This is a genomic window from Kitasatospora sp. NPDC004289 (genome assembly GCF_053602875.1).
On the sequence record NZ_JBSGEL010000010.1, the window covers coordinates 1 to 53,198 of the forward strand.

The following is a 53,198-nucleotide window of genomic DNA, read 5'->3' on the forward strand; positions in this document are numbered from 1 at the left end:
CGAAGGTGAAGTCCATCGGCCAGAAGAAGACGATCTTCCACTTGCCCTCGTAGGACTTGTGGTTGATCTCGGCGAAGGCGTTCGCGGGCCCCGGGTGCGGGAAAAAATCTCTGATCTTCTCGGCTCCACCCGTGCTACAGTCGAAGCAGTTGCAGTTTTGGTTCCCATGAACGTATGTGTGCGCCTGCTGGTACCAACCAACAGGCGCATTTGTTTTGTCCGGTGTTTTGTCTCCGGATGGGGATCGCGGCTACTTGGAGCCTACGAGGTGTGGGTTCCTTGCCCCAGTTTTTAGAGGAGACGGTTATGGCTACCGGCACCGTGAAGTGGTTCAACAGCGAAAAGGGCTTCGGCTTCATCGAGCAGCAGGGTGGCGGCCCGGACGTGTTCGCCCACTACTCGAACATCCAGGCCAACGGCTTCCGTGAGCTCGTCGAGGGCCAGCAGGTCGAGTTCGACGTGACCCAGGGCCAGAAGGGCCCGCAGGCCGAGAACATCCGCGTCATCGGCTGAAGCTGATCCACGCGAGAGCGAGGGCCCGTACCGCTCGGTGCGGGCCCTCCCTCATGCCGCCGAACGGCCGGGGCGGCAACACCTTCCTGACGGCCGATCACCAGGACGATCGCCACGCGCGCACCCATGTGCCCGCCGGTGGCCATCGGACGTCCAGGACGGAGTACCACCCCGCATGAGCACCCCCGCACGTCCGCCGCGCGCCCGCCGCGGCCCGCAGCAGTCCGCCGACCGCGCCCAGGCCTCGAGCCGCGAGCGGTCCGGCGAGCGCACCCAGCAGTCCCGCACCGGCGGCCGCGGCCAGCAGGGCGCCCGTGGCCAGCAGGGCGGCGGCGCCCGCCGCGCCCCGCGTGCCCGCACCGCTCCGCAGGCCCCCGCCGACTTCACCGTGGTCGAGGGCACCCCGGCCCGTCCGCCGGCCGCCACCTTCGCCGAGCTGGAGATGCCCAAGGGCCTGCTCTCGGCGCTCGGGCAGCAGGGCGTGACCGAGCCCTTCCCGATCCAGTCCGCCACCCTGCCGGACTCGCTGGCCGGGCGCGACGTGCTCGGCCGCGGCCGCACCGGCTCCGGCAAGACGCTGGCCTTCGGCCTGTCGCTGCTGGCCCGCACCGCCGGCAAGCGCGCCTCCGCGCGCAGCCCGCTGGCCCTGGTGCTGGTGCCCACCCGCGAGCTGGCCCAGCAGGTCACCGACGCGCTCACCCCGTACGCCACCGCCGTGAACCTGCGGATCGCCACCGTGGTCGGCGGCATGTCGATCAACCGCCAGGCCAACGCGGTGCGCCGCGGGGCCGAGGTGCTGGTCGCCACCCCGGGCCGCCTCGACGACCTGATCAACCGTCAGGACGTGCAGCTCGGCGACGTGCAGATCACCGTGCTCGACGAGGCCGACCAGATGGCCGACATGGGCTTCCTGCCGCAGGTCACCAAGCTGCTGGAGCAGGTCGCCCCGGGCGGGCAGCGGATGCTGTTCTCCGCCACCCTGGACCGCAACGTCGACCGCCTGGTGCAGCGCTTCCTGACCGACCCGGTCACCCACTCCGTGGACCCCTCGGCCGGTGCCGTGACCACCATGGACCACCACGTGCTGCAGCTGGAGGCGACCGACAAGGTCTCCGCCGCCGCGCACATCGCCTCCCGCGAGGGGCGCCTGATCATGTTCGTGCACACCAAGCACGGCGCCGACCGCCTCGCCAAGCAGCTGCTGGCCAGCGGCGTCCGGGCGGCCGCGCTGCACGGCGGCAAGTCCCAGCCCCAGCGCAACCGGGTGCTGGACCAGTTCCGCGACGGCCACGTCACCGCGCTGATCGCCACCAACGTGGCGGCCCGCGGCATCCACATCGACGGCCTCGACCTGGTCGTCAACGTGGACCCGCCGATCGACCACAAGGACTACCTGCACCGCGGCGGCCGCACCGCCCGGGCCGGCGAGTCCGGCACCGTGGTGACCCTGGTGCTGCCCGAGCAGCGCCGCGAGGTCAGCCGCCTGATGACCACGGCCGGCATCCGGCCGACCATCACCAAGGTGCGCCCCGGCGACGCCGAGCTGGCCAAGATCACCGGTGCCCGCACCCCGAGCGGCGTCGCCGTCACCCTGGCCCCGCCGGTGGTGGCCGCCCCGGCCGCCGACCCGAACGCCGCCCCGGCCCAGCCGCGCCGCCGCGCCCCCAAGCGCTCCGGCCTGCCCGCCGACGTGGACATGAACGGCAACGCCCGCCGCCCCCGCCCCAAGCAGCGGATCGGCGCCGGCGGTTCCGGCTCCGGTGGTTCCGGCGGCGGCCGCACCGCGGCCGGCTTCATCGGCAAGTCCTCCGGCCGCAACCCGGGTTCCGGCTCCAAGAGCGGCTCCAACTACGGCACCGGCCGCCAGCGCCGCAAGTCCGACTGAGCATCGGCACGGGCTCCCCACAGGGGCGGTGGACCTCCGCGGTCCGCCGCCCCTGTGGCGTTCGCGTGCACGTTCCGTCACGGACGCGCACCGGAACGGCCGTCGGGGGTGTGCTACGTTCTGCGCCGCCGCAGGATGGCGGCTGACGACGGGGCACGGGGGAAGGAAGCCTGACATGTCGGGTGGGTACCAGGTCGATCCGGAGGCGATACGGCGTTTCGGCCGCACCTCCGAGGAACGGGCGGCCAGGCTGCGGGAGATCCGGGCTCGCCTGGGGGCGCACCAGTTGCCCGCCGGCGCGTTCGGCAAGCTGCCGGAGTCGGACGAGATCACCCGGGACTACCAGGAGCGCAGCGAAGCGGCGATCGAGAACACCGGTGCCGCTGCCGAGTCCATGGAGCGGCTGGACGAGTACGCGCAGGGCCTGGCCCGCTCCTACGACGGCATCGAACAGGGGCTCTCCGAGGAGCTGACCACGATGGCCGGGGGGACGGGCGCATGAGCGGCGGACCGGCCTCGCAGGCGGCCAACGCCTACGCCAAGGTCAGTGACTGGATGAGCCCGCTCGGCAGCGTGATCGACGAGATCATGAGGCCGATCGTCGAACCGCTCGCGGAGATGCTGGAGTTCGTCACCGGCGACCCGGAGGGGCTGCTGGAGGCGTCCAAGCTCTGGAAGGAGCAGGCGGACGCGCTCCGCGAGGTGATCGCCGACCAGCGCCGGGACCGGGCCGCGCTGCGGCACGAGTGGACCGGCGAGGCCGCCGACCGTTTCCAGCAGGAGCTCGACACCTTCGAGCGGGGGCTGGAGGAGGAGGCGGACGACATGGAGAACACCGCCTTCCAGCTGGAGGAGGCGGCCGAGCAGTGCCGGTTCGCCCAGGAGATGGTCGAGACCGTCATCCGCGAGCTGATCGAGTGGGCCGTCATCAGCCTGGCCGCGGCGGCCGCGTTCAGCGTGGTCACGGCCGGCGTCTCGCTGGCTGCCGAGGCGGCGGCCGCCGCTGCCGAGGGGGCCATCGCCAGCGCCCGGATCGCCATGCTGGTAAGGAAGTTGGCGACCGCCCTGGAGAAGGTCGCGAAGGCCATGCAGAAGCTCAAGGAGATCTCCGCCGGCCCGCGCGCCAGCGTGCTGCGGCCCTCCACCTGGCGGAACCCCGCGATGCTCCAGGCGTACGCGGCGAAGAAGGTGGTCAAGACCGTCGGCAAGACCGCGCTCGGCGCGGTCGGCCTCACCGGCGATCCGGTGGGCGAGGCGGGGCAGACCGCGATCGAGCAGGGCCTGATCTACGGCGCGGACGAGGCGGACAAGCGGATCAACCCGCAGAACCTGCCCCCGACCGTAGAGTTGAGCCCCGAGGAGCGCAAGCGGCGCTTCGACCAGGCCTTCGGCTGACGGCCGGTCGGGTCGACGGGGAGGGCGGGCCGATGCTGGAGAGCGTGCGGGTGGTGGTGCAGCCGCTGCTGGAGCCGGGCGAGAGGCTGATCGAGGCGGCTCGGGTGACCTTGGTGCCCGGCATCCCGCGCCCACCCGAGCAGTACCTGACCCCGGCCCGGCCGAGTGCGGTGGAGGAGCGGCTGGCCAAGCCGTTCGGCCTGCTCCGTCGCGCCTACACGGCCGTCAATCCGCTCTCCAGCGCGGTCGGTGCGGTGGAGGACCGGATGGTGGGTGCGGTGCCCGACTCGGTCTTCCACGGCACCGGGATGGGCGGAGGCTGGGAGAGCGCGGCCGGCCGGTTCGTGATCCGCCTGCACACCGAGGGCGGCCACACCAGCGGCCTGTTCGCGGTCACCGACCGGCGGGTGGCGGTCGCGGTGGACCGCTCGGCGCTCTGGCAGCTGTTCAGCGAGGAGTACGCGCTGCACTGGGCCGTCCCGCGCCACGAGGTGCGGGAGCTGCGGCGCAACGCCACCGGCGTCCTCCAGCGCGGGCGGATCGACCTGCTGTTCGCGGACGGCTCCTGGGCCGGGGTGACGGCCGATCTGCCGCGCAACGCCGACCCTTTGGTGGCGGCCTTCCACGGCTGAGCGGGCGTCAGGAGGCGGGGAGGCCGGGAGGTCGGGTTCTCGGGAGGTCAGGGGGTCCGGGCCAGGCCGCGCAGGCGCTCGGTGGTCTCCTGGTCGCGCGGGGAGAAGACCACCAGCTGGAAGCCGTCCGGGGCCTGCAGGACCAGCTGGTCGATCCGGAGCAGGCCGAGCGTCTCGTGGGCCAAGTCCTTGGCGGTGCCGGAGCGTTCGCTGATCTGGTGCTCGTCCAGCCAGCGGCCCGCCTCCGGGAAGTGCGCGCGCAGGCGCTCCAGGGTGGCGGCCAGGGCCGGGCGGTCGCCGGCGGCGGCGCGCAGCTGGGCGATCAGGCGGCGGGCGTGCTGCTCCCAGTCGACGGTGCGGTCGCGGTTGGGGCGGTGCGCGAAGGCCAGCCAGGCCAGGTTGCGGTCGGCGAGGGCGTGCCGGGAGAAGGAGAACAGGGCGTCCGCCTCCGGGTTCCAGGCCCGCACCTGCCAGTCGGCGTCCATCAGGAAGGCCGGGGCCGGGGACTGCGCGGTGGTCAACCGGGCCAGCGGGCCCGGCAGTTCGGCGGGTGCCGGGTCCTGGGCGGCGGACGGGTCGGAGGCCAGCCGGAACAGGTAGTCGGTCTCCGCGCGGTCCAGCCGCAAGGTCCGGGCCAGGCTGCCCAGCACCTCGGCGGACGGGTTGATCCTGCGGCCCTGCTCCAACCACGTGTACCAGGTCACCCCGACCCCGGCGAGCAGCGCCAGCTCCTCCCGGCGCAGGCCCGGCGTGCGCCTCCGCACCCCCGGGGCGAGGCCGACCTGCTCGGGGGTCAGCCGGGCCCGGCGGGTGCGCAGGAAGTCGGACAGCTCGCTGCGCCGCAGCTCGGTGACGGTCATCTGGTTCCCCCTGGTCCTGGTAGCGCCACTACCAGTATCACCACGCACTGCTGCGCTCCGGCGCCGGGCGGGAGGGTGGAGGCATCGCAAGGACGCAGCACCGCCGGTGAAGCAGTACCGCTGGTGTAGCAGCACCGCTCTTGAAGGAGTACCGAGATGACGAACCGTCCGATCCGTGCCGCCGTCGTGGCCGTGGTGGCCGCCGCCCTGCTGGGCACCGCCGTCGCCCCGGCCGTCGCCGCCCGGCCCCGTCCGCAGGCCGTGGCCTCCACCCCCGTGCTGGCCGGGCACGCCGACAGCCTGCACCCCGAGGACGCCGTCTGGGACGCCGGGCACGGCCGCTTCCTGGTCGGCTCGATCCGGCACGGCACGGTCTCGGTGGTCCGCCCCGACGGCTCGGTGCGGACCCTGGTGGACGACCCCGCCAAGCTGGTCTCGGTGATCGGCATCCAGATCGACCGGGCCCGCAACCGGGTGCTGGTCGCCAACGCCGACCCCGGCTTCGGGCTGCGCCACGACGCGGCGAAGGTGGTCGCGGGCATCGGGGCCTACGACCTGGAGACCGGGCGGCGGATCTTCTACACCGACCTGGCGGCGGTGGCCGCCGACGGCGGGCGGCACTTCGCCAACGACATGGTGCTGGGCCCCGACGGCGAGGCGTACGTGACCGACTCCTTCGCCCCGGTGCTGTACCGGGTACGGCCGGACGGCCGGGCCTCGGTGATCCTGCGGGACCAGCGACTGGCCGCTCCGGTGGGCGGCTTCGGGCTGAACGGGATCGTGCGGCACGGCCGGACGCTGCTGATCGCCAAGTACGACGACGGCACGCTGTGGCGGGTGCCGGTCGACCGGCCGGAGGACTTCCGCCAGGTCCGGCTGACCGGCCCGAAGGCGATCGGCCTGGACGGTCTGTACAGCGCCTCCGAGGGCCGCCTGCTGGGCGTCACCAACACCCTGGGCGGGGCCGGGGCCGACACCCTGGTGGACATCCGCTCCACCGACGGCTGGCGCACCGCCGTCCTGACGGCCCGTCCGTCCGCCGACCCGGCGCCGACGGCGGTGGTGGCCGGGCCGCACGGCTCCGTCTTCACGCTGTCCGGCCGGATGGACCTGCTGTTCGGCGGCACCACGGACGACCGGTTCACCCTGCGTAGGCTGTGACCCATGGAACTCGACGCGCAGCGCCTCGACGAGCAGAGCCTCGGTGAGCAGGAACGGTGCCTGGACGAGCTGCTCACCGCACTCGGCCTGGCCTGGGACGAGCCCGCCGACCCGCGCGTCGAGGCGCTGGCCGCGCGCCAGCCGCTCTACCCGCAGTACCACCGGGTCGGCCACAAGCGGCAGTTGGTGTTCCGCACCCTGGAGGCCGGGCCCCGGCAGCGGGTCCTGGAGCACTACCCGGCGCTGCTGCGGGCGGTGGCCGCCGACCCCGACCCGAGCTCGCCGCGCTTCCTGGTGGCCGTCCTCGCCGACGCGGTGGGTCCGCGCCGGGCCCGGGCCGACCTGGACGCGGCCGGCGCCTCGGCGGCGGCGCTGCGCTGGGCCCTGCCGGACTAACGCACCACCTCGGGCACGGGCCGGACGTACGGCCGGTCGGTGAGGGCGAGCACCTCCGCCGGGCCGGCCGCGCGGAGCACCACGTCCAGGACGGCGTCCGGGTCGCAGGCGTAACCGCCGCTGGCCCAGGCCGGGTTGGCCTCGACCACGGCCCAGCTGCCATCGGCGAGCTGCCCGACGTCCACCACGGCCGCGCTCGGCAGGCCGCCGGTGGCGAGCACCTCGGCGGCGAAGTCCAGGGCCGCGGTGGGCACCTCGGGGGAGACCGCCAGGTCACCGCCGACCGCGTAGCGGCTCGCGGTGCGGACGGTGCCGTCGAGGACGAACAGCCGGTACTCGGTGGCGAACGTGACCACGTCGCTGACCAGGACCGGGGTGTCGTCGTCCAGGGCGTCCTGGCCGGGCAGGCCGCTGCCGTCCGGGTAGACCCGGGCCGCGAAGAGCTTGTCGCACGGTGGCTTGAGGAAGGCGGGGCGGCGCAGCTCCCGTGCCTCGGAGAGGGTGACGGCCGCCACCTGACGCCCCAGCAGCTCCTGCGGCAGGGCGGTCAGCCAGTCGTCCGGCGGCTCCAGCGGCGCGACGCCGAGCACCCCGGCCGCCACGTCGGCGAACAGCGGCCCGCCGTACAGGTGCGCGGGCCGCACCCCGGCCAGCTCGGACGGCACCTCCCAGCGCACGGCGGTGTGGGCCGTGAGCCCGCGGCGCCGGGCCCGGGTCAGCAGCTGCAGACCGGTCTCGTTGATCCGGGGGGCGAGCAGGAGAAGCGTCATGCGGCCCATGCTGGCCGACCGGGGCGGTCCTGACGAGTGGATTCTCCCTGGCCTGACGGGGTGTCAGGATGATCGAATGGAAGTATGACTACGATGCGTACCTCCCTGGGCCCGCTGAAGTTCACCGACGGCCGCTGGGTGCTGGGTGATCCGGAGCGCCGGGGTGGTGCCGCCTGGGTGGAGTTCCGCCCGGAGGGGATGCTCGCGCACGCGCGGGACGGCGGGGAGGAGCTGCTGCCCTGGGCCCGGATCATGAACGGCATGGGGGTCAGGATCGGTGCCAGGTACACGCAGCACGGTGCGACCGTCAGTCCGCTCGGCCTGGTCGCCGCGATGCCCGGACCGTTCCGTGGGCGCGGTGGTGGCTACCTGCACATGACGGTGCGTCACCCCTACGACGACCACACGGTCTTCTTCGACCGCCACCCGCACTGGTACGCGCTGATGGAGGTGTCGATCCTGGAGGCACTGCTCGGACACCTCACCGAGGCCCAGGAGTTGCACCGCCTCGCCGACGAGGCCTGGCTGTCCCGGGTGGTCGAGCGGGTCTCCCGGCGGAGGTGGCAGACCCGCTGGCAGATGCACCGGGCGATCGCCGAGGCGCTGGCGGCCGGCGGGGTGGCGGCTCCGTGACGGACCAGGCGCCGGCCGACCCGGCGGTGGCGGACGAGGCACTGGCCTCCCAGCCGGTCGGCTACTGGGCCGGGTTGGCCCACGAGGTGGTGACCGCGCACCTGCGGGACGCGATGGCCAGGATCGACGTGACCCAGCCGCAGTACTGGGTGCTCAACCGGGTGCACGGCGGGCCGGCCGCCCCGGGCCGCGCGGAGGCGCTGGCCCAGCCGACCCCGATGGCGGCCGGGCCGGACGAGATCGGGCGGACGGTTGACCAGTTGCTGTACCGGGGCTGGCTGCGCTCCGACGCCGAGGACCGGCTGTACCTCACGGACGACGGCGAGGCGGCGCGGCTGAGGCTGCGGGCGCTGGTGACCGAGCTGAGGGCGGTGGTGCACGAGGGCGTTGACGACCAGGAGTACGCCGCCGCCCTGAGGGTGCTGCGCCGGATGGTGGCGAACGTCCGCGGGGCCAGGGCGGCCGAGGCGCCCTGGACGGCCGAGCCGCGCTAGGCGGCGCGCAGGGCGGTGTGGCGGGCCCGGTCGTAGCGGTGCAGGAGCAGTTCGGCGATCTCCGGGGCGGCGCCGAGGACCGGGGCGACCAGGTCGACGCCGGCGGTGCGGGCGGCCTCGGCGATCCGGTCGGGGAGCAGGCCGGGGGCCAGCAGGTAGGGGGCGACGGCGAGTTGGCGCACGCCCGGGGTGGCGCGCAGGGCGGCGACGGCGTCGGCCGGGTGCGGCGGGACGGCGGAGGCGTGGGCGACCTCGACGGCGGCGAAGCCGCGGGTGCGGCGGTACTCCTCGGCGACGGCGCGGGTGGCGGCGTTGGCGGTCTGGTCGGAGGAGCCGGCGGCGGCCAGCACCAGACCGGTGTGCGGGGCGTCGGCGAAGTCCAGCCCGGCCTCGGTGAGGCGGCGGTCGAGGGCGGCGAGCAGTAGCGGGGAGGGGCCGAGCACGTCGGCGAGCGGAAGGTCGTGGGCCCCGGCCTCGCGGAGGGCGGCGGGGATGTCGCTGCGGGCGTGGAAGGCCCGGTTGAGCAGCAGGGGGACGGCGACGGCGCCGCGCAGCCGGGGCGCGACCTGGCCGAGGCGGGGCGCGCAGTGGTCCAGGTAGGCGGTGGTGACGTCCAGGTCCGGGCGGAGCGCGCGGACCCGTCCGGAGAGGGCCTCCACCGTGGCGGCGTGCCGCGGGTCCCGGCTGCCGTGGGCGATGAGCAGCAGGGCGGGGCCGCCCGCGCCGCCGCCGGGGTGGCGGGGCGCGGGCGGACGGCCGTGGTGCAGCAGCATCGGAGCAGCCTTACCGGGTGCCGTGCAGCAGACCGCGGTTGCGCAGCACGCGGCGCTCCAGCGGGCTGAAGACGAGCAGGTCGATGGCGACGCCGACGATCAGGATGAGGATGATCCCGAGCAGGACGCCGGACATGTCGGCGAACTCGCGCTGGTTCTCCAGGTAGCGGCCCAGACCGATGCCCAGGTCGGGGGAGGCGGCGATGAGTTCGGCGGCCATCAGGGAGCGCCAGGAGAAGGCCCAGCCCTGCTTGAGGCCGGCCAGGTAGCCGGGGAGGGCGCCGGGCAGCAGGATGTGCCGGGCCTGGACCAGGCCGCTGGCGCCCATGGTGCGGCCCGCCCGGAGCAGGATCGGCGGCACCTGGTCGATGCCGGCCACCAGGCCGTTGGCGACCGAGGGGACGGCGCCGAGCAGGATGACGGCGTACATGGTCTGGTTGTTGACGCCGAGCCAGATGACGGCGGCGGGGACCCAGGCGACCGAGGGCAGCGACTGCAGGCCGGAGAGGATCGGACCGATCGCGGCGCGCACCGGCTTGACCTGGGCGACAAGCAGGCCGATCGGGGTGCCGATGACCACGGCCGCGACGAAGCCGGACAGGCCCCGCCAGAGGCTGGTCCAGATGATGCTGAACAGGGTGCCCTGGCCCCAGAGGTCGGCGAGCGAGGCCCAGACCATGCCGGGGCTGGGGAGCTTGTACTCGTCGGTGAGCTCCAGGCTGAAGGCGCTCTGCCAGACGACCAGCACCAGGGCGATGGCGATGACCGGGGGCAGGGCCTTCTGACGCAGGGTCACCAGCAGCGGGGTGCGGGTGGCGACGACGGCGTCCAGGGCGTCCAGGCCGGCGCCGACGTCGGCGCTGCTGGGGCTCGGGCTCTTGTCGAGCAGGGGGGTGGTCTCAGTGCTGGCCATGGCGGCGGATCTCCCCACGCAGCTCGTCGGTGATTTCGATGGACAGGTCGGCCACGCCGGCGGACTCGATGCGGCGGGGCTGCGGCAGGTCGATCCGCCACTCCTTGGCGACCCGTCCGGGGCGCGAGGAGAGCAGGACGACCCGCTGGGCGAGGCGGACGGCCTCGCGCACGTTGTGGGTCACGAACAGGACGGTGAGCTTGCGCTCCGCCCAGATCCGGGTGAGCTCGTCGTGCAGCACGTCGCGGGTGATGGCGTCGAGCGCGGCGAACGGCTCGTCCATCAGCAGCACGTCGCTGCCCTGGGCCAACGCCCGTGCCAGGGCGACGCGCTGGCGCATGCCGCCGGAGAGCTCGTGGACGCGCTTGCCGTGCGCGCCGTGCAGGCGGACCAGTTCGAGCAGCCGCTCGGCCTCGGCGCGCCGCTCGGCCTTGGGCGTGCCGCCCAGGCGCAGGGCGAGCTCGATGTTCTTGCCGGCCGTCAGCCAGGGGAAGAGCGCGTGCTCCTGGAACATCAACGCGGGCCGGCCGCCCGCGAGCTGGATGTCGCCGGCGGAGGGCTTGTCCAGCCCGGCCACCAGGTTGAGCAGGGTGGACTTGCCGCAGCCCGAGGCGCCGAGCAGGGTGACGAACTCACCCGGGGCGACGTCGAGGGTGATGTCGTCCAGCACGTGGGTGGCCGCGCCCGGGCGGCCGAAGGACTTGTGGACGTGCGAGATCCGGACGGCGGGGACGCCGGTCGGGACCTCGGCGCTCTGCGCGCTCTTCGAGGTGGTCAGTGCCGTGGTCATCTCCGGGCACCTCCTGGGTGACTGGTCTGGCGGCTGGCGAAGGGAGTGGGAGCCGGGGTCCGGCCCCGCCCGGCCCGTTTGACTGGGCATCGACCGGGCTGGGCGGGGGCACGGACCTCGGAGCTTGACGGCGCTGCTTACTTGGCGCTCAGGCCGGCGTCCGCGACGGCGGCCTGGCTCTTCTCCTTGAGCACCTTGTTCAGCAGGGTCAGGTCGTAGATCCCGGCCAGGTTGGGCTTCTTGAGGAGACCGGCGGTCACCGCGTTGTCGGCCTCCTTCTGCAGGGTGGAGGCCAGCGGGTCGTCGATGAAGTCGATGTCCGCCCACGCCGGGTCGAGGATGGCGGGCTCCAGCGCGTTGCCGGCCGCCTCCTTGATGGCGGCGTTGGCGGCCTCCTTGGCCTTGGCCGGGTTGGCCTTGATGTAGGCGTTGGTGTTCACCGAGCCGCGCAGCACGGCCTCGACCACGTCCGGGTGCTCCTTGAGGAACTTCTGCGAGACGATGATGTTGGTGATCACGAACTTGTTGTCCGGCCAGAGGGACTTCTCGTTGAGGAGCTCCTTGGCGCCCAGGGTGACCAGCTTCGAGGCGGTGGGCTCGGGGACCCAGGCGCCGTCGATGGAGCCGGACTTGTAGGCGTCGGGGGTGACCTTGTTGTCCGAGCGGACCACCGAGACGTCACCGGCGCCGGAGTTGGCGTCGACCTTCCAGCCCTTGCCGGCCAGGAAGGAGAGCAGGGCGACGTCCTGGGTGTTGCCGATCTGCGGGGTGGCGATCTTCTTGCCCTTGAGGTCGTCCACCGACTTGATCTTGTCGGGGTTGACGACCAGCTTGACGCCGCCGGAGGCCGAGCCGCCGATGATCTTCAGGGCCTCGCCGTTGGACTTGGTGTAGCCGTTGATGGCGGGGGAGGGGCCGATCCAGCCGATGTCGATGGAGCCCGCGTTGAGCGCCTCGATCTCGGCGGGGCCGGCGTTGAAGATCTGGGTCTTGACCTGGGTGGCGCCGAGCTCCTTCTGGATCAGGCCCTCCTTCAGGCCGACCAGCGGGGTGCCGTGGGTCAGGTTGGCGAAGTAGCCGATCTTCACCGTGTCGGCCGAGAGCTTGGCACCACCGGCGGAGGAGGCCGGGGCGGCCGCGGGGGCCTTGTCCTCGCTCTTGGCGCCGTAGCCGCAGGCGGAGAGCAGGCTGATCGCGGTCAGACCGGCCACGGTGGCGGCAGCGGTCCGTCTGAAGCGGGCGGAGGTGCTGTTCTGCGCAGTCATTGCTTCGTCCTCTGGCAAGTTCATGGAAGAAAGAAAGAAAGTCGGGCGTGGGTGCCTGCGGATCCGGAGCGACCGCCGCTGTGGGAAGCGGCCGCCCCGGTGACAGGGGCTCAGAGCCCCTGTCCGCCTGCACATCGCGTCAGCCCGCCCTGGCCACTGCCGAGGACGCCGCTGCCGATGCGGCCGCCTTCCTTGTCCATACCCGAGAACGCGTCGCTGGGCATCAGACCCAGTCCTCCTCGTCCGGTTCCTGCGCGTTGGGAGTGGTGTCGAAGGCCTCGCCCGCCATGCCGGCGGTGAGGGTGGTGCCGTCGGCCGGGTCGATCAGGAGGAAGGACCCGGTACGGCGGTTGTCGGTGTAGGGGTCGAGCGCCAGCGGCTCCGCCGTGCGCAGGACCACGTGCCCGATCTCGTTGACCTCCAACCCCTGGGCGCCGGAGCGCCGTTCGAGGCTGTCGATGTCGATGCGGTAGGTGATGTCCTTGACGATCGCGCGCACCGTGCGGGTGGTGTGCTTGAGCAGCACCTTGGCCCCGATGGTCAGCGGGCGCTCGTTGAGGTGGCAGACGGTGGCCTCGACGTCCTTGGTGGGGACGGGAGTCGCACCGGCCGCGATCAGGTCGCCGCGGGAGATGTCGATGTCGTCGGCCAGACGGACCGTCACCGACTGGGGGGCCCAGGCGATGTCGGTCTCGGTGCCGAGCGCGTCGATCCCGGTGACGGTGGTGGTGCGCCCGGCCGGCAGCACCGTGACGGTGTCGCCGACGCGCAGCACGCCGGAGGCCAACTGGCCCGCGTAGCCACGGTAGTCGGGGAGCTCGGCGGTCTGCGGACGGATCACGTACTGGACCGGGAAGCGGGCCGGCTCGTCGCTGGGGTCGGTGCCGACCGGCACGTTCTCCAGGTGCTCCAGCAGGGTCGGGCCGCCGTACCAGTCCATGTGCGCGGACGGCTCGACCACGTTGTCCCCGGCCAGGGCCGAGATCGGGACGGCGACGATGTCCGTGACGCCGAGGGAGGCCGCGTAGGAGGTGAACTCCTCGGCGATGGCCGCGAAGACGGGCTCGGCGTACTCGACCAGGTCCATCTTGTTGACCGCCAGCACCACGTGCGGCACGCGCAGCAGGGCGGCGACGGCCGCGTGGCGGCGGGTCTGCTCGACCACGCCGTTGCGGGCGTCGACCAGCACCACGGCCAGCTCGGCGGTGGAGGCGCCGGTGACCATGTTGCGGGTGTACTGCACGTGGCCGGGGGTGTCGGCGAGGATGAACCGGCGCCGGGCGGTGGCGAAGTAGCGGTACGCCACGTCGATGGTGATGCCCTGCTCGCGCTCGGCCCGCAGACCGTCGGTGAGCAGCGCCAGGTCCGGCGCCTCCTGACCGCGGCTCAGGGAGGCGCGCTCGACGGCCTCCAGCTGGTCGGCCAGCACGGACTTGGAGTCGTGCAGCAGGCGGCCGACCAGGGTGGACTTGCCGTCGTCGACGGATCCGGCGGTGGCGAAGCGCAGCAGCGAGGTGGCGGTTGCTTCCTGGGTGGTGCTCATCTTAGAAGTACCCTTCGCGCTTGCGGTCTTCCATCGCGGCCTCGGAGAGCTTGTCGTCGGCGCGGGTGGCGCCGCGCTCGGTGAGGCGGCTGGCGGCGATCTCGGTGATGATGTCCGCGTTGGTGGCGGCGTCGGAGTCGACGGCGCCGGTGCAGGACATGTCGCCGACGGTGCGGTAGCGGATCAGTCGGGTCTCGACCTGCTCGGTCTCCTTGGGCCCGCCCCACTCGCCAGCGGTCAGCCACATGCCGTCGCGCTTGAACACCGCGCGCTCGTGGGCGTAGTAGATGCCCGGCAGCTCGATCTGCTCGCGCTCGATGTACTGCCACACGTCCAGCTCGGTCCAGTTGGAGAGCGGGAAGACGCGCACGTGCTCGCCGGCCGCGTGGCGGCCGTTGTAGAGCGACCACAGCTCGGGGCGCTGGCGGCGCGGGTCCCAGGCGCCGAACTCGTCGCGCAGGGAGAAGACGCGCTCCTTGGCGCGGGCCTTCTCCTCGTCGCGGCGGCCGCCGCCGAAGACGGCGTCGAACTTGTGGGACTCGATGGCGTCCAGCAGCGGGACGGTCTGCAGCGGGTTGCGGGTGCCGTCGGGGCGCTCGCGCAGCCGGCCGTCGTCGATGAAGTCCTGCACGTTCGCCACGTACAGCCGCAGGTTGTGCTTGGCGGCCACCCGGTCGCGGTACTCGATGACCTCGGGGAAGTTGTGGCCGGTGTCCACGTGCAGCAGGGCGAAGGGGACCGGCGCCGGGGCGAAGGCCTTCAGCGCCAGGTGCAGCATGACGATGGAGTCCTTGCCGCCGGAGAAGAGGATCACCGGCCGCTCGAACTCGCCCGCCACCTCGCGGAAGATGTGCACCGACTCCGCTTCGAGCGCGTCCAGGTGGGACAGCGCGAACGGCGACTCGGTGAGCTGCGGGGTGTGGGTCGCGGTGGTCATGCCAGGCCCCTCTCGGTCAGGAAGGCGTACAGCTCGGCGGCGGACTCCTCCACCAGGCGGCCCTGCGTCTGGAGCCTCAACTCCGGTGCGGTCGGGGCCTCGTAGGGGTCGTCCACGCCGGTCAGGCCGGAGATCTCACCGGCCGCCTGCTTGGCGTACAGGCCCTTGACGTCCCGCTCGGAGCACAGCTCCACCGGAGTGGCCACGTGCACCTCCAGGAACTCGGTGCCCAGCTCGGCGTGCCGCTCGCGGACGGCGGCCCGGGAGTCGGCGTAGGGGGCGATCACCGGGGCCAGGACCTTCACGCCGTTGCGGGCCAGCTTCTCGGCGACGAAGCCGATCCGCGCCACGTTGGTGTGCCGGTCCTCCTTGCTGAACCCCAGCCCCTTGGACAGGAACTCACGGATCTCGTCACCGTCGAGGACCTCGACCTTGTGGCCCTCGGCGCGCAGCCGCTCGGCCAGCGCGAAGGCCAGCGTGGTCTTGCCCGCGCTCGGCAGCCCGGTCAGCCACACCGTGGCGCCGCGCTCGCAGGGGGCGGCCTGCGGGGCCGCCTCTGCGGCTCCGTCGGCGGCCAGGGTGTGGACTGTGCTCACGGGTCGTTCTCCTAGGGGTGGTTGACGGTCGGTCGGTGGATCAGAGGTGGATGCCGCACTCGGTCTTGCCCGAGCCGGCCCAGCGGCCGGCCCGGCCCTCCTCGCCCTCGCCCGGCTTGGCGGTGCAGGAGAGCGGCGAGCAGCCGATCGAGGTGTAGCCCTCCCACAGCAGCGGGTTGAGCAGCACCCCGTTGGCGGCGACGTAGGCGTCCACGTCGTCCTGGGACCAGCGGGCGATCGGGGCGATCTTCACCTTGCGGCGCTTGGCGTCCCAGGCCACCACCGGGGTGTTGGCCCGGGACGGCGACTCGTCCCGGCGCAGGCCGGTGGCCCAGGCGTCGTACGCGGCCAGGCCGCGGTTGAGCGGCTCGACCTTGCGCAGTGCGCAGCAGAGGTCGTTGTCCCGGTCGTGCAGGTTCGGCCCGTACTGGGCGTCCTGCTCGGCCACGGTCTGCAGCGGCTTGAGGGTGATGACGTTGACCGGCATCACCGCGGCCACCGCGTCCCGGGTGCCCAGGGTCTCGGCGAAGTGGTAGCCGGTGTCCAGGAAGACCACGTCCACCCCGGGGAAGACCGAGGAGGCCAGGTGGGCCACCACGGCGTCCTCCATCGAGGAGGTGACGCAGAACCGCTTGCCGAAGGTCTCGGCGGCCCAGCGCAGGACCTCCTGCGCCGGGGCCTCCTCCAGGTCGACCGCGGCCTTGGCCGCTATCGCCTCGTAGTCAGTTGCCGTGCTCATGTGCCGTTCCCCCGTGGGTGGTTGACAGCAGGCCCAGGTACTTCAGCTGGAACGCCCGGCGGCAGGAGTGGCACTCCCAGGCGCCGTGGCCGGCCTCCGAGGGCCGCAGGTCCTCGTCGCCGCAGTACGGGCAGTGGAAGGGGGCGGCGCGTTCGCTCACGACAGCTGCTCCTCACTGGCCCGGGCCGTCCACTGGGCGAAGCGCTCGCCCTCCTGACGGTCCTCCTGGTACCGGGTCAGGACCCGCTCCACGTAGTCCGGCAGGCCGTCCTTGGTGACCTTGAGACCGCGGACCTTGCGGCCGAAGCCGGCCTCCAGGCCGAGCGCGCCGCCCAGGTGGACCTGGTAGCCCTCGACCTGCTCGCCGTTCTCGTCGGTCACCAGCTGGCCCTTGAGGCCGATGTCGGCGACCTGGATGCGGGCGCAGGCGTTCGGGCAGCCGTTGATGTTGATGGTCAGCGGCTCGGCGAACTCCGGGAGGCGGGCCTCCAGTTCGTCGATCAGGGTGCGGCCGCGCTCCTTGGTCTCGACGATCGCCAGCTTGCAGAACTCGATGCCGGTGCAGGCCATCGTGCCGCGGCGGAACGGCGAGGGGGTGACCCGCAGGTCCAGTGCCTCCAGGCCGGCCACCAGCGACTCGACCCGGTCCTCGGGGATGTCCAGGACCAGCATCTTCTGCTCGGCGGTGGTGCGCAGGCGGTCCGAGCCGTGCTCGGCGGCCAGCTCGGCGATCTGGCCGAGCAGCTTGCCGTTGACCCGGCCGACCCGCGGCGCGAAGCCGACGTAGAACTTGCCGTCCTTCTGCCGGTGCACGCCGACGTGGTCGCGCCAGGTGCCGCTGGGCTCCTTCGGCGCGGGGCCGTCCACCAGCCGGTACTTGAGGTACTCGTCCTCCAGCACCTGGCGGAACTTCGCCGGGCCCCAGTCGGCGACCAGGAACTTCAGCCGCGCCCGGTTGCGCAGGCGGCGGTAGCCGTAGTCGCGGAAGATGCCGATCACGCCGCCGTAGACGTCGGCCACCTCGTCCAGCGGGACCCAGGCGCCCAGGCGCACGCCCAGCTTGGGGTTGGTGGAGAGGCCGCCGCCGACCCAGAGGTCGAAGCCCGGACCGTGCTCGGGGTGCTCGACGCCGACGAAGGCGATGTCGTTGATCTCGTGCGCCACGTCCAGCAGCGGCGAGCCGGAGATCGCCGACTTGAACTTGCGCGGCAGGTTGGAGAAGTCCTTGTTGCCGATGAAGCGGCTCATGATCTCGTCGATGGCCGGGGTGCCGTCGATGATCTCGTCCTCGGCGATCCCGGCGACCGGGGAGCCCAGGATGACGCGCGGGGTGTCGCCGCAGGCCTCGGTGGTGGAGAGGCCGACCGCCTCCAGCGTCTGCCAGATCGCCGGGACGTCCTCGATCCGGATCCAGTGGTACTGGACGTTCTGGCGGTCGGTCAGGTCGGCGGTGCCGCGGCCGTACTTCTCCGAGACCTCGGCGATCGCCTTCAGCTGGGCCACCGTCAGGCGGCCGCCGTCGATCCGGACCCGGAGCATGAAGAACTCGGCGTCCAGCTCGTGCGGCTCCAGGATCGCGGTCTTGCCGCCGTCGATCCCCTCCTTGCGCTGGGTGTACAGACCCCACCAGCGCATCCGGCCGCGCAGGTCGGCCGGGTCGATGGACTCGAAGCCGCGCTGGGCGTAGATCGTCTCAATGCGCGTCCGCACGTTGAGACCGTCGTCGTCCTTCTTGAACTGCTCGTTGGCGTTGAGCGGGGTGCGGTGCCCGAGACCCCACTGGCCCTCGCCACGGTGGCGGGTCACCTTGCGGGCGGCCGCGGGGCGGCGCGCGGGGGCGCCGGCGGCCTGGGGCTCGTCCGTTTCGGGGGTGCTGGCCATGGTGAAGTCCTTACGGCAGTGGCTCTGGGGGCGGCTGCGGGGCTTCCGGGCACGGACCTGCGACGACCTGCGGGTTCTCCGCGAGGTACGGGGGAGCAGTGACCTTGCCAGGGGCTCGCGCATCCGCAGCGGCGGGGACGGCGAAGAGGTTCGCGCCGGCGTGCGGTGGAAGGCGGCGGGGTGGGCTCAGGTCACCGGACAGATGGCGCTGGACACGCGAAGGAGATCGACGTGAAGTCGACCTACTAGGGTGGTTCCGGCGCTCGGCATGGCAAGAGATTCGCACGCCGCACGACCCCCGGTCCACCAACGTCCGGATGATGGACTCGTGAGTTTCGCTTCCTGAGACGCCGCCCGCTCCGCCGCAGCCCGGGCGCCTGGTGAGACCCCGTCAGGTTGCACGTGGGTCAGCCGCCCCGGGACCGATAGGTTAGGGGCGTGCAAGCAGCAGGGGAAACCAGCAGGACGGGGGCCGAGCGCCCCTCCCGGCGCCGCCGTCGCGGACGGCGCCGCCGCGAGTCGACGTGGCGCACGACCGCCTGGACGCTGGTCAAGGACACCACCAACACGTGCGTCGAGTACCGGGTCACCGGACTCGCGGCGGAGGCGGCTTTCTTCACGCTGCTCTCCATCCCCCCGCTGCTGCTCTGCCTGGCCGGCACCCTCGGCTACCTGGACGACATCCTCGGCGCCGGCACCATCCAGAAGCTGGAGCAGGACATCCTCCAGGCCAGCGCCACCGTGCTGGCCCCCAGCTCGATCCAGCAGATCGTCCAGCCGCTGCTCGACAGCGTCTTCGACGAGGGCGGCCGGCCCGACCTGATCTCGATCGGCTTCCTGCTCTCGCTCTGGTCCGGATCGCGGGCGCTCTACATCTTCATCGACACCATCACCGTGATGTACGGCCTCGACGGCAAGCGCGGCATCGTGAAGACCCGGATGATGTCGCTCGGCCTCTACCTGGGCGCCCTGGTGATCGGCTCGCTGGTGCTGCCGCTGCTGCTCGCCGGGCCCGGGCTGGTGCGCAACGCGCTGCCGGACTCGGCCGGGGTGATCGACGCGCTCTACTGGCCGGTGGCGATCATGCTGCTGGTCGTCTTCCTCACCACCCTCTACCACGTGGCCGTGCCGGTCTCCACGCCCTGGCGGGAGGACATCCCCGGCGCCCTGGTGGCCCTGGTGGTGCTGGTGGTGTGCAGCGTGCTGCTCCGGCTCTACCTGGTCAGCTCGATCGAGGGCCGCTCGGTCTACGGGCAGCTGGCCGCGCCGGTCGCGGTGCTGCTCTGGATCGGCGTGGTGGCCCTCGCGGTGCTGATCGGCGCCGCGATGAACGCCGCGCTGGACCGCCGCTGGCCCACCACCGAGACCGCCGACGCCCGCGCCGCCAACGAGCGCGCCAGCGAGGAGGCCGCCGCCGCCGTGGTCCGCGAGGCCACCGCCCGCCGGGCCGTGGAGCGCGCCCGGCTGGCCCGCGAGCTCGGCCTGGGCGAGGGCCACGAGGACGACCTGGACGAGGACGACGAGGGTGACCACCCGCCCTCCGAGTACCCCGAGCGCTGGGCGGACTTCCTGCCCCCGGGCAACCTGCGCGGCCGTCTCGGCAACGCCGGGGCGCACCGCCGCCGCCGTCCGCCGCCCCCACCGGACAGCGACCGGCCGGGCGGCTCCTGGCACGTCTGACGGGCGGTGGAAAAAAGGGGTGCGCGGGCGTGCGGCGGTTCGCTATCGTCGCCCGGGCCGGGGGCGTACCGCCCCCTGTGAAAGCCGTTGAGTGAACAAGGAGGTGACGACCGTGCTGACTGTCGTCGTCGCGGACTCCGTCCGCACCCAGAAGGTCCTCGTTCCCACCTCCGTGGTCTCCGGCTGACACTCCTTCACCACCCGCGCCGCGCGCGGGACGCCGGGGCCACCCCCTCGAAGGGTCACCCCGAAGTTGAACCTCTCCATCACTGACCGCTCGCTGTCCGGCTACGGCTGGAACGACGAGTGGGCCTCCAAGTTCTCCCTCTTCGCCGGCACGGACCTGCGTCCGGGCCGGGTCACCCGGGTCGACCGGGGTCTGTGCGACGTCTTCCTCGACGACGACGGCTCCGGCGCGCCCGGCACCGTCCGGGCCGACCTCCGCCCGGTGCGGATCTCCGATCCGGCCGAGTGGGTCTGCACCGGAGACTGGGTCGGCGTCGACCTGACGACGGCTCCGCTGCCGAGCGTCGCGGCCGTGCTGCCCAGGACCACCGCGATCATCCGCAGCACCGCGGGCAAGCGCTCCGAGGGCCAGGTGCTCGCGGCCAACGTGGACACCGTCATGATCGCCGTCTCGCTGGCCGCCGACCCGGACCTCGGGCGGATCGAGCGCTTCGTGGCGCTCGCCTGGGAGTCCGGCGCCGAGCCGCTGGTCGTGCTGACCAAGAGCGACCTGGTCGGCGACGCCGACTTCGTCAGGGACGACGTCGAGGGCGTGGCCCCCGGCGTCACGGTGCTCGCGGTGAGCGCCGAGACCGGCGAGGGCATCGACGTGCTCCGGGCGTGCCTGGGCACCACCAGCGCGCTGATCGGCCAGTCCGGCGCGGGCAAGTCCACCCTCACCAACGCGCTCTCCTCCTCCGAGGCGATGGTCGTCCAGGCCACCCGTTCGGTGGACGAGAAGGGCCGTCACACCACCACCACCCGCGAGATGATCCCGCTGCCCGGCGGCGGCGTGGTCATCGACACCCCGGGCCTGCGCGGCGCCGGCCTGTTCGGCGGCGAGGGCCTCGCGACGGCCTTCGCCGAGATCGAGGAGCTGGCCGCCGACTGCCGCTTCCACGACTGCCGCCACGCCGGGGAGCCGGGCTGCGCCGTCCTGGCCGCGCTGGAGGAGGGCACCCTCCCGGTGCGCCGCTGGGAGAGCTACCAGAAGCTCCAGAAGGAGAACGACTGGATCGCCTCCCGGACGGACGCCCGGCTGGCGGCCGAGCGTCTGAAGAAGTGGAAGACCATCACCAAGTCGGTCCGGGCCGGCGGCTCGCCGAAGAAGTAGCGCGAGCGAGGGCCGCGACCCGGAGCGGGTCGCGGCCCTCGGCCGTCTCACGGTGGCGGTACGCCGTCTCACGCCTCGGGCAGCCGCCCGGTCCGGATCACCTCGGCGTACCAGCGCGCGCTGTCCTTGGGCGTGCGGCGCTGGCTGGCGAAGTCCACGTGCACCATGCCGAAGCGCTTGCCGTACCCGAAGGACCACTCGAAGTTGTCCAGCAGCGACCAGAGGAAGTACCCGCCCACCGGCACCCCGTCCGCCGCCGCCCGCCGGACCGCGTCCAGGTGCCCGTGCAGGTACGCCACCCGCTCCGGGTCGTGCACCGCGCCACTCGGGTCGCTGTAGTCGTCGTAGGCGGCGCCGTTCTCGGTGACCAGCAGCGGCAGGCCGGGCAGTTCGTCCCGCAGGCGGGTGAGCAGCTCGTAGAGGCCGTCCGCGTCCACCGGCCAGCCCATCGCGGTGCGGCTGCCCTCGGCCGGCAGGAAGCGCACGCCCTCGTCGGCGGGCCAGGGGGAGATCTCCCCGGCGTGGCCGTCCTGGCGGGCGGCGGGTGCCGACGGGTCGGCGGCGCCGACCACGGTGGGCGTGTAGTAGTTGATGCCCAGCGAGTCGACCGGGCGGGAGATCTCCGCCAGGTCGCCGTCGTGGACGAAGCCCCAGTCGGTGACGTGCGCGGTGTCGGCCAGCACGTCGGCGGGGTAGCTGCCCTTGAACACCGGGTCCAGGAAGATCCGGTTGGCCAGGCCGTCGATCCGGCGGGCCGCGTCCAGGTCGGCGGGGGACTGGCCGGCGGGGCGGACGGCGGCCAGGTTGAGGGTGAGGGAGACCTGCGCGGAGTCCGGAAGCTCGGCGCGCAGCGCGGCCGTGCCCAGGCCGTGGGCCAGCAGCAGGTGGTGATGGGCCGTCAGCGCCTCCGCCGGGCTGGTCCGGCCGGGGGCGTGCACCCCGGAGCCGTAGCCGAGGAAGGCGGAGCACCAGGGCTCGTTGAGCGTGGTCCAGGTCGGGATGCGGTCGCCCAGGCGGCGGGCCGCGAGGGTGGCGTACTCGGCGAAGCGGTACGCCGTGTCGCGGTTCAGCCAGCCGCCCGCGTCCTCCAGCTGCTGCGGCAGGTCCCAGTGGTAGAGCGTGACCACGGGCGTGATGCCCTTGCCCAGCAACTCGTCCACCAGACGGTCGTAGAAGTCCAGCCCGGTCTCGTTGGCCGGGCCGGTGCCGCCCGGCCGCACCCGCGGCCAGGAGAGCGAGAACCGGTAGGCGCCCAGGCCGAGTTCGGCCATCAGCGCGACGTCCTCGCGGTAGCGGTGGTAGTGGTCGCAGGCGATGTCGCCGGTGTCGCCGTTGCGCACCTTGCCGGGGGTGCGGCTGAAGGTGTCCCAGATGGACGGGGAGCGGCCGCCCTCGGCGGCGGCGCCCTCGATCTGGTACGCGGCGGTGGCCGCACCCCAGACGAAGCCGGTGGGGAAGTCGGTGGGACGGTCGGAGCGGACGGGGGCCGGTAGGGCTGCTACGGACATGTCGCCTTCCATGGGTGACTACGGTAGAGGGCTCAGCCCTTGACGGCGCCCTGCATGATGCCGCCGACTATCTGACGGCCCAGCAGGGCGAAGACCAGGAGCACGGGGAGGGTGCCGATCAGGGTGCCGGCCATGACGATCGACTGGTCCGGCACGTAGCCCTGGCCGAGCGACTTCAGGGCGACCTGCACGGTCGGGTTCTGCGAACTCAGCGCGACCACCGGCCAGAAGAAGTCGTTCCAGGTGGCCATGAAGGTGAGCATGGCGAGCACCGCCATGCCGGGGCGGGCCACCGGCAGCACGATCGAGCGGAAGATCCGCAAGGACGAGGCGCCGTCCATCCGGCCGGCCTCGATCAGCTCGTCCGGCAGCGCCTGGACCAGGAACTGGCGCATGAAGAAGACGCCGAAGGCGGAGACCAGCGAGGGCAGGATCACCGAGGGCAGCTTGTTCTGCAGGTCCAGCTTCACGATCACCATGAAGAGCGGGATCACCCCGAGCTGCGGCGGGATCATCATCGTTCCCACCGTGATCGCCAGCAGCAACCCCCGCCCCCGGAAGCGGAGTTTCGCGAAGGCGAAGCCGGCCAGGGTGGAGGAGAGCACCACCCCGACGGTGACCGCGGCGGAGACCACCAGTGAGTTGAGCAGCGCGGTGCCGATCGCGGCCTGCTCCAGCGCCTCACCGATGTTGTGGAACAGGTTGGGGCCGGGGGTGAGCGCCGGAGTCGCCGAGCTGAGCTCGGAGTTGGAGCGGCTGGCGGCCACCAGGGTCCAGTAGAAGGGGAAGACGAAGAGCAGGGTGGCGAGGGCCAGCACCGCGTAGGCCAGCGGTCCGCCCTGCAGCGGCGAGCGCCGCCCCGCCGCCCGGCTGCTGCCGCGCTTGAGCACAAGGGTCGTGGAAGCCATGGCGGTTCACCCGTCCGTACGGTTGCGCCGGGCGGCGACGGCCGCGTTGGTCAGGGCCAGCACCACGATCAGCAGGAACATCACCCAGGCCACGGCGGCGGCCCGGCCGAGGTGGAAGAAGGTCCAGCCCTGCTCGTAGAGGTAGAGGCCGAGGGTCTGGTACTGGTGCGAGATGCCGCCGCCGGAGTTGCCCTCGTAGAGCAGCGGCTCGCCGAACAGCTGGGTGGCGCCGATGGTGGAGACCACCACGGTGAAGACGATGGTCGGCCGCAGACCGGGCACGGTGATGTGCCGGAACTGCTGCCAGCGGGAGGCGCCGTCCACCGCCGCGGACTCGTAGAGCTCGTTCGGGATGGACTGCATCCCGGCCAGGTAGATCAGCGCGTTGTAGCCCGTCCAGCGCCAGGTGACGATCGCCGAGACGCCGAACTGCGAGGCCCAGGTGGACGCCTGCCAGTCCACCGGGCTCAACCCGACGGACTGCAGCGCCCAGTTGATGAGCCCGTAGTCGCGCCCGAAGAGCTGGGCGAAGACCAGCGTGGCGGCGGCCACCGAGGTGGCGTAGGGCATCAGCATCGCGACCCGGAAGAACGTCCGGCCCCGCAGCCGGTAGTTGAGCAGGTGGGCCAGGCCGAGCGCCATCAGCAGCTGCGGGACGGTGGAGAGCACGCCGATGGTGAAGGTGTTGCCGAGGGCGTTCCAGAAGTACGGGTCCTCGAACAGCCGGGTGTAGTTCTGGAATCCCAGCCAGTCCATCTGCTCGGAGGTCTGCAGCTCGACCCGGTGCAGCGAGACGTACGCGGTGTACAGCAGCGGGAACAGGCCGAAGGCCGCGAACAGGACGAAGAACGGGGCGAGGAAGCCGTACGGGGCCAGCCGCCCGGCGAGCCGGCCCGGGCGCGGGGCGGGCCTGGTCGTGGGGCGGGGGGCGGTGAGCGTGGCCATGGGGGTCCTTTCCCGGGGCGGGGCCGCAGAGCGGAGCGGCCCCGCCCCGGGGGAGTCGGGCGTCGGAGGGGCCGTCAGTTGCCGGAGGCCTTCTTGACGTTGTCCAGCGCGTGCTGCCAGGCGGTGCCCGGGGCGGTGCCGGTGCGCTCGACCTCGCCGAGGGCGTCGGTGAACGCCTTGGTGACCACGCCGTCCTGGGTGCCGAGCACCTGGGCGGGCATGTTGACGGCCGACTCGCTGAAGATCTCGCCGATCGGGGCGTCGTTGAAGTACGGGTCCTTGACCGACTTGATCTCGGCCTGCGCGGCGGTGGAGGACGGGAAGGAGCCCTGCTTGGCGAAGAGCGTGGCCTGCTGCTCCTTGGCGTTCAGCCACTTGACCAGCTCGGCCGCCTCCTTGGGGTGCTTGGCGGTCTTCGGGATCGCCAGGTAGGCGCCACCCCAGTTGCCGGTCTTGCCCGGGCCGGGCGCGATGTCCCACTTGCCGGAGAAGGAGGTGCCGGCCTGGCCCTTGATGTAGCCGATCATCCAGGCCGGGCAGCTGAGGGTGGCGAACTTGCCGGTGGAGAAGGCCTTGTTCCACTCCGGGGTCCACTGCGGGAGCTTGGCCGAGAGGCCGTCGGCGACCAGCTTGGTGGCGTCCGCCCAGGCGGTCTGCACGGCCGGGTTGGTGTCGTGCACCGGCTTGCCGGCCTCGTCGGAGTAGCGGACCTTCTGCTGGCCGACCTCGGCGGTGAACATCCCGGCGGCGCTGTCGGTCCAGCCGTTGCCCGGCTTGGCCTTGGCGACGTACTCCTTGCCGAGCTCCAGGTAGCCCGCCCAGGTCGACCACTTGGCGGCCAGTTCGGTGCGGTCGGTCGGCAGGCCGGCCTCCTTGAACAGGTCGGTGCGGAAGCAGATCGCCTCCGGGCCGATGTCGGTGCCCGCGGCCAGCACCTTGCCGTCGGCGGTCTTCACGGCCGCGGCCTTCCAGGGCACCAGGCCGTCGTTCACCTCGGCGGCGCCCAGCGAGCGCAGGTCCTGGAACTTGTCGGCCTGCTTCTGCATCACGCTGGCGATCCGGCCGACCTCCAGGCCCTGCACGTCGGCCAGACCGCCGCCGCCGGCCAGCTTGGTCTGCAGCGCCTGCCAGTACTGGGCCTCGTCCTGGGTGTCGGTCTGCTTCACGGTGACGTTCGGGTGCAGCTTCATGTACTCGTCGTAGAGGCCGGCCTCCTTGAACCCGAAGGTGCCGAACAGGTCGACGGTGAGCGTGACCTTGCCGTCGCCGCCGCCATCGGCCGAGCCGGTGGAACCGGAACCACAGGCGGTCAGCAGCAGGGCGGCGGCAAGGGCGGCGCTGCCGAGGGTGGCGGCTCTGAACGGGCGCATGGGGGTGCCTCCTGATCGAGTTCTGAGAGCGCTCTCAAGCGCTGGAAGGAGCGTGCCGGGCGGCGTCCCGGCCGTCAAGTGGTCGAAATCTGAACGTGATCTGGGGAGTTCGGGGAGTCCTGGTTTCACAGTCCGAAGTCAGGAAGGTTTCGTCCGGCCCGTTGACACCCTTCCGGGGCCGCCCCTACGGTCCGGGGCTGAGAGCGCTCTCACCTTCCCCCACTTCCAGTTGAGGTGACTCATCGTGAAGCCACCGCGGCGCCCCGCCGCCGTCCTGACCGCCCTGGCCCTCGCCGCCGCCGCACTCACCGCGACCGTCGGCGCGCCCAGCGCCTCCGCAGCCACCGTCAAGGTCGGCCTCGGCGGGTACACCGACACCCGCCCGGCCGGCACCGTCGGCCCCAGCAACTCCGCCGGCGCCCCGGTGGCGCCCAAGGTCACCGCCCGGATGGCCGGCAAGGCCGTGCCCACCAACGACTGGTGGTCCTCGCTGGTCTTCCAGCGCTACGCGGGCAACCCGTACTCCGAGAACATGTACGCCCACCCGTTCACCTTCAAGGCCGTCAACTCCGGCCTGGAGGTGGGCTACCCGACCTCGCCCACCGTCACCCCCGACGGCCGCCAGTACGACTTCACCCACACCAAGGACCTCACCCTCGGGGTGGCCGGGCTCAACTCGCCCGACACCAAGGTGGACGGCTGGACCGACTGGACCGTCACCCCCGCCTGGGCCGACGCGGGGCACAGCTTCACCGCCACCATCGGCCACGGCCTGCCCTACGTCTACGCCCGGGCCACCGGCGGCGCCGCCCAGATCACCGCGGCCGGCACCCCGACGGTCTTCGCCAGCCAGGGCAACGTCCTCGGCATCACCGTCGGCGGCCACCACTACGGCCTGTTCGCCCCCACCGGCACCAGCTGGAACGTCAACGGCTCCACCCTGTCGGCCGCGCTCGGCGCCAAGGACTACTACTCCGTCGCCGTCCTGCCCTCGCCCGGTGACCTGGCGCTCTACCGCACCTACGCGTACAGCTTCGTCACCGACACCAAGGTCTCCTGGGCCTACGACAACGGCTCGCTGACCACGAACTACACCGCCACCACCACCCCGGTCGAGGGCAGCCAGAGCGGCACCCTGCTGGCCCTGTACCGGCACCAGTGGCTGGCCACCTCCGACCAGCTCACCGCGCTGAGCTACACCTCCCCGCGCGGACAGATGAAGGTGCGCCAGGGCAGCGGCTTCTCCACCGTGATGAAGGCCGACGCCATCCTGCCCTCGCTGCCGGACGTCGGCGGCGCCGACCGCGCCACGCTCGGCGCGCTGGTCCGCGAGGCGGCCGACGCGGCCGATCCGTTCAGCGGCGCCACGGACACCTACTGGACCGGCAAGGCCCTCGGCCGCCTGGCCCAACTGGTGCCGATCGCCGATCAGTTGGGCGACACCGCGACCAGGGACAAGCTGCTCGGTCTGATCAAGGGCAAGCTGCAGCAGTGGTTCGCCGGCACCGGCTCCACCGTCTTCGCCTACGACGACCAGTGGAAGACCCTGATCGGCTACCCGGCCTCCTACGGCACCGACGGCGAGCTCAACGACCACCACTTCCACTACGGCTACTACATCCAGGCCGCCGCCACCGTGGCGCGCTACGACGCGGCCTGGGCCGCGGACTCGGCCTGGGGCGGCATGGTCAAGCTGCTCGCCAAGGACGCCGCCAACGCCGACCGCGCCGACACCCGCTTCCCCTGGCTGCGCAGCTTCGACCCGTACGCGGGCATGGGCTGGGCCTCCGGCCACGCCGGCTTCGCGGCGGGCAACAACGAGGAGTCCTCCTCCGAATCGCTCAACTTCAGCGCCGGGCTGATCCTCTACGGCTCCGCCACCGGTGACACCACGCTGCGCGACCTCGGCCTCTACCTCTACACCACCGAGTCGCGGGCCGTGGAGCAGTACTGGTCCAACGCCGACCAGGCCGTCTTCCCGTCCTCCTTCGGCCACCAGACCGTCGGCATGGTGTGGGGCAGCGGCGCCGCCTACTCCACCTGGTGGACCGCCAGCCCCGGCATGATCCACGGCATCAACTACCTGCCCATCACCGGTGGTTCGCTCTACCTGGCGCGACGTCAGGACGACCTGCTGGCCAACCTCGCGGAGCACAAGGCCAACAACGGCGGCGTGCTGACCGACTGGCGGGACCTGGCCTGGGAGTTCCAGGCGCTCGCCGACCCGGCCGGGGCCAAGGCCAACTGGCAGGCGGGCAAGGACTCCTACACGCCGGAGGAGGGCGAGTCCAAGGCCCACGTCCAGCACTGGATCGGCAACCTGGCGGTGCTCGGCACCCTCGACCCGGCGGTCACCGCCGACCTGCCGACGGCGGCCGTCTTCGTCAGCGGCTCCACCCGGACCCACGTCGCGCACAACTTCTCGACGGCGGCGCGGACGGTCCGCTTCTCGGACGGCGCGGTGCTGAACGTGCCGGCCCGGTCCACCGCCAGCGAGCGCGGCAGCTTCCAGGACGGCGGCACGGGCGGGGTCACGCCCTCGCCGACGCCGACGCCGACGCCGACGCCCACCCCGTCCCCCTCGCCGTCGCCCTCCCCCTCGCCCACCTCGTCCCCGTCGGTGCCGCCGGTCGGCGGGAACACCTTCTACCTCCAGCCCGGCGGCAAGCTGACCACCGGGTACGGGGCCGGGGCCTCCTCCGACACCGTCGCCTCGGCGGGCGGCACCAACCACGACGGCACGCCGTACCAGCCGACCGTCTACGAGGTGCGCAACGTCAACGCGAGCCTGCGGGCGGGCGCCGCCACGGAGTTCGACCTCTACCTGGACGCCGGCCCGGCCGTGGGCCTCGGCCAGCAGCTGCGGGTCTCCTACGACCTGACCGGTGACGGGAGCTTCGACCGGACCGAGACCTACCGGTACTTCGCCACCGACCCGGTCACCGGCTGGGAGCGCTACTCGGCCACCGCCGGGCTGGCCGCCTCCACCGGCGCGCTCGGCAACCTGAGCAACGGCACCGTCCGGATCGAGGTCTGGTCCGCGATCGGCAACGCCCCGGCCTCGCTGCGGGTGGGTGCCACCCAGGCCCAGGGCAGTGCTTCGGTGGTCCGCCTGCCGTTCAACTGACGGGACGGCAGGTCACCGGCGTACGGGCTCCCGTGGTGGATGGTGACCACCACGGGAGCCCGTGCGGCGCCCGGGGAAGGGTCGTATGACTGTCCTATCATCGGCCGGTGACTCTCGATGCGGCCTTGGCCGATTTCATCGCCCGGGGCGGGCCCGAGGAGCTGGCACCCCAGGTGCTCGGCGCCGTCATCGACCAGGGGCTCTACGTCCCGGTCCGGGGGGACGGCGGTGTCCTGCTGGTCCAGCGGTCCGGTGACGGTGTGCCCGCGCTGCCCGGCTTCACCGCCGAACGGGACTGCGCCGCCCACCTCCCGCACGCCGCCGGCACCGTCTACTGCGACGCGCTCCGGCTGCTGGAGCTGATCCGCGAGCACGGTGCGGCGCGCCTGGTGCTCTTCGGTCCCGACGGGGCGACCGTGCTGCTCCCGGTGGAGGCGCTGTTCGAGGCGATGGCCGGACGCGGCGTCAGGGGAGCGGGGCAGCGGCTCCGGCTGACCTGGTCCACCCACCCCCTCGCCGTGGCGCTGCGGGACGCGGCGGCCGCCCGTGTGCGCGACTTCCCCGAGATCCACTGCGTCTGGATCTCGCACGCCCGCTGGCTCGACACCGGCTCCGAGCACCTGCTGGTGCACCTGGCGGTGGACGCCGACCCGCCCGGCAACACCGGCCACCCCTTGATGCAGGCACTGCTCACCGAGGAGCTGGTGATCGGCGACGGCGACCCGATGGTCTCCGCGCTGGCCCTCAACCGCACCACCCACGCGGACCAGATCGCCGAGCTGGAGCGGATGGGCCTGGACACCGTGCGGGTGGACCACGCCACCGGCCGGGTCGAGGTGGTCTCGCGCGCGTACGACACCGCACCACCGCCGGCGCCTCCGGAGGACCGGCCGCCGAAGCGGTGGTGGCGGCGGGGGCGGGAGTAGGCTGCGGACGTCCGGTTCGGGCTGATGCACGGTCAGGAGACCTTCATGCCGCAGGAGTTCGCGGAGCTGTCCGCCCTGGAGCTTTCCACCCCCGAGCTGGCCGACGCCGCCGTGCGGCTCGGCCTGCCGGTGCGGGTGGCGCCGCCCGGGATCGCGGCGGTGGCCCCCGGGCAGCGGGTGCTGGGGCGGGCGTTGCCGGTGCGGCACTACGGGAGCGTGGACGTCTTCCTGGAGGCGTACGGAACGGCCGGCCCGGGCCAGGTGCTGGTGATCGACAACGGCGGCCGGACGGACGAGGCCTGCGCGGGCGACCTCGCGGTGCTGGAGGCCGCCGCGGCCGGGATCGCGGGCGTGGTGATCTGGGGCCTGCACCGGGACACCCCGCAGCTGGAGGAGATCGGCCTGCCGGTGTTCAGCTACGGCAGCAACCCGCTCGGCCCGCTCCGGGTGGACCCGCGCGAACCCGAGGCCCTCGCCTCCGCCCGCTTCGGCCCCCACCTGGTCACGGCGGAGGACCTGGTGGTCGCCGACCGGGACGGTGTGCTCTTCCTCCCCGCCTCCCACGCCCGGGAGTTGGCCGAGACCGCCGCCGCGATCCACGCCACCGAGCGGGCCCAGGCCGACCGCATCCGGGCCGGTGACACGCTGCGCCGCCAGACCTCCTTCGAGGACTACCTGGCCCGCCGCGCCGCCGATCCCGCGTACACCTTCCGCGAGCACCTGCGCCTGGTCGGCGGCGCGATCGAGGTCTGACGGCCCGTCGGGTTCTCACGGTGCCGCGTCGGGCCGCGGGAGCCGGTCGCGCGCCTGCGCGATGGCGGCCCTGACGTCGGGGAACGGCCGGTCCGCCGAGGTCAGGCTGCGGCGGAGCTCGACCGCCAGTTCCTCGTAGGCCTGGCGAGCCGCGGATCTGGGGGCGAAGTCGTGCAGCGGTTGGCCCGCCACGGTGCTCCGGGGGATCTGCGGGGTGTACGGGATGACGGTGTGGAGCAGGCAGTCGCCGAAGAGGTGGGCGAAGGCGTCCAGCACGTCGGACTCGTGCGCACCGCCCAGGTACCGGGTCACGAGGACCCCCTCGAACCGCAGGCGCGGATTGAAGCCGGACCGCATGCGCTCGAAGGTGTCGGCGAGCAGGAGCAGGGAGTGGAGGCCGGTGAAGTCGCAGCGGACCGGGCTGACGACGGTGTCCGAAGCGGTCAGCGCGTTGATGGTCAGCATCTCGAGACCGGGCGGGCAGTCGATGACGACGTAGTCGTGGTCGAAGAGCAGCGGTTGCAGCGCCTGGGCGAGTACCGACTGCCGTTCGACGTCTGCGACGAGCTGGGTGTTGGCCGACCTGATGCCGGAGTTCGACGGCAGCAGGGCGAGTTCGTCGTGGACCGTCAGGACGACGTCCTCAGCTTCGGTGCTGCGGAGCATCATCAGCTCGTAGAGGGTCAGGTCGAGCTCGCCGGGATCGATGCCCAGTGCGACCGAGGCGTCGCCACCCGCGAGGTCGACCAGGAGCGTCCGGTGGCCCTGACGGGCCAGGGTGGCCGCCAGGTTCACCGCACTGGTCGTCTTGCCGCCGCCCTCGGACGTGCCGCTGTACATGGAGATGACGGTTGCGCGGGTGATCGGCCGGGCGGTTCCCCCGGTTCCCCGGGCCGGGCGCGGGCGCCCGGGCGCGACGAGATCCGCGGTGCCGACCGGCCGAGGAGCCGTCAGGGCGCCGTCGGTGGCGGTCGGTCCGTCGTCGTCCGCCACGGTGCGCGGCAGACCGCGGTGGAGGGCGATCAGTCTCCGCACGGTGTCGAGGTCGGTACCCCTGTGCCCCCGGTCGGGAACTCCCAGCGTGTGCCGTGCGGCCTCGCCGCTCGTGAAGCCTGCCGACGGGTTGTCCGGGTTGTCCGGGACAACCGGTCGGAGCCCCGGGGCACCCGGGGGGTCGGCGGCCCCGGCCCCCGGGACACCCGGGTCGTCCTCGTCCTCGTCCTGTAGCTGGTCGCTGATCCGCCGGAGGGTCAGGTCGTCCGCGTCGTTCACCGCGACCGCCCGGGCGAGCGCCTGATCGATGTCGTCACCGACCGTGTCCCCCGCCGGGGCCGGCACCGGTTGCTCCTGTTCGCCCGCCCCGGCGGGGCGCTCCCGACCCGGCGCGCCGCCGGCGCGCAGCCGGTCCAGTTCCTCGGTCAGCATCCGGACCTGCGCCTGGACCCGTTCGGCGAGTTCCTCGGCCCGCCGCTGCTTCTGCTCGGCCCGGGCGAGTTCCTCTTGCGCGCGCTGCTCCTGGTCCAATGCCCGCGCGAGCTGCCGCTGCGCCTGCTCGAGCTCCCCGGGTTCCGCGGTCCGCTCGCGCAGCCGGTCCCGTTCGGCGGAGAGGCTTCCCACGCGCCGCTCCAGGGTCTGCAGCATGTTCAGCAGCACCATCACCAGGTGCGCTGAGTTGTTGGCCGCTTGGACCAGCTCGGCCTGCTGCTCCAGGGAGCGCGTCAACCGGTCGTAGGTCTCGACCTGTTGAGCCCGTAACCGGGCCAGCTCGGCGGCCGGGTTGTGCGGCGGTGCCGAGGAGTCGGGGGCGGGGTGCAGCGCGGCATGCAGCAGCCGCACGGCCTCGGCCAGGCAGCGCTCACGCCGCCTCGGTTCGGGGACGGTGGCCCGCACCAGGGCGGTGACGAAGTCCTGATGGGGAATCCGGCCTGCCAGGTACAGGCCGGCCTGGGTCCGGGAGACATGGATCCGCTCCGCCACGACGGTCATCGTGAGTCCGCTCGCGTCCACCTGCCGGCGCAGGAATTCGGCCAGGGCCTGCGCTTCGGCACTCTCGGCCCGGATGGGCCCCCAGGGTCTGCCGCCCCGGCCTGCCATCGCTCCCCGCATCCCCCGGATCACCGGCGTTGTCCTGGCCGTCCCGGGAGAACCCCGGCTTTGTCCGGACCTTACCTGCGGGGATCAGCCGGAGGGGCGCGGACAAGCGAACTCGGGGGCATCGTCGCCTCATCGCCCCTTCCGGCCGGACCGTGGCCGGGGCCGACCCGAGGAGAAGCCCATGTCCGTCCCCGTCCCCCTCCACCTGTTCGGCGCCAGGTCGGTGCAGAGGGTCCTGCTCGTCGCCCTGTTCGTTCCGGCGCTGTCGGTGGTCGCGGTCGCGGCCGTCCCCGCCCTGGTGTTCCTGCCGTTCGTCCCCGGTGGGACCGACCGGGTGGTCAGGCTGTTGCGGGCCCACACCGCCCATGCGCGCGCACTCCTGTCGGGTAGTCGGTGCACCTGCGGGGGAGATCGGCCGCCGCGAGCGGGGCGGTGACCAACTGCCCTCCCGCGCTAGGGGGTTCAGGCCGGTGAGGTCCCGGGCGGCTCGTGCGGGACGTCGGCCCAGACGGTCTTGCCGGGCGGGGTGGGGCGGTGGCCCCAGGCGCGGCTGAGGTGGCGGACGACCAGCAGGCCGTGGCCGCCGGGGCGCTGGGCCGGGGTGTGCGGGCTGCCGTCCGTCACCTCGACCCGGACGGCGGCCGCGCCCGGGTCGGCGCGGTCGAGTTCGGTCAGCACCAGGCGGTGCGGGCCGCCGCCGTGCAGGACCGCGTTGGCGACCAACTCGCTCGCCACCAGGGCGACGTCGCCGCGCTCGGCCCGCTGGACCAGCCAGTCGGCCAGGGTCGCCAGGACCACGTGCCGGGCTGCCGTGACCGGGGCGGGCAGCCCCGCCAGGTCGACCCGTCGCACCCGCGCCGACGGCGGGGGTGCGGTCCGTGATGCCGTCACCGGTCGCCTCCCTGTTCTCGTCCGGCTGCGTACGGTGGGTCAGGACGGGTCCGCGACCAGGGCGGCGCGCAGTTCGCCGAGCACCCGGGCGAGCAGCCGCGAGACGTGCATCTGCGAGACGCCGAGCCGCTCGCCGATCTGGGACTGGGTGAGCTCCTCGCTGAAGCGCATCGCGAGCAGCAGGCGGTCCCGCTCCGGGAGTGCGGCGATGGTGGGCTTCAACGCCTGGACGGCGTCGACCCGTTCGAAGCGCGGGTCCTCCGCGCCGAGCAGCGCCTCCAGGGAGGGCCCCTCACCGGCGTCGGCGTCGTCCAGCCGGGCCTCCAGCGAGTTGGCCGTCCGGGCCTCGGCCGCGCCGATGCCCTCCAGCACCTCCTCCTCGGAGAGGCCGAGGTGCTCGGCGAGTTCGGGCACGGTGGGGCTGCGGTCCAGCCGTTGCTCCAGCTCGTCGCTGCCTCGGACCACGGCCAGCCGGGCCTCCTGGAGGCGCCGCGGGACGTGCACCGCCCAGGTGCTGTCCCGGAAGAAGCGCTTGACCTCGCCCACGATGGTCGGGACGGCGAAGGTGGTGAACTCCAGCCCGCGCTCGGGCTCGAAGCGGTCGATCGCCTTGATCAGGCCGACCGTCCCGGCCTGCACGATGTCCTCCAGCGGCTCCCGGCTGCCGGAGAAGCGCCGGACCGCGAAGCGCACCAGCGAGACGTTCAGCTCGATCAGCGTGGCGCGCACGTAGGAGTACTCGGGCGTGCCCTCCTCCAGTTCGCGCAGCCGGGCGAAGAGCACGCGGGACAGGTGACGGGCGTCCGGTGCGGCCACCTCGCGGGGGCGGTCGAGCTCGGGCCCGTCCTGCAGTTCGGGCAGGCCGGCCAGGGCGGTCCGGCGCAGCCCCGACGGGGCGGGCGGGACGGGGGCGGTGTCCGCCAGGGCGGTGGTGATGGTCGCCATGTCGTTCCTCTCCTCGGGCTTCCGCGATGGGAGCGCGGTTACCCGGGGTGCTCCGCGCCATGTCCGCCCACACGCGATCGCCACAGGGTCGGCACGGAACGCACGGATTCCGGTTGTCGGTCTTCACGGGTCAAGTGGCCTGCGCCACAAGGGCGGTGAGTGTACGGACGGTGGGTTTCGCGCGGGGCAACGGGGTGAGACGCAGGCCGGGCCGTACCAACGGAACGAGCGAAGGAGCCCCCCATGACCATCGTCTCGCGCCTGCCCGGCGCCTTCGAGCACGAGTGGGACTGGCAGCTGCGCGCCGCCTGCCGCACCGTCAGCACCGACCTCTTCTTCACCCCGCTCGGCGAGCGCGGGCCCGAACGGGAGGCCCGTGAGGCGAGCGCCAAGGAGGTCTGCGCACGGTGTCCCGTGCGGGAGGCCTGCCTGCGCCACGCCCTGCTCGCCCACGAGACCTACGGGGTCTGGGGCGGGCAGACCGAGGACGAGCGGGAGCGGGTGTTCCGTGCCTCGCGGCGCCGCCGCCGCACGGCGGCCTGACGGTCTCCGGCCCGGCGGGCGCTGCTCCGACGAGCTCCGGCCCGGCGGGTGGCGCCGCTTCCGTCGGTTCCGCGGTCTCGCCGTACCCGTTGCTCCGGCCGTTCCCACCTGAGGAGTTCACACGTGCAGATCTGGACCGTCCTGCGGCCCGCCGTGGCGGTGGCCGCCGTCCTGGTGGTGCTGGTGGTGGTCGACCGGGTGGTGCGCCGCGCCCTGCGGCGGCTGACCGCCGCCCACCCCGAGGCCGTGGCCTGGCCGGTGCTGCGGCGCTGCCGGGTGCCGTTCCTGGCCGCCGCCGGAGCGGCGCTGCTGCTGGCCGGCGGGTGGGTGGCCCTCCCCGCCGCAGGGGTGGTGCGGCACGGGCTGCTGATCGCCCTGCTGGTGAGCTGCGGCTGGCTGGCCGCCCGGATGGTGGCCCTGCTGCTGGTCACCGGGCTGAGCAGGTACGCGAGCGGGCGGCCGGACCGCGATCCGGCGCGGGTGCGGCGGGTGCGGACCCAGGCGAGCCTGCTCGGCCGGGTCTGCGGGGCGGCCATCGCGCTGCTCACGCTGGCCGGGGTGCTGATGACCTTCCCGGCCGTCCGCACCGTCGGCACCAGCCTGCTCGCCTCGGCCGGACTGGTCGGACTGGTGCTCGGGGTGGCCGCCCAGAGCACCCTCGGCAACCTCTTCGCCGGGCTCCAACTCGCCTTCAGCGACATGGTCGGCATCGACGACGTGGTGGTGGTCGACGGTGAGTGGGGCACGATCGAGGAGATCACCCTCACCTACGTCGCCGTCGCCACCTGGGACCAGCGACGGATCGTCATGCCCGTCTCGCACTTCGTCGGCAGGCCCTTCGAGAACTGGTCCCGCCGCGGCCCCGGCATCACCGGTACCGCCGTCCTGCACCTCGACCACAGCACCCCGGTCGGCGAGCTGCGCGCCGAGTTCGAGCGCCGGATCGCCGAGCACCCCCTGTGGGACGGCGCCGGCCGCGCGCTCCAGGTCGTCGACACCACGCCCAGCACCATTGTGGTCCGCGCGCTGATGACCGCCCGCAACGCCGATGACGCCTTCGAACTCCGCTGCTGGGCACGGGAGGAGCTGATCCGTCACCTCCGCCACCACCACCCCGCCGCGCTGCCCCGGGTGGCCTTCGCCGAGGCTCCGATGACGGGGGCCGGGACGGCTGGGAGCACGATGACGGGGACCACGGTCGAGGGACAGGGCGCGGGGCAGGGCGCGGGGCAGGGCGAGGACCGGGGCGAGGGCCGGGGCGAGGACCGGGGCCGGGGTCAGTCCGAGGGGTCGAACCGGGCGACGTAGCGGCGCTGCCACGGGGTCTCGACGGCGTGCGGCGAGTAGTGCTCGCGGACGTAGGCGACCGCGCGGTCCGCGGGGACCCCGTCCAGGACGGCGAGGCAGGCCAGGGCGGTGCCGGTACGGCCGCGGCCGCCGGCGCAGGCGAACTCGACCCGCTCGGCGGAGCAGCGGCGCCACGCCTCCCGGAGCGCCTCGGTGGTGGCCGCCGGGTCGGCCGGGAGGCGGAAGTCGGGCCAGCGGAGCCAGCGGAACTCCCAGGGGACGGGCGGAGGTTGACGGCCCAGCAGGTAGAGGGCGAACTCCGGCTCCGGGCCGGGCGGTTGCGGGTGGCTCAGGCCGCGGCCGCGGACCAGCCGCCCGGAGGGCAGACGGAGGATCCCGGCCGCGGTCGGGTCCCAGGTGGTGGGGGTCATCGGGCGCTCCCGAAGGCGAGGCCGTCCAGCAGCGGGACGACGGTGGACGAATCGATCTCGACGGCCACCTCGACGTCCTGCGGCCAGCCGCCGTCGGCCAGTTCGCGGCCCGAGGCGCAGGCCCGGACGGTGGCGGCCGGGTCGGGCGTCCCGGTGGCGGAGGCGGCGGCGAGCGCGGCCTCGGGGGAGAGCGCGGCCTCGGGGGAGAGCGACGCCGTCCCCGCGAGGGCGGCGATCACCGCACCGGCGCCGAGCAGGTCCTCGACGGCGGGGCGGAGCGAACCGTCCGGCCAGCGCTCGCCGGCCGCGACCACGGCGAGGGGCCGCTCCGGCGTGCCGAGGCCCTCCCGGTGCAGGTGACGGGCGACGGCGGTGGCATTGCGCAGGCAGGCGGCGTACACCGGCAGGCCCCGGGCGGCGGCCGCGATCGCCGACCCGTTCGGGGACGGCAGCACCAGGCGCGGGGTGAACGGCGCCGTGCGCAGCGCTGCGGGGGAGAGCGACCAGGGCGCCCGGGGCGAGGCCTCCCGCCGCCCGACCGCCAGCTCCGCCGCCTGCCCGGCCGCGAACTCCCGTGCGGTGCCGTCCCGCCAGGGGTACGGATACACCCGCGTCCCGCGCTCCACCGCCACGCTCACCGCCGTGGTGAACGACAGCACGTCGACCACCACCAGCGCGGCCGCCCCGGCCCGCACCAGCCGCGCCGCGCCGACCGGCCCCCACTCGAACCGCACCCCGTACCCGGCCTGGGCACTCCACGTCTCCTCGTCCATGACGGGGCATCATCCCACCCTGTCGGCACCCGCATCCGGAATTCCGTTGATCATGCGGGGAGTGCGGAGCAGAGTGCGCGTCATGACGAGCGGGTGGGTGGCGGAACTGGCGCTGGGCGGGGTGGTGCTGCTCGGTTCGACGGTGCAGCGGATGGCCGGGATGGGGCTCGCACTGGTCGCCGTACCGGTACTGGCCCTGCTGATCGGCCCGGGAGAGGGAGTCGCCCTGGCCAACTGCGCGTCCGGGGTGATCAGCCTGCTCGGGCTGGCGGGCAACTGGCGGGAGGTCAGGCCGAGGGCCATGGTCCCGCTGGTCCTGGCGGCCGGCTGCACCGTCCCGGCGGGCGTCTGGGTCGCCGAACGCCTGCCGGGCCCCGTCCTGCTGGTCGGCATCGGACTGGTGGTGACGCTCGCCGTGGTGGTGGTGCTGGCCGGTGCGCGGGCCGCCGCCCTGCGCGGCACCGGCGGGGCGGTGGTCGCCGGCGCGGCCAGCGGCTTCATGAACTCCTCGGCGGGCGTGGGCGGCCCGGCCCTCTCCCTCTACGCCGTCAACGCCGGCTGGACCGTCCGCGAGTTCCTCCCCAACGCCCTCTTCTACGGCTTCGTCGTCAACGTCTTCTCCGTCACCGCCAAGGGCCTGCCCCACCTCTCCCGCACCGGATGGTCCTCGGCGGCGGTCGGCATCGCGGCCGGCGCGGTGATCGGCGCGGCCCTGGCCGGCCGAGTCCCGGAGCACTGGGCCCGGCGGGTGGTCCTGGGCATCGCCCTGGCGGGCGGGCTCAGCACCCTGACGAAGGGGGCCGTCGGCCTCTGACACCCCGGTGTCGGCTCAAGCCCACCGCCCGCGGGTGCCCCTGGTGAGCGAGCACCTCGACGACTCCGGCCACGGCGGCCTCCACCGTCTCGTGCTCCCAGATCCGCAGGGGGATCCAGCCCAGCCGAACGAGACGCGAGTCGGTGTCCTCGTCGCGGCGGACGTTGTGCTGGAGCTTGTCCCACCACCACTCGGCGTTGTGCTTGGGAGCATGCAGGTGCTGGGGGCAGGCGTGCCAGAAGCAACCCTGCACGAACACTGCGGTGCGCCAGCGGACGAACGTGAGGTCCGAACGGCGGCGGCGCATGGTCGGCAGGGGGAGGTTCACCCGGTACCGGAACCCGAGTGAGTGGAGCGCGCGGCGCAGGGCCAGTTCGGGCCGGGTGTCCACGCTCCGCTGGGCGAGCATCACGAGGCGTGCGTTGGCGTCCCGGGGGTGCGGTGCACTCTCACTGCTCGTTCTGGACGTCACCTGGTGACAACCGTGGGTCCGGTGCCGAGGTCACTCCCGCTTCCGGTCCGGGTACCCGTCCGAGGGTCAGGCGGAGCCGCGGAGGATCAGGCGGGTGGGGGTGATGACGGAGGTGGGGGTGAGGGGTTGGGAGGGGGTGTTGAGGCGGCGCAGGAGGAGGCGGGCCATCAGGCGGCCCATTTCCTCGATGTCCTGGCGGATGGTGGTGAGCGGGGGTTCGGTCCAGGCGGCGATGGATTCGACGTCGTCGAAGCCGACCACGGCGACGTCGTCGGGGACGGTGCGGCCGTGGGTGCGCAGGACGTGGAGGGCGCCGGAGGCCATCTGGTCGGAGGCGGCGAAGACGGCGTCGAGGTCGGGGCGGCGCTCGAGGAGTTCGGCCATCGCGCGGCGGCCGCCCTCGGGGGTGAAGTCGCCGACGGCGATCAGGGCGGGGTCGCCGTCGGGGAGGAGGTCGCGGTAGCCGTCGAGGCGGTCCATGGAGGAGGTCTGGTCGAGCGGGCCGGTGATGGTGGCGATCCTGGTGCGGCCGAGGGAGCGCAGGTGCTGGACGGCGGTGCGGGCACCGCCGCGGTTGTCGCTGTCGACGTAGACCAGTTCGCGGTCGGACTCGGCGCCGGGCCAGCCGGGGCGGCCGCCGATCACGGTGGGCAGTCCGACCCGGCGGGCCATCTCCGGGAGCGGGTCGCTCTGGTGGAGGGAGAACAGCAGGGCGCCGTCCACGTGGCCGCCGGCCAGGTAGCGGCCGACCCGCTGGTAGTCCTGCTGGTCCTCGATGAAGAGGAGCACCATCTGGTTGTCGGCGGCGGAGAGTTCGCGGCTGATGCCGCGCAGGTGCTGGGCGAAGAAGGGGTCGGAGAAGAGGCGGCTCTCCGGTTCGGCCACCACGACGGCCACGGCCTGGTTGCGGCGGGTGACGAGGGTGCGGGCGGCCAGGTTGGGCACGTAGCCGAGCTCCTCGACGGCCTTCTGGACCTTCTCCCGCAGGGGCTCCCGGACTCCGGTACCGCCGTTGATCACCCGGGAGGCGGTCGCGCGGGAGACGCCGGCCCGCTCCGCGACGGACTCCAGGGTGGGGCGGGGGAGCGGGGCGGCCGACTCGGCCTCGGGCTGCGGCTGGGCCACCTCGGTACTCCTCGGGAGGGCTGTGGGCAGGGACGTGGGGGATGTGCCGGTACAGAGCTTACTCGTATCGGGCCGGGTATGAGAGCGCTCTCAAGGGGCGATCCTCCCGGGGTGCGCCGCAGGCGACGGTGGCGTCCGATTTCCGCCAGTCGCACCCTCCGGGGTGGCGCAGACTGGAGGACGTGACCGAGACCCTGACCGACGACACCCGCTACCGGGCGGTGGACAGCCGGGACGCCCGCTTCGACGGGGTGTTCTTCACCGCCGTCAGCAGCACCGGCATCTACTGCCGTCCGAGCTGCCCCGCCGTCACGCCCAAGCGCGCCAACTGCACCTTCTACCCGACCGCGGCCGCCGCCCAGGGCGCCGGCTTCCGGGCCTGCCGCCGCTGCCGTCCGGACTCGGTGCCCGGCTCGCCGGAGTGGAACCACCGGGCCGACCTGGTCGGCCGGGCCATGCGGCTGATCGGCGACGGTGTGGTGGACCGGGAGGGGGTCTCCGGTCTGGCCGACCGACTCGGCTACAGCGCACGGCAGTTGCAGCGGCAGCTGAGCGCGGAGCTGGGCGCCGGCCCGATCGCGCTGGCCCGGGCGCAGCGCGCGCAGACCGCCCGGCTGCTGCTCCAGACCACGCAGCTGCCGGTCACCGAGATCGCGTTCGCGGCCGGGTTCTCCTCGGTCCGTCAGTTCAACGACACCGTGCGCGAGGTCTACGACCGCACCCCGAGCGGCCTGCGCACGGAGGCCAACGGCCACCGCCCGGGCGCCGTGACCGCCGGGCAGATCGGGCTCCGCCTCGCCTACCGGGGCTCGCTGGACAGCGACCACCTGCTGGACTTCCTCGCCCTGCGCGCCGTCCCCGGCGTGGAGGAGGTCGTGGCCGACCCCGCGTCAGGGGTGCGGACCTACCGGCGCACGCTCGCCCTTCCCTACGGCCACGCCGTCGCGGAGGTGGACGGCCTGGGCCCCGGCGAGCGGGCGGACCGCGGTTGGCTGGACTGCCGGCTCCAGCTCACCGACCTGCGCGACCTCACCACCGCCGTGCACCGGCTGCGCGCGCTCTTCGACCTGGACGCCGACCCGGACGCGGTGGACGGACAGCTCGGGGCCGACCCGGTGCTCGGTGCACTGGTCCGCTCCCGCCCCGGGGTGCGCTCCCCGGGGCACGTCGACCCGCACGAGCTGGCCGTGCGCGCCGTCCTCGGCCAGCAGGTCACGGTGGCCGCCGCCCGGACGCTGGCCGGGCGGCTGGCCGAGAAGTACGGCGCGGCGCTGGCCGAGCCCAACGGCGGGCTGCGGCTGCTCTTCCCAACGGCGGGCGCACTGGCCGGGGCGGCCCCCGAGGACCTGGCCATGCCGGACGCGCGCAAGCGCGCGCTGCGCGGGCTCTGCGCGGCCCTGGCGGACGGCACGGTGCGCCTCGACGGCGGCGTCGACCGGGAGGCGGCCGCCGCCGAACTCCTCGCCCTGCCCGGCATCGGGCCCTGGACGGTCGGCTACCTGCGGATGCGGGCGCTGGCCGATCCGGACGTCTTCCTGCCCAGCGACATCGGCGTCAAGCACGGCCTGCTCCGGCTCGGGCACGCCGGTGACCCGAAGTCGGCGGCGGTCGCGGGCGCGGCCTGGGCGCCTTGGCGCTCGTACGCGGTGCACCGGCTGTGGGCCTCGCTCACGCCGCCGGTCGGGGAGAATCCTCCGAAGGGCAAGCGGGGGACTGCGATTGACGGTGCGTCAGGAAGTGGGACGGCGGCATGACGGCGACGGTGTACACCACGATGGAGAGCCCGCTCGGGCGCCTGCTGCTCAGCGGGGTGCCGGACGGCTCCGGCGGGGTCGCGCTGCGCTCCGTCACCGCGCCGGGCCAGAAGGGCGCCCCGGAGGGGCCGGCCGACGGGTGGGTGGCCGACGACGCGGCCTTCGCCGAGGTGGTCGCGCAGCTCGACGCGTACTTCGCGGGGGACCGGACCGACTTCTCGCTGACGCTCGACCCCGAGGGCAGTGACTTCCGCCGGGCGATCTGGGCCGCCCTGGCCGAGATCCCGTACGGCGAGACGGTCACCTACGGCGAACTCGGCGCGATGGCCGGCCAGCCCCCGGCCGCCGTCCGCGCGGTGGGCGGCGCGGTCGGGGCCAACCCGCTGCTGGTGATCCTCCCCTGCCACCGCGTGCTCGGCGCGAACGGCGCCATGACCGGCTTCGCGGCGGGCGTGGACCGCAAGCGCCAGCTGCTCGCACTGGAGCGGCCCGCTCTGTTCTGAGCCCTGGGGGGGTCAGGGCGCCTCCCAGTAGAAGCGCCCTTCGAGGTGGTCCGGGCTCAGGAAGACGTAGCCGTGCCCGCCACCGAAGTTGAGGAAGTAGGGGTCCTCCCCGGCTCCGCCGCAGTCGCCGAGCTGGAGGAGGAACTCCCAGGGGGAGTCCAGGCCGGGACGGCCGTGGCTGAGGTACGCGGTGCCGCCCAGGTACGTGCCCAGCTCGTACCCGTCGAGGCCGGGCGGCGCCGGTGTCAGGTCGAGGTGGCCTTCGACGGGTACTTCGCGATCGTCAGGGCCCCAGCGCCAGAGCGTCCGGCCCCGGGTGCCGGTCGGGCCCGGGACGGCGAAGTGCGGGACGCGGCCGCCGGGTTGGACCAGGACGACCGCGTCGCCGTCCTCCGGGCCGAGGCCACCCATGATCATGTCCTCCTCCTCCACGAAGAGGTACGCGAGGCGCAGCTCGTCCCCGGGGATCGGGAACTGTCCGACGAACACCAGCGGTTCGCCCGTGCGGGGGTCGAGCGGCCACGCCGGTTCGGCGAGCCAGACCGGGGCGCCGCCGAGCTTGGCGACCGGTTCGGTGATGGGGTGCTCAGCGGGCCGGAACGTCAGTCGGAGGCGGGGGAGGAAGGCGGCACCGTACGGTCCGTCGGCCTGCCCGGTGGGGCGCGCGATCATGGCGGCACCCTACGGGGGAGCAGTGACGGTGGGCCGGGTGGATAGCCCGTCAGGGCGCGCGATCGTCCACCGTGGTGAGGGCGCGGGCGAGGAGTTCCAGGCCGGGGAGGGCGTTCATGACGGCTTCGCGGTCGGTCTCGCCGAGGCTCTCCAGGGCGGAGGCCAGGCGGCGTTCGTGGGCGAGCTGCCAGTCGCGCAGTTGGTGGCGGCCGGCTTCGGTGAGGGCGATGCGGGCGGTGCGGCGGTCGCCGGGGTCGGGCTGGCGGTCGACGAAGCCGGCGTCGAGGAGTTTGCCGACCAGGCCGCTGACGGTGTTGGGGGCGAGGCGCTGACGGGCCGCCAGTTCGCCGACCCGGAGCGGGGCGGCGGCCAGGGTCTGGAGGAGCTCGACCTGCGCCATCGGCAGGGACTCCCACGGGTAGTCGGTGCGGATGCTGCTGCGCAGCGCCCGCCGCAGCCGGGTGATCACGTCCGTCAGCCGTTGGGCCCGCTCCAGTGTGGTGCCCTCGGCCTCGGGGTGGGCGGGGGCGGGGGCGGGCGGCGCGGGGTCGGGCTGTACGGACATGGGCGACAGCGTAGCTCGCGGTGTGCGGGGGGATCCGGTCACGTTCCGCTGGTTGGACGGGTAGCTCTGTGGACCGAATGGATCGGTGACAGATACATTTGTCATATGACCACTGTGCGAGAGCTGACCGGACGCCTGCTGGTCGAGCGCCCCCGGCCGAGGCTGATCGCCTCCCGGCCGTACGCGCACTGGCTGGCCGTCGGCGCGGTCTGCCTGGGGGCCTTCCTCGGTCAGCTCACCGCGAGCGTCACCGCACTGCTCTTCCCGGCCCTGGAGTCCGCCTTCGACGCGGGCTTCGCGGCCGTCGCCTGGGTCTCGCTGGCGTACCTGCTGGTGCTGGTGGCGCTGCTCGCCCCGGTCGGGCGGCTGTCCGACCTGATCGGGCGCAAGACCGTCTATCTGGGCGGCTTCGCGGTCTTCGCGCTCGCAAGCCTCGGGGCCGGCGCGGCCGGGAGCCTCGGGGTGCTGGTGGCCTGCCGGGCGGTGCAGGCGGTCGGCGGGGCGATGATGCAGGCCAACAGCGTCGCGCTGGTCGCCCGGGGCGTGCCCGAGCGGGCCATGCGGACGGCGCTCGGCGTCCAGGCGGCGGCCCAGGCACTGGGCCTCGCGCTGGGCCCGACCCTCGGCGGCCTGCTGGTCCAACACGCGTCCTGGCGCTGGGCGTTCTGGGTCAACGTGCCCGTCGGGCTGGTCGGTCTGGTGGCCGGCTGGTTCCTGCTGCCCCGTACCCACCCGGACCGCTGCTCGCGCCGACCCCCGCGCCCTGAAGGGAAGTTCGACCTGGCCGGGCTCCTCCTGCTGGCCGGGGCCACCACCTCCGCCCTGCTCGGGCTCTCCGCCGCCTCCGGACTCCCGCTCCCCGCCTGGGCGGTGGCCGTCCTGCTGCTGCTCGCCACCGTACTGGCGCTCGCCCTGACCCGTCAGGAGCGCCGGGCGGACCGCCCGCTGATCCCGCCCGGTCTGGTCAACACCCCCGGCATCCGCACCGGCCTGCTGATCGCCCTGGTCGGCTACCTGCTGCTGTTCTGCCCCCTGGTGCTCGGCCCGGTGGTGCTCGCGGGTGCCGGGGTACCGGTGGCGGCCGCGGGGCTGGTGATCACCGCGCTGCCGGCGGCGTTCGCGGTGGCGGCCACCGTCGGCGGCGCGCTGTTGCCCACGCGCTGGACGGACGGCGCCCGCTGCCGCCTCGGGGCGCTGCTGGCGGCGCTCGGACTGGCCGGGGCCGCCGCGCTGCCCGCCGCCCCGGTGGCGATGGCGGTGCCGCTGGCGGTCGCCGGGTACGGGCTCGGGCTGCTGCTGCCGGCCAACAACGCGCAGGTGATGCGGGCCATCCCGCCCGCCAGTTCGGCGGTCGGCGGCGGGCTGGTCAACATGGTGCGCAGCCTCGGTACGGCGCTCGGCACCGCGCTGCCGGTGCTCGGCCTCCACCTGGCCGGGCCCGCCGCCGGGGGCCGGGCGGTCTTCGCACTGCTGGTCCTGGTCGCCCTGGCGGCCGCCCTGGCCGCGGGGCGGGTCCGGACCCCGACGCGCGGCCCGGCCGATCGGCCCGCCCTGCCGCGGCAGTCGGCCGGGGCCCGGCAGGGCTGACGGAGCGTCGGGAGACGCCGACGGGGCGCGGCGCGGACGGCGTACCGTCCGTGCCGCGCCCCGTGGGGCCGGTGCCCGCCGCCGCTCCGGTCAGGAGAGCGGCTTGGCGCCGCGCTTGTCCAGCATCGAGGTCATCAGGTCGATCTCGGCGGTCTGCCCGTTCACCATGGTCTGGGCGAGCCGCTTCTCCACCGCGTCGGAGCCGGTGTCCAGGTAGCCCTGGGCCATCCCGACCCCGCCCTTGTGGTGCTCGATCATCAGCTGGAGGTAGAGCACCTCGGCGTCCCGGCCGCTGAGCGAACGCAGCTTGTCCAGGTCGGTGTTGGTGGCCATCCCCGGCATCAGCGCGCCGTCGTGGGCGGTGAACCCGTGGTCCATCTTCATCCAGGCCATGGGGGCGGCACCGGAGTGCTGGGTGAGCCCCCACTGGTCCAGCCAGCCGGTCATCATGCCGCGCTGGTTGGCCTGGGTGTTGATGATGTCGAAGGCCAGGGTCCGGACGTCGGGGTCCTGGGTCCGGTCCCGGACGATGAACGACATGTCCACGGCCTGCTGGTGGTGGGTCGACATGTCCCGCGCGAAGCCGGCGTCCGCCGACTCCTGCGCGGGCGCCGCGGCGGCCGGCCCGCCGGAGCTGCTGCTGACCAGTGCGGGCACGCCGAGCCCGAGGGCCACGGCGGCGGCCAGCGCGGCCGGCCACCAGACCCGTCGGCGGCCGCCCCGCGCCTGCGCGGAGGGCTCCTGACCCTCCGTCACGACGCTCTCGTCCCGGACGGCTCCGTCCTCGACGGTCACGGTCACATCACCGCCGCGCTGCAGGAGGCACCGGGCTCCTGGGTCTGCGGGCCGTTCACGTACTTGGTGAAGAAGGTGCCGACCCGGGGGTCGGAGGCGCTGTCCACCGTGAGCTGGGTGCCCCAGGCGGTCAGGGTGATGGTGCCCTTCTCGTCCGGGTAGGGGCTGATGAAGGAGTACGGGGTGGACTTCACCTTGGTGGAGAGCGTGGTGATGTCCTCGGCCGAGGCCTTCGAGCTGTACGTCACCCAGACCGCGCCGTGCTCCAGGGCGTGCACGGCCTTCTCGTTCTCGACCGGCTTGTCGTAGACGGTGCCCATGCAGTTGAGCCACTGCGGGTTGTGGTCGCCGCCGACCGGCGGGGTCTGCGGGTAGGTCACGGTGGTGGTGACGTGGTTGCGCGAGAGGTTGTCGAAGGTCTGGACGCCGTCGATCGGGGCCTTGGCGGCCGCGGTCTCCTTGTCCTTCTTCGCCTTGGCGTCGAGCGCGATCCACGCGCCGCCGCCGATCATGCCGCCGACCAGCACCACGCCGAGGCTGATCGCCACGATCTTGTTGCGGCGGTCGCGGCGCTGCTCCTCGGCGCGCAGCTCGGCGATCCGGGCACGCCGGTCGGCGGTGCTGCCCTTCACGTTGCCCTTGCCCTTGGCGGACTGCTGCTTGGTCGGCTGCTTGGAAGCGGAACCCATGGAAGTGTTTCCTTGTCCCCGCCGGGCGGTGTCCGGCCGGCGGTATGCGGATTGGCAGGGGAAGCGGAGCCGCCCGGTCCGGCCGGTCGGCCGGGGTGGTCCGGGCGGTGGGTTCCGCTCAGCTCAGCTGGACCTGGAGGACGTGCAGGTCGGGCGCGAGGTCGAGATCGCCCACCGGCACGGGCCGGGAGGGCGCGGGCAGCACCTGCGGCGGGACCAGCCGCGCCGCGACGGCCGGGACCGGCTGCGGCGGCGCGTTCGGCAGCTGGGCCTCCGGCCCGCAGTACGTGTGCCCGGAGCAGCCGCTGCCCGGGAACGGCCGCTCGCCGTCGACCGAGCACCAGACCAGCTCCGACGGGAGCCCGGCGGCGTCCGACCGGTGGTGCGCGGTGGGCTGCCCGTCCTGGTGGAACCGGAGCTGGACGTGGGCGCCCGGGAGCGCGGTCACGGTGGTCAGCGGGGCGGGCGCGGCGGCCGCCCGGGCCACCGCGTGGGCCGGGCCCGAGCACGGCAGGGCCAGCAGAAGACCGGCCAGCAGGAACGCCCAGAGCGCAGCGACGGGGTGGTGGCCCGCGCGGGCCCTCCCCGGCTGTGGTCTGGTGGCCCCTGGCGCGGTCATGCGCACATATTAATCAGCCGAACGGGTGAGGGTAGAGCCCCTTCGGGGGTCTGATCACCACCCCCCTCCCGGCTCGCCGCCGGGAATTCACCCAGCTGGCACCGTGCGAGGCCGCTGCCGCTCCGTCCGGAGGGTGCCGTTCCGGCCGCTGAGCCCATGGAGTGACCGGTTGTCGCCGAATGCCGGACAGCGTCGTTCTCCGTTCGGAAGAATGACGCCGAGTCCGGGAGCAGGCCCGCTCGGCAGACGGCCAGAGACGCACGAGGAGCAGCCGGATGAGCAACCAGGGCACACCGTTGCAGCGCGGCGACGGCTGGTGGCACGAGGTGTACACCGGTCCGGCGGCCACCCTGCCGGAGGCCCTGGCGGTGCCCGACGCGGCGGCCGAGGACGCGACGGTGGACGAGTGGTTCGACTCGGCGGCCGGAATGATCGGCGCCCAGCGGACGGCGGAGGCGGAGGCCGTCGAGGAGCCGGTCGAGCCCGTCGCGGCCGAGCCGACGGTGGACGAGTGGTTCGACTCGGCGCTCGGGATGATCGGGGCCCAGCGGGTGGCGGAGGCTCCGTCAGATGCGGCGGAGGCGCCGGCCGCCGAGGCCGAGCCGGAGCCGATCGTCGAACCCGGGCCGGCCGTCGAACCCGAGCCGGCCGTCGAGCCGGAACTGACCGTCGAGCCGGAGCCCGAGCGCGTGACGGTGGCTCAGGCGGTCGAGGCCGAGACCGTGGTGGCCGACCCCGAACCGGAGGCCGAGACCGAGGTCGAACCCGAAGCCGAGACCGTCCCGCCGTCCGCGTCCGCCGAGCTGTCCGTCCCGCCGATGACGCCGCCCGCGCGGCGGGCGTACGCGCAGCAGCCGGTGCCGCACGTGGGCGACCGCCCGCCGACGTACGGGCCGGAGCCGACCGCCGTCACCGCCGTGGAGCCGGACGAGCTGGCCCTGCTGACCCCCGACACGGTGGTGGACGGCGCGCAGTACGGCGGGGCGACCGTCCGGGCCGTCTCGGTGCGGGGGGATTCGGCCCGGTACCGCGGCGAGGGGCGGCGGGACGCGCTGCTGCTGACCCGGTTCGGGGAGGGGGAGGACGGGCTGCTGCTGGCGGTGGTCGGCACCACGCCCGAGCCCTCGCCGTTGGCGGCGGAGGCCTGCCGGCAGTTGGCGGCGGCGGTCGGCCGGAGCCGGGCGGAGCTCGCCGCGGACCTGCGCGCGGGCGCGCGGGACCGGCTGCGCTACGGGCTCCAGCGCCTGGCTACCGGCGCGTTCGCCCCGCTGCGCGCCCCGGGTACGCCTTCTGACGCTCCGCAGGAAGCCGCGCTGCACTGCCTGATGATCTCGCTCGACCCGACCGCCACCCACCGGGCGGCGTTCGGCCTCGGGCCCGGCGGCCTCTACCTCCTGCGCTCCGGCCACTGGATCGACGCCTACGCGGCCCGCCTGCTCCACCACCCGGACGGCCAGCCCCCGCACCCGGCGGGCCCGTCCCCCCGCTCGTTCCGCTTCCGGCTGGTCCCCGCGACCCCCGGCGACATCCTGTTGCTCTCCACCCCGGGCCTGGCCGACCCCCTCGCCGAGGAGCCCTCGGTGGCCCACTTCCTCGCCAACCACTGGGCCCACCCGCACCCGCCCGGCACCGTGGACTTCCTCCGCCAGATCCAGGTCCGCGCCAAGGGCTACGCCGCCGACCGCACCGCCGTCGCCCTCTGGACCGAGTGACGGCGCGTCAGAGGGGTCGCGGCGCACCGCGTCCGGCCGGCCCGGCAGGGCGTCCGGTCGGAGGTCAGTCGCGCAGCAGGGCGCGGGCGACGGAGTCGAGCTGCGACTCGGCCGTGGCGCGGTCGGCGCCCGGGAGCCCGATGGCCACCGGGACGGCCAAGCCGTCCAGCATCGCCCGCAGCTGGACGGCGCGTTCGGCCACTCCGGCGCTCCCGACCCCGAACTCGCCCTCCGCGACGCCCTCTTCGAGCAGGGCGACCAGATCCGCCTGCCACGGCGCCTCGATCTCCAGCTGCCCCTGCCGGATCTCCGCGCTCGCGGGGGAGCGCCCCCAGACCTCCAGCCAGAGCACCCAGCGCGGATCGCCCGGCCCCTCCGGCAGGTAGAGGCCGGCGTACGCGGCCAGCCGCTGCCGGACCGTCACCCCGCGGTCGGCCAGCGCGGCCCGGCGCCGCTCGCCGAGCTGTTCCTCGCTCCAGCGCAGGGTCTCCAGCAGCAGCTGGTCCTTGCTGCCGAAGTAGTAGAGGAGGTGACCCGCACTCATCTGGAGCTGCTTGCCGAGCCCGGCCATGGTCAGCTTCGCCAGCCCGTGCTCGGCGATGGCGGCCCGCGCGGTGGCGAAGACCTCTTCGCGCGGACGCGCCGGTCGACGGGTCCGCGGCTCGGCCATCGGGCTGTCCTCCCTGCTCGGGGTCGCTGTGGTGCTGGGCCCGGTCAGCCTCTCACGGAAGGGCGCGCGCCGATGATCCGGCGGCCTCGCGGCGCCGACGCGCGGTCGCGGAGTCCGGGCGGTTCCGGCGGTCGCGGCCGGCGAGGCGGCAGCCGAGGCAGTCGGTGTGGACGGTGGTGTCGCGGACGCGCCAGGGCCACTGGGATTCGGGGCGGGGGCCGCTGGGCTTGCCCCAGCCGGTGAGGTGGAGGACCCAGGTGCTGAGGGCGCCGAGGAGGATGGTGGCGGCGCCGGACCGGAGGAGGGCGGGGGAGGCGGCGCAGAGGCCGGTGCCGGCGAGTGCGGTGCCGAGGGTGACGATGGCGGTGCCGGTCCAGCCGGCGAGGGTGTGGCCCATGTCGTGGTGGCCGTGGATGCCGCTCATGGCGGTGCTCCTTCGTCATGATGGGGGACGTAGGGCAAATGTCTTAGTTGCTAAGTATCTTAGACTGTAAGGAGATTTTTGGTGGAGGGCAAGCCGCGTCCCGAGGCGTCCCCGGAGCAGGCCCTGGCGGCGATGGACCAGCTGATCGCGCTGAGCCTGACCGGCCAGCAGGACATCGCGCAGCGTCTGGGGCTCGGGGTCACCGACCTCACCTGCCTCGGCCACGTGCTGGGGGCGGGGGCCGAGCCGATCACCGCCGGGGAGCTGGCCGAGCGGGCCAACCTGACCACCGGGGCCGTCACGGGGGTGGTCAACCGCCTGGAGAAGGCCGGCTACGCGCGGCGGCAGGCGGACCCGGCGGACCGGCGGCGGGTGCGGATCGTGGCGGACGGGACGGCGGCGGGGCGGTTGTACGAGGTGTACGGGCCGTTCTACGCGCGGCTGAACGAGCTGTTCGCCGACTACACGGCCGATGAGGTCGCCGTGCTGGCGGACTGGTTCACGAGGGCGGCCGGACTGATGCGGGTGCGGCAGGAGGAGCTGCGGCGACCCGTGGAGGGGTGACGGCGGGGTGTCGGCGGGCTGTCAGCGATCCGTCATCCGCCCGTCGGTGAGTCGTGGGTGGGCCCTGTGATTCTGGACTTCCGGTGAACGAGAGGGAGTTGACGATGGATCAGGCACTGGTGGACCGGATGTGGCGCTACCTGCACGCGGGCTTGGCGATGGACCTGGACGCCCTCGACGCGCTGTACGACCCGGAGTTCGAGAACCTGCGGGTGGACCGGTCGGGGCTGAGCGTGCGGCTGGTGAAGGAGCAGTTCATGCACCGGTTCCGCGCGCTGCGGGCGGAGGGCCGGGTGATCGGGGACTCGCTGGCCGACGTGTCGTTCGTGGCGACGACGGTGCGGGCGGACCACGGGTCGATCGTGATGCGGCGGGAGGAGGACGGCGTGCCGACGCTGTACGACTTCACCTGGCGCCGGGAGGGCGGCCGATGGACCACCCTGCTGCGGGAACTGACGGTGGAGCAGGACCTGCGGCCGTTGATCGCCGTGATCGAGGCCGGGGCGGCCGGTGCGGGAGTGGCGGACGGGGGGAAGGTCATCTCGGCCGGGTAGCATCCGGCTCGGGGCGGAGGGAACGCCACAACCAACCCATGGGGGATTCATGCGTGCACGTGCGAAGGGCCTGCTGGCCCTCGCGTTCAGCTCGGTCCTGGCCCTGACGGCCGTGTCGACCACCGGTGCCACCGGCGCGGCCGCGGCCCGCAGCCGGGGCCTGGAGATCGCGGTGCCGGCGTACGTCTGGCCGGGCGACCCGATGACCACCGCCCTGCAGGGCACCTCGCCCGCCGCCTCGGTGGTGGTGCTCAACCCGGGCAACGGCGACAGCCCGTTCACCGCCGCCTGGCAGGCGCAGGCCGACGCGCTGCGCGCCGGGGTCACCGCGACCGGCGCGCACACCAAGGTGCTCGGCTACGTGCACACCGGCAACGGCACCCGCTCGGCGGCCGCCGTGAAGGCCTCGGTGGACAACTACCTGAAGACCACCGACGGCAAGCTGCACGTGGACGGCATCTTCTTCGACGTGGTCAGCCGGGACTGCGGCGCGGGCAACGCGACCCGCGACCACTACCTGGCGCTGCGTCAGTACGTGCAGTCCACCGTCGAGTCGGTGGCGCCCGGCACCGACGAGCTGGTGATCGACAACCCCGGCACCGCGATCGCCGACTGCTACCTGGAGCCCGGCCACCGCACCGCCGACACCTTCGTGACCTACGAGGGCACCTACGCCGGCTACACCGGAGGTGGCTGGCTCGGCGGCAACGTCTTCAACCTGACGGCCGGCTACTACTCGGGCGCCTCCTTCGACCCGAGCGGTACGGCCTTCTGGCACCTGGTCTACGGCGTGCCCGGCCAGGTGGAGATGAAGAGCGCGCTGGACACCGCGTTCGCCCGGGGCGCCGGCTACGCCTACGCCACCGACGACACCCTGCCCAACCCCTGGGACGCGGCGCCGGGTTACGGCTTCGCCGCGCAGACCTCGTACGCCGTGACCATCGGCTGACGGAGCCGTCCCGCGGGCTGCCGGGAGCGGGCCGCCCGGCGGCCCGCCGTGGGCGTGCACGCCGGGGTGAGCGCGCCGTCGGCGCTCACCCGTTCGTCTGATTGTCCGCCGGTTCCCGGGCCGAGGAGGCCCTGACGGGTCATCACTGGACGCATGGGACGAACCGGTACCGTGCTCCTCACCTCGCTGCTCGCGCTCGCGGCAGCCCTGCCGATCTCCTCCGACGTGGTGCCGGCGGCCACCACGGGGGCGGGGGAGCGGGCCACCACCTGCTCCCGGGTCCCCGTGGTGGGGCACCGCGGCGCCCCCACCGTCGCGGCCGAGAACACCATGGCCTCCTTCGAGGCCGCCCTCCGGGAGGGTGCCGACTGGCTGGAGACGGACGTCCTGGTCAGCAGGGACGGCGTCCCCGTGCTGATGCACGACCCGACCGTCGACCGGGTCACCGGCGGCACCGGCCACGGCGCCGTCGCCGACCTGCGGATCGCCGAACTGGACCGGCTGCGCGTCACGGTGGGGCCCGGCGGCCCCCAGCCGATCCCGCACCTCACCGAGCTGCTGGACCGGCTGCACGGCACCGGGGTCCGGCTGCTGCTGGAGATCAAGGACGTCGGCAGCCCGGCGAACGCCGCCGTGATCGGCCGGCTGGCGGCCGCCGCGACCGCCTCCGGGGTGGAGGTGGAGCTGTACTCCTTCCACCCCCAGCACCTGCGGGCCGCCCACGCCGCCGCGCCGGACCTCCCGGTCACCCTGCTCCAGGCCTCCTGGTACGCCCGCGACCCGGAGGGGCTGCCGCTGTACGCCGTCTCGCTGGAGCAGGTGCTCGCCACCCCCGAACGGATCCGGGCCGAGCACGCCGCCGGACGCCGGGTCTACGTGTGGACGGTCGACGAGCCGGACGGCTGGGGCCGGCTGGCCGGGCGCGGGGCGGACGCGGTGATCACCGACACCCCCGGGGCCGCCCGTTCCCGGCTGGACGACGGCTGCCCGCGCGGCGGCCACCGCTGGCGGAGCCTGACGGTGCGTCAGTGAGC

58 protein-coding genes are annotated in these 53,198 nt (G+C 73.5%); 27 read left to right on the forward strand and 31 right to left on the reverse strand.

The features are described from left to right. The 6 genes from ACWEPF_RS09065 to ACWEPF_RS09090 all read left to right on the forward strand — a co-directional run. On the forward strand, window positions 1–295 hold a 295-nt coding region (locus tag ACWEPF_RS09065; RefSeq protein ID WP_452172039.1), incomplete at its 5' end, for a hypothetical protein. An 11-nt stretch (window positions 296–306) separates the two neighbouring features. Next, window positions 307–513: a cold-shock protein gene (locus tag ACWEPF_RS09070; protein ID WP_345284203.1), complete on the forward strand. Its 207-nt coding sequence runs from the start codon at window positions 307–309 to the stop codon at window positions 511–513. 175 nt (window positions 514–688) lie between these two features. Next, the gene (locus ACWEPF_RS09075) at window positions 689–2,398 is read left to right on the forward strand and encodes a DEAD/DEAH box helicase (RefSeq protein ID WP_452172040.1); all 1,710 of its coding nucleotides are present in this window, start codon (window positions 689–691) and stop codon (window positions 2,396–2,398) included. A gap of 175 nt (window positions 2,399–2,573) precedes the next feature. Next, the gene (locus ACWEPF_RS09080) at window positions 2,574–2,900 is read left to right on the forward strand and encodes a hypothetical protein (RefSeq protein ID WP_452172041.1); all 327 of its coding nucleotides are present in this window, start codon (window positions 2,574–2,576) and stop codon (window positions 2,898–2,900) included. Next, on the forward strand, window positions 2,897–3,793 hold the full coding sequence (locus tag ACWEPF_RS09085) for a WXG100 family type VII secretion target (protein WP_380148864.1): 897 nt from the start codon (window positions 2,897–2,899) through the stop codon (window positions 3,791–3,793). The genes ACWEPF_RS09080 and ACWEPF_RS09085 overlap by 4 nt, the downstream gene beginning before the upstream one ends. 32 nt (window positions 3,794–3,825) lie before the next feature. Next, window positions 3,826–4,425, forward strand: a complete 600-nt coding sequence (locus tag ACWEPF_RS09090; RefSeq protein WP_452172042.1) for a hypothetical protein — start codon at window positions 3,826–3,828, stop codon at window positions 4,423–4,425. Between the two features lie 47 nt (window positions 4,426–4,472). Here the strand turns inward: ACWEPF_RS09090 and ACWEPF_RS09095 are convergent, their stop codons facing one another. Beyond that, complete coding sequence (locus tag ACWEPF_RS09095) at window positions 4,473–5,285, reverse strand: helix-turn-helix domain-containing protein (RefSeq protein WP_452172043.1); 813 nt, start codon at window positions 5,283–5,285, stop codon at window positions 4,473–4,475. A gap of 156 nt (window positions 5,286–5,441) precedes the next feature. Between ACWEPF_RS09095 and ACWEPF_RS09100 the strand changes: the two genes are divergently transcribed. Both ACWEPF_RS09100 and ACWEPF_RS09105 read left to right on the forward strand, forming a co-directional pair. Further along, entirely contained in the window at window positions 5,442–6,446 is a 1,005-nt protein-coding gene (locus tag ACWEPF_RS09100) for a hypothetical protein (protein ID WP_452172044.1), read from the forward strand. A gap of 3 nt (window positions 6,447–6,449) precedes the next feature. After that, window positions 6,450–6,842, forward strand: coding sequence for a hypothetical protein (locus ACWEPF_RS09105; protein ID WP_452172045.1), 393 nt, complete (start codon window positions 6,450–6,452; stop codon window positions 6,840–6,842). Here ACWEPF_RS09105 and ACWEPF_RS09110 read toward each other — a convergent pair. After that, window positions 6,839–7,612, reverse strand: coding sequence for an ATP-grasp domain-containing protein (locus ACWEPF_RS09110; RefSeq protein ID WP_452172046.1), 774 nt, complete (start codon window positions 7,610–7,612; stop codon window positions 6,839–6,841). The two genes, ACWEPF_RS09105 and ACWEPF_RS09110, sit on opposite strands and share 4 nt — an antisense overlap. Window positions 7,613–7,705: 93 nt before the next feature. Between ACWEPF_RS09110 and ACWEPF_RS09115 the strand changes: the two genes are divergently transcribed. Together ACWEPF_RS09115 and ACWEPF_RS09120 are read left to right on the forward strand one after the other, a co-directional pair. After that, complete coding sequence (locus ACWEPF_RS09115; protein WP_452172047.1) at window positions 7,706–8,245, forward strand: hypothetical protein; 540 nt, start codon at window positions 7,706–7,708, stop codon at window positions 8,243–8,245. After that, window positions 8,242–8,739: a MarR family winged helix-turn-helix transcriptional regulator gene (locus ACWEPF_RS09120; RefSeq protein ID WP_452172048.1), complete on the forward strand. Its 498-nt coding sequence runs from the start codon at window positions 8,242–8,244 to the stop codon at window positions 8,737–8,739. The genes ACWEPF_RS09115 and ACWEPF_RS09120 overlap by 4 nt, the downstream gene beginning before the upstream one ends. Here ACWEPF_RS09120 and ACWEPF_RS09125 read toward each other — a convergent pair. The 11 genes from ACWEPF_RS09125 to ACWEPF_RS09175 all read right to left on the reverse strand — a co-directional run bounded on the left by ACWEPF_RS09125 (window position 8,736) and on the right by ACWEPF_RS09175 (window position 18,446). After that, on the reverse strand, window positions 8,736–9,512 hold the full coding sequence (locus ACWEPF_RS09125; RefSeq protein WP_452172049.1) for a sirohydrochlorin chelatase: 777 nt from the start codon (window positions 9,510–9,512) through the stop codon (window positions 8,736–8,738). The two genes, ACWEPF_RS09120 and ACWEPF_RS09125, sit on opposite strands and share 4 nt — an antisense overlap. Window positions 9,513–9,522: 10 nt before the next feature. Beyond that, window positions 9,523–10,425, reverse strand: coding sequence for an ABC transporter permease (locus tag ACWEPF_RS09130; protein WP_345284181.1), 903 nt, complete (start codon window positions 10,423–10,425; stop codon window positions 9,523–9,525). Then, window positions 10,412–11,215 carry an ABC transporter ATP-binding protein gene (locus ACWEPF_RS09135; protein WP_452172050.1) on the reverse strand — a complete coding sequence of 268 codons (804 nt, stop codon included), beginning with the start codon at window positions 11,213–11,215 and terminating at the stop codon, window positions 10,412–10,414. Before ACWEPF_RS09135 ends, ACWEPF_RS09130 begins: the two co-directional genes overlap by 14 nt. A gap of 137 nt (window positions 11,216–11,352) precedes the next feature. Further along, complete coding sequence (locus tag ACWEPF_RS09140) at window positions 11,353–12,480, reverse strand: aliphatic sulfonate ABC transporter substrate-binding protein (protein WP_452172051.1); 1,128 nt, start codon at window positions 12,478–12,480, stop codon at window positions 11,353–11,355. Window positions 12,481–12,703: 223 nt separating this feature from the next. Beyond that, window positions 12,704–14,023, reverse strand: coding sequence for a sulfate adenylyltransferase subunit 1 (locus tag ACWEPF_RS09145; RefSeq protein WP_452172052.1), 1,320 nt, complete (start codon window positions 14,021–14,023; stop codon window positions 12,704–12,706). 1 nt (window position 14,024) lies between these two features. Continuing rightward, complete coding sequence (cysD, locus tag ACWEPF_RS09150; protein WP_345284173.1) at window positions 14,025–14,960, reverse strand: sulfate adenylyltransferase subunit CysD; 936 nt, start codon at window positions 14,958–14,960, stop codon at window positions 14,025–14,027. Further along, entirely contained in the window at window positions 14,957–15,538 is a 582-nt protein-coding gene (cysC, locus tag ACWEPF_RS09155) for an adenylyl-sulfate kinase (RefSeq protein ID WP_452172175.1), read from the reverse strand. Before cysC ends, cysD begins: the two co-directional genes overlap by 4 nt. A 58-nt stretch (window positions 15,539–15,596) precedes the next feature. After that, window positions 15,597–16,295, reverse strand: a complete 699-nt coding sequence (locus ACWEPF_RS09160) for a phosphoadenylyl-sulfate reductase (protein WP_452172053.1) — start codon at window positions 16,293–16,295, stop codon at window positions 15,597–15,599. Beyond that, window positions 16,279–16,455: a hypothetical protein gene (locus ACWEPF_RS09165; RefSeq protein WP_452172054.1), complete on the reverse strand. Its 177-nt coding sequence runs from the start codon at window positions 16,453–16,455 to the stop codon at window positions 16,279–16,281. Before ACWEPF_RS09165 ends, ACWEPF_RS09160 begins: the two co-directional genes overlap by 17 nt. Continuing rightward, window positions 16,452–18,176, reverse strand: coding sequence for a nitrite/sulfite reductase (locus ACWEPF_RS09170; protein ID WP_452172055.1), 1,725 nt, complete (start codon window positions 18,174–18,176; stop codon window positions 16,452–16,454). Before ACWEPF_RS09170 ends, ACWEPF_RS09165 begins: the two co-directional genes overlap by 4 nt. A 186-nt stretch (window positions 18,177–18,362) precedes the next feature. Further along, on the reverse strand, window positions 18,363–18,446 hold the full coding sequence (locus tag ACWEPF_RS09175) for a putative leader peptide (RefSeq protein WP_310593185.1): 84 nt from the start codon (window positions 18,444–18,446) through the stop codon (window positions 18,363–18,365). 168 nt (window positions 18,447–18,614) lie between these two features. Between ACWEPF_RS09175 and ACWEPF_RS09180 the strand changes: the two genes are divergently transcribed. Together ACWEPF_RS09180 and rsgA are read left to right on the forward strand one after the other, a co-directional pair. Beyond that, the gene (locus ACWEPF_RS09180) at window positions 18,615–19,856 is read left to right on the forward strand and encodes a YihY/virulence factor BrkB family protein (protein WP_345284166.1); all 1,242 of its coding nucleotides are present in this window, start codon (window positions 18,615–18,617) and stop codon (window positions 19,854–19,856) included. Window positions 19,857–20,109: 253 nt separating this feature from the next. After that, window positions 20,110–21,195, forward strand: coding sequence for a ribosome small subunit-dependent GTPase A (gene rsgA, locus ACWEPF_RS09185; RefSeq protein WP_452172056.1), 1,086 nt, complete (start codon window positions 20,110–20,112; stop codon window positions 21,193–21,195). A gap of 68 nt (window positions 21,196–21,263) precedes the next feature. Here the strand turns inward: rsgA and ACWEPF_RS09190 are convergent, their stop codons facing one another. The 4 genes from ACWEPF_RS09190 to ACWEPF_RS09205 form a co-directional block, all read right to left on the reverse strand. Then, a complete protein-coding gene (locus tag ACWEPF_RS09190; protein WP_452172057.1) occupies window positions 21,264–22,703 on the reverse strand; it encodes a GH1 family beta-glucosidase in 1,440 nt (479 codons plus the stop codon). Between the two features lie 32 nt (window positions 22,704–22,735). Continuing rightward, on the reverse strand, window positions 22,736–23,611 hold the full coding sequence (locus ACWEPF_RS09195) for a carbohydrate ABC transporter permease (protein WP_452172058.1): 876 nt from the start codon (window positions 23,609–23,611) through the stop codon (window positions 22,736–22,738). A 6-nt stretch (window positions 23,612–23,617) separates the two neighbouring features. After that, on the reverse strand, window positions 23,618–24,556 hold the full coding sequence (locus ACWEPF_RS09200) for a carbohydrate ABC transporter permease (protein ID WP_452172059.1): 939 nt from the start codon (window positions 24,554–24,556) through the stop codon (window positions 23,618–23,620). Window positions 24,557–24,630: 74 nt separating this feature from the next. After that, the gene (locus tag ACWEPF_RS09205) at window positions 24,631–25,926 is read right to left on the reverse strand and encodes an ABC transporter substrate-binding protein (RefSeq protein WP_345284158.1); all 1,296 of its coding nucleotides are present in this window, start codon (window positions 25,924–25,926) and stop codon (window positions 24,631–24,633) included. 241 nt (window positions 25,927–26,167) lie between these two features. On the opposite strand from ACWEPF_RS09205, the gene ACWEPF_RS09210 reads away from it, so the two are divergent. The 3 genes from ACWEPF_RS09210 to ACWEPF_RS09220 all read left to right on the forward strand — a co-directional run bounded on the left by ACWEPF_RS09210 (window position 26,168) and on the right by ACWEPF_RS09220 (window position 30,732). Next, a complete protein-coding gene (locus tag ACWEPF_RS09210; protein ID WP_452172176.1) occupies window positions 26,168–29,053 on the forward strand; it encodes a glycosyl hydrolase in 2,886 nt (961 codons plus the stop codon). Between the two features lie 107 nt (window positions 29,054–29,160). Continuing rightward, window positions 29,161–29,979, forward strand: a complete 819-nt coding sequence (locus ACWEPF_RS09215; RefSeq protein ID WP_452172060.1) for a hypothetical protein — start codon at window positions 29,161–29,163, stop codon at window positions 29,977–29,979. Window positions 29,980–30,003: 24 nt separating this feature from the next. Further along, window positions 30,004–30,732 (forward strand): RraA family protein, encoded by a 729-nt coding sequence (locus ACWEPF_RS09220; protein WP_452172061.1) that lies wholly within the window; start codon window positions 30,004–30,006, stop codon window positions 30,730–30,732. Between the two features lie 15 nt (window positions 30,733–30,747). Here ACWEPF_RS09220 and ACWEPF_RS09225 read toward each other — a convergent pair whose 3' ends face one another. Continuing rightward, entirely contained in the window at window positions 30,748–32,838 is a 2,091-nt protein-coding gene (locus tag ACWEPF_RS09225) for an AAA family ATPase (RefSeq protein WP_452172062.1), read from the reverse strand. A 169-nt stretch (window positions 32,839–33,007) separates the two neighbouring features. Between ACWEPF_RS09225 and ACWEPF_RS09230 the strand changes: the two genes are divergently transcribed. After that, window positions 33,008–33,262: a dTMP kinase gene (locus tag ACWEPF_RS09230; RefSeq protein WP_452172063.1), complete on the forward strand. Its 255-nt coding sequence runs from the start codon at window positions 33,008–33,010 to the stop codon at window positions 33,260–33,262. Between the two features lie 26 nt (window positions 33,263–33,288). On the opposite strand, the gene ACWEPF_RS09235 is transcribed toward ACWEPF_RS09230, so the two are convergent. Both ACWEPF_RS09235 and ACWEPF_RS09240 read right to left on the reverse strand, forming a co-directional pair. Beyond that, on the reverse strand, window positions 33,289–33,717 hold the full coding sequence (locus ACWEPF_RS09235) for an ATP-binding protein (RefSeq protein ID WP_452172064.1): 429 nt from the start codon (window positions 33,715–33,717) through the stop codon (window positions 33,289–33,291). A 39-nt stretch (window positions 33,718–33,756) separates the two neighbouring features. Then, window positions 33,757–34,662 carry a SigB/SigF/SigG family RNA polymerase sigma factor gene (locus ACWEPF_RS09240; RefSeq protein WP_452172065.1) on the reverse strand — a complete coding sequence of 302 codons (906 nt, stop codon included), beginning with the start codon at window positions 34,660–34,662 and terminating at the stop codon, window positions 33,757–33,759. 243 nt (window positions 34,663–34,905) lie between these two features. On the opposite strand from ACWEPF_RS09240, the gene ACWEPF_RS09245 reads away from it, so the two are divergent. Beyond that, complete coding sequence (locus ACWEPF_RS09245; protein ID WP_452172066.1) at window positions 34,906–35,205, forward strand: WhiB family transcriptional regulator; 300 nt, start codon at window positions 34,906–34,908, stop codon at window positions 35,203–35,205. A 123-nt stretch (window positions 35,206–35,328) separates the two neighbouring features. Continuing rightward, window positions 35,329–36,513, forward strand: coding sequence for a mechanosensitive ion channel family protein (locus ACWEPF_RS09250; protein ID WP_452172067.1), 1,185 nt, complete (start codon window positions 35,329–35,331; stop codon window positions 36,511–36,513). On the opposite strand, the gene ACWEPF_RS09255 is transcribed toward ACWEPF_RS09250, so the two are convergent. Both ACWEPF_RS09255 and ACWEPF_RS09260 read right to left on the reverse strand, forming a co-directional pair. Continuing rightward, window positions 36,483–36,923: a protein-tyrosine phosphatase family protein gene (locus ACWEPF_RS09255; RefSeq protein ID WP_452172068.1), complete on the reverse strand. Its 441-nt coding sequence runs from the start codon at window positions 36,921–36,923 to the stop codon at window positions 36,483–36,485. The two genes, ACWEPF_RS09250 and ACWEPF_RS09255, sit on opposite strands and share 31 nt — an antisense overlap. Next, window positions 36,920–37,696 carry a 2-phosphosulfolactate phosphatase gene (locus ACWEPF_RS09260; RefSeq protein ID WP_452172069.1) on the reverse strand — a complete coding sequence of 259 codons (777 nt, stop codon included), beginning with the start codon at window positions 37,694–37,696 and terminating at the stop codon, window positions 36,920–36,922. Before ACWEPF_RS09260 ends, ACWEPF_RS09255 begins: the two co-directional genes overlap by 4 nt. Window positions 37,697–37,778: 82 nt before the next feature. Here ACWEPF_RS09260 and ACWEPF_RS09265 point away from each other — a divergent pair, with 82 nt between their 5' ends. Further along, window positions 37,779–38,510: a TSUP family transporter gene (locus ACWEPF_RS09265; RefSeq protein WP_452172070.1), complete on the forward strand. Its 732-nt coding sequence runs from the start codon at window positions 37,779–37,781 to the stop codon at window positions 38,508–38,510. On the opposite strand, the gene ACWEPF_RS09270 is transcribed toward ACWEPF_RS09265, so the two are convergent. Then, window positions 38,476–38,982, reverse strand: a complete 507-nt coding sequence (locus ACWEPF_RS09270) for a very short patch repair endonuclease (RefSeq protein WP_452172071.1) — start codon at window positions 38,980–38,982, stop codon at window positions 38,476–38,478. The two genes, ACWEPF_RS09265 and ACWEPF_RS09270, sit on opposite strands and share 35 nt — an antisense overlap. Window positions 38,983–39,048: 66 nt before the next feature. Beyond that, window positions 39,049–40,107 (reverse strand): LacI family DNA-binding transcriptional regulator, encoded by a 1,059-nt coding sequence (locus ACWEPF_RS09275; protein ID WP_449797133.1) that lies wholly within the window; start codon window positions 40,105–40,107, stop codon window positions 39,049–39,051. A 182-nt stretch (window positions 40,108–40,289) separates the two neighbouring features. Here ACWEPF_RS09275 and ACWEPF_RS09280 point away from each other — a divergent pair, with 182 nt between their 5' ends. Together ACWEPF_RS09280 and ACWEPF_RS09285 are read left to right on the forward strand one after the other, a co-directional pair. Continuing rightward, entirely contained in the window at window positions 40,290–41,861 is a 1,572-nt protein-coding gene (locus tag ACWEPF_RS09280) for an AlkA N-terminal domain-containing protein (protein ID WP_452172072.1), read from the forward strand. Beyond that, window positions 41,858–42,364 (forward strand): methylated-DNA--[protein]-cysteine S-methyltransferase, encoded by a 507-nt coding sequence (locus tag ACWEPF_RS09285; protein ID WP_452172073.1) that lies wholly within the window; start codon window positions 41,858–41,860, stop codon window positions 42,362–42,364. The genes ACWEPF_RS09280 and ACWEPF_RS09285 overlap by 4 nt, the downstream gene beginning before the upstream one ends. Window positions 42,365–42,376: 12 nt before the next feature. Here ACWEPF_RS09285 and ACWEPF_RS09290 read toward each other — a convergent pair whose 3' ends face one another. Both ACWEPF_RS09290 and ACWEPF_RS09295 read right to left on the reverse strand, forming a co-directional pair. Next, a complete protein-coding gene (locus tag ACWEPF_RS09290) occupies window positions 42,377–43,036 on the reverse strand; it encodes a hypothetical protein (RefSeq protein ID WP_452172074.1) in 660 nt (219 codons plus the stop codon). A 49-nt stretch (window positions 43,037–43,085) separates the two neighbouring features. Then, the gene (locus ACWEPF_RS09295) at window positions 43,086–43,601 is read right to left on the reverse strand and encodes a MarR family winged helix-turn-helix transcriptional regulator (RefSeq protein ID WP_452172075.1); all 516 of its coding nucleotides are present in this window, start codon (window positions 43,599–43,601) and stop codon (window positions 43,086–43,088) included. A 105-nt stretch (window positions 43,602–43,706) separates the two neighbouring features. Here ACWEPF_RS09295 and ACWEPF_RS09300 point away from each other — a divergent pair, with 105 nt between their 5' ends. Continuing rightward, window positions 43,707–45,188: an MFS transporter gene (locus ACWEPF_RS09300; protein WP_452172076.1), complete on the forward strand. Its 1,482-nt coding sequence runs from the start codon at window positions 43,707–43,709 to the stop codon at window positions 45,186–45,188. Window positions 45,189–45,278: 90 nt separating this feature from the next. Here ACWEPF_RS09300 and ACWEPF_RS09305 read toward each other — a convergent pair whose 3' ends face one another. The 3 genes from ACWEPF_RS09305 to ACWEPF_RS09315 all read right to left on the reverse strand — a co-directional run bounded on the left by ACWEPF_RS09305 (window position 45,279) and on the right by ACWEPF_RS09315 (window position 47,291). Then, window positions 45,279–45,875 (reverse strand): DUF305 domain-containing protein, encoded by a 597-nt coding sequence (locus ACWEPF_RS09305; protein WP_452172177.1) that lies wholly within the window; start codon window positions 45,873–45,875, stop codon window positions 45,279–45,281. Window positions 45,876–45,985: 110 nt separating this feature from the next. Continuing rightward, window positions 45,986–46,672, reverse strand: a complete 687-nt coding sequence (locus tag ACWEPF_RS09310; protein ID WP_452172077.1) for a DUF3105 domain-containing protein — start codon at window positions 46,670–46,672, stop codon at window positions 45,986–45,988. Window positions 46,673–46,790: 118 nt separating this feature from the next. Beyond that, the gene (locus ACWEPF_RS09315; RefSeq protein ID WP_449797128.1) at window positions 46,791–47,291 is read right to left on the reverse strand and encodes a hypothetical protein; all 501 of its coding nucleotides are present in this window, start codon (window positions 47,289–47,291) and stop codon (window positions 46,791–46,793) included. Window positions 47,292–47,566: 275 nt separating this feature from the next. On the opposite strand from ACWEPF_RS09315, the gene ACWEPF_RS09320 reads away from it, so the two are divergent. Further along, window positions 47,567–49,003, forward strand: coding sequence for a protein phosphatase 2C domain-containing protein (locus ACWEPF_RS09320; RefSeq protein ID WP_452172078.1), 1,437 nt, complete (start codon window positions 47,567–47,569; stop codon window positions 49,001–49,003). 64 nt (window positions 49,004–49,067) lie between these two features. Here ACWEPF_RS09320 and ACWEPF_RS09325 read toward each other — a convergent pair whose 3' ends face one another. Both ACWEPF_RS09325 and ACWEPF_RS09330 read right to left on the reverse strand, forming a co-directional pair. Next, window positions 49,068–49,673, reverse strand: coding sequence for a TetR/AcrR family transcriptional regulator (locus ACWEPF_RS09325; protein ID WP_345284119.1), 606 nt, complete (start codon window positions 49,671–49,673; stop codon window positions 49,068–49,070). Window positions 49,674–49,725: 52 nt separating this feature from the next. Then, a complete protein-coding gene (locus ACWEPF_RS09330) occupies window positions 49,726–50,097 on the reverse strand; it encodes an HGxxPAAW family protein (RefSeq protein ID WP_452172079.1) in 372 nt (123 codons plus the stop codon). A gap of 81 nt (window positions 50,098–50,178) precedes the next feature. Between ACWEPF_RS09330 and ACWEPF_RS09335 the strand changes: the two genes are divergently transcribed. The 4 genes from ACWEPF_RS09335 to ACWEPF_RS09350 all read left to right on the forward strand — a co-directional run bounded on the left by ACWEPF_RS09335 (window position 50,179) and on the right by ACWEPF_RS09350 (window position 53,196). Beyond that, window positions 50,179–50,661, forward strand: a complete 483-nt coding sequence (locus tag ACWEPF_RS09335; protein WP_345284115.1) for a MarR family winged helix-turn-helix transcriptional regulator — start codon at window positions 50,179–50,181, stop codon at window positions 50,659–50,661. A gap of 104 nt (window positions 50,662–50,765) precedes the next feature. Then, a complete protein-coding gene (locus tag ACWEPF_RS09340; protein ID WP_452172080.1) occupies window positions 50,766–51,215 on the forward strand; it encodes a hypothetical protein in 450 nt (149 codons plus the stop codon). A 49-nt stretch (window positions 51,216–51,264) separates the two neighbouring features. Beyond that, window positions 51,265–52,164 (forward strand): spherulation-specific family 4 protein, encoded by a 900-nt coding sequence (locus ACWEPF_RS09345; protein ID WP_452172081.1) that lies wholly within the window; start codon window positions 51,265–51,267, stop codon window positions 52,162–52,164. 153 nt (window positions 52,165–52,317) lie between these two features. Further along, complete coding sequence (locus ACWEPF_RS09350) at window positions 52,318–53,196, forward strand: glycerophosphodiester phosphodiesterase (protein ID WP_452172082.1); 879 nt, start codon at window positions 52,318–52,320, stop codon at window positions 53,194–53,196. The last annotated feature ends 2 nt before the right edge of the window (window positions 53,197–53,198 follow it).

Excerpts from the sequence above, each read along its gene's own strand:
- ACWEPF_RS09070 (WP_345284203.1), top strand. The coding sequence starts at position 307 with ATGGCTACCGGCACCGTGAAGTGGTTCAACAGCGAAAAGGGCTTCGGC.
- ACWEPF_RS09075 (WP_452172040.1), top strand. The coding sequence starts at position 689 with ATGAGCACCCCCGCACGTCCGCCGCGCGCCCGCCGCGGCCCGCAGCAG.
- ACWEPF_RS09080 (WP_452172041.1), top strand. The coding sequence starts at position 2,574 with ATGTCGGGTGGGTACCAGGTCGATCCGGAGGCGATACGGCGTTTCGGC.
- ACWEPF_RS09085 (WP_380148864.1), top strand. The coding sequence starts at position 2,897 with ATGAGCGGCGGACCGGCCTCGCAGGCGGCCAACGCCTACGCCAAGGTC.
- ACWEPF_RS09090 (WP_452172042.1), top strand. The coding sequence starts at position 3,826 with ATGCTGGAGAGCGTGCGGGTGGTGGTGCAGCCGCTGCTGGAGCCGGGC.
- ACWEPF_RS09095 (WP_452172043.1), bottom strand. The coding sequence starts at position 5,285 with ATGACCGTCACCGAGCTGCGGCGCAGCGAGCTGTCCGACTTCCTGCGC.
- ACWEPF_RS09100 (WP_452172044.1), top strand. The coding sequence starts at position 5,442 with ATGACGAACCGTCCGATCCGTGCCGCCGTCGTGGCCGTGGTGGCCGCC.
- ACWEPF_RS09105 (WP_452172045.1), top strand. The coding sequence starts at position 6,450 with ATGGAACTCGACGCGCAGCGCCTCGACGAGCAGAGCCTCGGTGAGCAG.
- ACWEPF_RS09110 (WP_452172046.1), bottom strand. The coding sequence starts at position 7,612 with ATGACGCTTCTCCTGCTCGCCCCCCGGATCAACGAGACCGGTCTGCAG.
- ACWEPF_RS09115 (WP_452172047.1), top strand. The coding sequence starts at position 7,706 with ATGCGTACCTCCCTGGGCCCGCTGAAGTTCACCGACGGCCGCTGGGTG.
- ACWEPF_RS09125 (WP_452172049.1), bottom strand. The coding sequence starts at position 9,512 with ATGCTGCTGCACCACGGCCGTCCGCCCGCGCCCCGCCACCCCGGCGGC.
- ACWEPF_RS09130 (WP_345284181.1), bottom strand. The coding sequence starts at position 10,425 with ATGGCCAGCACTGAGACCACCCCCCTGCTCGACAAGAGCCCGAGCCCC.
- ACWEPF_RS09135 (WP_452172050.1), bottom strand. The coding sequence starts at position 11,215 with ATGACCACGGCACTGACCACCTCGAAGAGCGCGCAGAGCGCCGAGGTC.
- ACWEPF_RS09140 (WP_452172051.1), bottom strand. The coding sequence starts at position 12,480 with ATGACTGCGCAGAACAGCACCTCCGCCCGCTTCAGACGGACCGCTGCC.
- ACWEPF_RS09145 (WP_452172052.1), bottom strand. The coding sequence starts at position 14,023 with ATGAGCACCACCCAGGAAGCAACCGCCACCTCGCTGCTGCGCTTCGCC.
- cysD (WP_345284173.1), bottom strand. The coding sequence starts at position 14,960 with ATGACCACCGCGACCCACACCCCGCAGCTCACCGAGTCGCCGTTCGCG.
- ACWEPF_RS09160 (WP_452172053.1), bottom strand. The coding sequence starts at position 16,295 with ATGAGCACGGCAACTGACTACGAGGCGATAGCGGCCAAGGCCGCGGTC.
- ACWEPF_RS09170 (WP_452172055.1), bottom strand. The coding sequence starts at position 18,176 with ATGGCCAGCACCCCCGAAACGGACGAGCCCCAGGCCGCCGGCGCCCCC.
- ACWEPF_RS09175 (WP_310593185.1), bottom strand. The coding sequence starts at position 18,446 with ATGCCGAGCGCCGGAACCACCCTAGTAGGTCGACTTCACGTCGATCTC.
- ACWEPF_RS09190 (WP_452172057.1), bottom strand. The coding sequence starts at position 22,703 with ATGTCCGTAGCAGCCCTACCGGCCCCCGTCCGCTCCGACCGTCCCACC.
- ACWEPF_RS09195 (WP_452172058.1), bottom strand. The coding sequence starts at position 23,611 with ATGGCTTCCACGACCCTTGTGCTCAAGCGCGGCAGCAGCCGGGCGGCG.
- ACWEPF_RS09200 (WP_452172059.1), bottom strand. The coding sequence starts at position 24,556 with ATGGCCACGCTCACCGCCCCCCGCCCCACGACCAGGCCCGCCCCGCGC.
- ACWEPF_RS09205 (WP_345284158.1), bottom strand. The coding sequence starts at position 25,926 with ATGCGCCCGTTCAGAGCCGCCACCCTCGGCAGCGCCGCCCTTGCCGCC.
- ACWEPF_RS09220 (WP_452172061.1), top strand. The coding sequence starts at position 30,004 with ATGCACGGTCAGGAGACCTTCATGCCGCAGGAGTTCGCGGAGCTGTCC.
- ACWEPF_RS09225 (WP_452172062.1), bottom strand. The coding sequence starts at position 32,838 with ATGCGGGGAGCGATGGCAGGCCGGGGCGGCAGACCCTGGGGGCCCATC.
- ACWEPF_RS09230 (WP_452172063.1), top strand. The coding sequence starts at position 33,008 with ATGTCCGTCCCCGTCCCCCTCCACCTGTTCGGCGCCAGGTCGGTGCAG.
- ACWEPF_RS09240 (WP_452172065.1), bottom strand. The coding sequence starts at position 34,662 with ATGGCGACCATCACCACCGCCCTGGCGGACACCGCCCCCGTCCCGCCC.
- ACWEPF_RS09245 (WP_452172066.1), top strand. The coding sequence starts at position 34,906 with ATGACCATCGTCTCGCGCCTGCCCGGCGCCTTCGAGCACGAGTGGGAC.
- ACWEPF_RS09255 (WP_452172068.1), bottom strand. The coding sequence starts at position 36,923 with ATGACCCCCACCACCTGGGACCCGACCGCGGCCGGGATCCTCCGTCTG.
- ACWEPF_RS09260 (WP_452172069.1), bottom strand. The coding sequence starts at position 37,696 with ATGGACGAGGAGACGTGGAGTGCCCAGGCCGGGTACGGGGTGCGGTTC.
- ACWEPF_RS09265 (WP_452172070.1), top strand. The coding sequence starts at position 37,779 with ATGACGAGCGGGTGGGTGGCGGAACTGGCGCTGGGCGGGGTGGTGCTG.
- ACWEPF_RS09285 (WP_452172073.1), top strand. The coding sequence starts at position 41,858 with ATGACGGCGACGGTGTACACCACGATGGAGAGCCCGCTCGGGCGCCTG.
- ACWEPF_RS09290 (WP_452172074.1), bottom strand. The coding sequence starts at position 43,036 with ATGATCGCGCGCCCCACCGGGCAGGCCGACGGACCGTACGGTGCCGCC.
- ACWEPF_RS09295 (WP_452172075.1), bottom strand. The coding sequence starts at position 43,601 with ATGTCCGTACAGCCCGACCCCGCGCCGCCCGCCCCCGCCCCCGCCCAC.
- ACWEPF_RS09300 (WP_452172076.1), top strand. The coding sequence starts at position 43,707 with ATGACCACTGTGCGAGAGCTGACCGGACGCCTGCTGGTCGAGCGCCCC.
- ACWEPF_RS09310 (WP_452172077.1), bottom strand. The coding sequence starts at position 46,672 with ATGGGTTCCGCTTCCAAGCAGCCGACCAAGCAGCAGTCCGCCAAGGGC.
- ACWEPF_RS09315 (WP_449797128.1), bottom strand. The coding sequence starts at position 47,291 with ATGACCGCGCCAGGGGCCACCAGACCACAGCCGGGGAGGGCCCGCGCG.
- ACWEPF_RS09320 (WP_452172078.1), top strand. The coding sequence starts at position 47,567 with ATGAGCAACCAGGGCACACCGTTGCAGCGCGGCGACGGCTGGTGGCAC.
- ACWEPF_RS09325 (WP_345284119.1), bottom strand. The coding sequence starts at position 49,673 with ATGGCCGAGCCGCGGACCCGTCGACCGGCGCGTCCGCGCGAAGAGGTC.
- ACWEPF_RS09330 (WP_452172079.1), bottom strand. The coding sequence starts at position 50,097 with ATGAGCGGCATCCACGGCCACCACGACATGGGCCACACCCTCGCCGGC.
- ACWEPF_RS09340 (WP_452172080.1), top strand. The coding sequence starts at position 50,766 with ATGGATCAGGCACTGGTGGACCGGATGTGGCGCTACCTGCACGCGGGC.
- ACWEPF_RS09345 (WP_452172081.1), top strand. The coding sequence starts at position 51,265 with ATGCGTGCACGTGCGAAGGGCCTGCTGGCCCTCGCGTTCAGCTCGGTC.
- ACWEPF_RS09350 (WP_452172082.1), top strand. The coding sequence starts at position 52,318 with ATGGGACGAACCGGTACCGTGCTCCTCACCTCGCTGCTCGCGCTCGCG.